52 protein-coding genes and 1 tRNA gene (1 of these 53 only partly in view) are annotated in these 57040 nt (G+C 71.2%); 21 read left to right on the forward strand and 32 right to left on the reverse strand.

All coding sequences use genetic code 11. The features are described 5' to 3' along the window. Positions 1 to 48: 48 nt before the first annotated feature. From IE250_RS16655 to IE250_RS16670, 4 genes are all read right to left on the reverse strand, one after another. Positions 49 to 549 carry a DUF501 domain-containing protein gene (locus IE250_RS16655; protein ID WP_189670424.1) on the reverse strand — a complete coding sequence of 167 codons (501 nt, stop codon included), beginning with the start codon at positions 547 to 549 and terminating at the stop codon, positions 49 to 51. A gap of 26 nt (positions 550 to 575) precedes the next feature. Continuing rightward, positions 576 to 1565 (reverse strand): septum formation initiator family protein, encoded by a 990-nt coding sequence (locus tag IE250_RS16660; RefSeq protein ID WP_189670425.1) that lies wholly within the window; start codon positions 1563 to 1565, stop codon positions 576 to 578. 185 nt (positions 1566 to 1750) lie between these two features. Continuing rightward, on the reverse strand, positions 1751 to 3031 hold the full coding sequence (gene eno / locus IE250_RS16665; RefSeq protein WP_189670426.1) for a phosphopyruvate hydratase: 1281 nt from the start codon (positions 3029 to 3031) through the stop codon (positions 1751 to 1753). Between the two features lie 44 nt (positions 3032 to 3075). Next, positions 3076 to 3810 (reverse strand): nucleoside triphosphate pyrophosphohydrolase, encoded by a 735-nt coding sequence (locus IE250_RS16670; RefSeq protein ID WP_229872530.1) that lies wholly within the window; start codon positions 3808 to 3810, stop codon positions 3076 to 3078. A 289-nt stretch (positions 3811 to 4099) separates the two neighbouring features. Between IE250_RS16670 and IE250_RS16675 the strand changes: the two genes are divergently transcribed. The 9 genes from IE250_RS16675 to IE250_RS16715 all read left to right on the forward strand — a co-directional run bounded on the left by IE250_RS16675 (position 4100) and on the right by IE250_RS16715 (position 13998). Further along, the gene (locus IE250_RS16675; RefSeq protein ID WP_189670427.1) at positions 4100 to 5602 is read left to right on the forward strand and encodes an ABC transporter permease; all 1503 of its coding nucleotides are present in this window, start codon (positions 4100 to 4102) and stop codon (positions 5600 to 5602) included. Positions 5603 to 5613: 11 nt separating this feature from the next. Further along, the gene (locus IE250_RS16680; protein WP_189670428.1) at positions 5614 to 6291 is read left to right on the forward strand and encodes an ABC transporter ATP-binding protein; all 678 of its coding nucleotides are present in this window, start codon (positions 5614 to 5616) and stop codon (positions 6289 to 6291) included. Between the two features lie 293 nt (positions 6292 to 6584). Next, on the forward strand, positions 6585 to 8174 hold the full coding sequence (locus IE250_RS16685; RefSeq protein WP_189670429.1) for a peptide ABC transporter substrate-binding protein: 1590 nt from the start codon (positions 6585 to 6587) through the stop codon (positions 8172 to 8174). 90 nt (positions 8175 to 8264) lie between these two features. Then, entirely contained in the window at positions 8265 to 9269 is a 1005-nt protein-coding gene (locus IE250_RS16690) for an ABC transporter permease (RefSeq protein ID WP_189670430.1), read from the forward strand. Further along, a complete protein-coding gene (locus tag IE250_RS16695; protein WP_189670431.1) occupies positions 9262 to 10149 on the forward strand; it encodes an ABC transporter permease in 888 nt (295 codons plus the stop codon). Before IE250_RS16690 ends, IE250_RS16695 begins: the two co-directional genes overlap by 8 nt. After that, positions 10146 to 11216, forward strand: coding sequence for an ABC transporter ATP-binding protein (locus IE250_RS16700; protein ID WP_229872531.1), 1071 nt, complete (start codon positions 10146 to 10148; stop codon positions 11214 to 11216). Before IE250_RS16695 ends, IE250_RS16700 begins: the two co-directional genes overlap by 4 nt. Further along, positions 11209 to 12405, forward strand: coding sequence for an ABC transporter ATP-binding protein (locus IE250_RS16705; protein WP_189670432.1), 1197 nt, complete (start codon positions 11209 to 11211; stop codon positions 12403 to 12405). The genes IE250_RS16700 and IE250_RS16705 overlap by 8 nt, the downstream gene beginning before the upstream one ends. Continuing rightward, positions 12402 to 13115, forward strand: a complete 714-nt coding sequence (locus IE250_RS16710) for a type 1 glutamine amidotransferase (protein WP_189670433.1) — start codon at positions 12402 to 12404, stop codon at positions 13113 to 13115. The genes IE250_RS16705 and IE250_RS16710 overlap by 4 nt, the downstream gene beginning before the upstream one ends. 94 nt (positions 13116 to 13209) lie before the next feature. Continuing rightward, on the forward strand, positions 13210 to 13998 hold the full coding sequence (locus IE250_RS16715; RefSeq protein ID WP_189670434.1) for a serine hydrolase: 789 nt from the start codon (positions 13210 to 13212) through the stop codon (positions 13996 to 13998). A gap of 82 nt (positions 13999 to 14080) precedes the next feature. Here IE250_RS16715 and IE250_RS16720 read toward each other — a convergent pair whose 3' ends face one another. Continuing rightward, complete coding sequence (locus IE250_RS16720; protein WP_189670435.1) at positions 14081 to 15340, reverse strand: kynureninase; 1260 nt, start codon at positions 15338 to 15340, stop codon at positions 14081 to 14083. A gap of 182 nt (positions 15341 to 15522) precedes the next feature. On the opposite strand from IE250_RS16720, the gene IE250_RS24890 reads away from it, so the two are divergent. Both IE250_RS24890 and IE250_RS16725 read left to right on the forward strand, forming a co-directional pair. After that, a complete protein-coding gene (locus IE250_RS24890) occupies positions 15523 to 15648 on the forward strand; it encodes a cupin domain-containing protein (RefSeq protein ID WP_268247839.1) in 126 nt (41 codons plus the stop codon). Positions 15649 to 15697: 49 nt separating this feature from the next. Further along, on the forward strand, positions 15698 to 15946 hold the full coding sequence (locus IE250_RS16725; RefSeq protein WP_189670436.1) for an SCO4226 family nickel-binding protein: 249 nt from the start codon (positions 15698 to 15700) through the stop codon (positions 15944 to 15946). Here IE250_RS16725 and IE250_RS16730 read toward each other — a convergent pair. The 6 genes from IE250_RS16730 to mfd all read right to left on the reverse strand — a co-directional run bounded on the left by IE250_RS16730 (position 15922) and on the right by mfd (position 24071). Next, positions 15922 to 16791, reverse strand: a complete 870-nt coding sequence (locus IE250_RS16730; protein ID WP_189670437.1) for an amidohydrolase family protein — start codon at positions 16789 to 16791, stop codon at positions 15922 to 15924. The genes IE250_RS16725 and IE250_RS16730 overlap by 25 nt on opposite strands. Further along, a complete protein-coding gene (locus IE250_RS16735; protein ID WP_229872571.1) occupies positions 16784 to 17587 on the reverse strand; it encodes a tryptophan 2,3-dioxygenase in 804 nt (267 codons plus the stop codon). The genes IE250_RS16730 and IE250_RS16735 overlap by 8 nt, the downstream gene beginning before the upstream one ends. A 73-nt stretch (positions 17588 to 17660) precedes the next feature. Then, complete coding sequence (locus tag IE250_RS16740) at positions 17661 to 18914, reverse strand: type II toxin-antitoxin system HipA family toxin (protein WP_189670439.1); 1254 nt, start codon at positions 18912 to 18914, stop codon at positions 17661 to 17663. 14 nt (positions 18915 to 18928) lie between these two features. Then, the gene (locus IE250_RS16745) at positions 18929 to 19231 is read right to left on the reverse strand and encodes a helix-turn-helix transcriptional regulator (protein ID WP_189670440.1); all 303 of its coding nucleotides are present in this window, start codon (positions 19229 to 19231) and stop codon (positions 18929 to 18931) included. Between the two features lie 172 nt (positions 19232 to 19403). Then, the gene (locus IE250_RS16750; RefSeq protein WP_189670441.1) at positions 19404 to 20318 is read right to left on the reverse strand and encodes an ABC transporter substrate-binding protein; all 915 of its coding nucleotides are present in this window, start codon (positions 20316 to 20318) and stop codon (positions 19404 to 19406) included. A 117-nt stretch (positions 20319 to 20435) separates the two neighbouring features. Beyond that, on the reverse strand, positions 20436 to 24071 hold the full coding sequence (mfd, locus tag IE250_RS16755) for a transcription-repair coupling factor (RefSeq protein WP_189670442.1): 3636 nt from the start codon (positions 24069 to 24071) through the stop codon (positions 20436 to 20438). A 153-nt stretch (positions 24072 to 24224) separates the two neighbouring features. Here mfd and IE250_RS16760 point away from each other — a divergent pair, with 153 nt between their 5' ends. Both IE250_RS16760 and IE250_RS16765 read left to right on the forward strand, forming a co-directional pair. Continuing rightward, positions 24225 to 25331 (forward strand): acyltransferase family protein, encoded by a 1107-nt coding sequence (locus tag IE250_RS16760; protein ID WP_189670443.1) that lies wholly within the window; start codon positions 24225 to 24227, stop codon positions 25329 to 25331. A 131-nt stretch (positions 25332 to 25462) separates the two neighbouring features. Continuing rightward, positions 25463 to 27175, forward strand: coding sequence for an amidohydrolase family protein (locus IE250_RS16765; protein WP_229872532.1), 1713 nt, complete (start codon positions 25463 to 25465; stop codon positions 27173 to 27175). 78 nt (positions 27176 to 27253) lie between these two features. Here IE250_RS16765 and pth read toward each other — a convergent pair whose 3' ends face one another. The 6 genes from pth to IE250_RS16795 all read right to left on the reverse strand — a co-directional run bounded on the left by pth (position 27254) and on the right by IE250_RS16795 (position 32908). Then, entirely contained in the window at positions 27254 to 27859 is a 606-nt protein-coding gene (gene pth / locus IE250_RS16770; RefSeq protein ID WP_189670444.1) for an aminoacyl-tRNA hydrolase, read from the reverse strand. 177 nt (positions 27860 to 28036) lie between these two features. Further along, a complete protein-coding gene (locus tag IE250_RS16775; RefSeq protein ID WP_189670445.1) occupies positions 28037 to 28645 on the reverse strand; it encodes a 50S ribosomal protein L25/general stress protein Ctc in 609 nt (202 codons plus the stop codon). 220 nt (positions 28646 to 28865) lie between these two features. Further along, positions 28866 to 30071 (reverse strand): glycosyltransferase, encoded by a 1206-nt coding sequence (locus tag IE250_RS16780; RefSeq protein ID WP_189670446.1) that lies wholly within the window; start codon positions 30069 to 30071, stop codon positions 28866 to 28868. A 105-nt stretch (positions 30072 to 30176) separates the two neighbouring features. Next, positions 30177 to 31160, reverse strand: coding sequence for a ribose-phosphate diphosphokinase (locus IE250_RS16785; RefSeq protein ID WP_189670447.1), 984 nt, complete (start codon positions 31158 to 31160; stop codon positions 30177 to 30179). After that, positions 31160 to 32740: a bifunctional UDP-N-acetylglucosamine diphosphorylase/glucosamine-1-phosphate N-acetyltransferase GlmU gene (glmU, locus tag IE250_RS16790; protein WP_229872572.1), complete on the reverse strand. Its 1581-nt coding sequence runs from the start codon at positions 32738 to 32740 to the stop codon at positions 31160 to 31162. Before glmU ends, IE250_RS16785 begins: the two co-directional genes overlap by 1 nt. 93 nt (positions 32741 to 32833) lie before the next feature. Further along, a tRNA-Gln gene (locus tag IE250_RS16795) sits at positions 32834 to 32908 on the reverse strand. 231 nt (positions 32909 to 33139) lie between these two features. On the opposite strand from IE250_RS16795, the gene IE250_RS16800 reads away from it, so the two are divergent. Then, the gene (locus IE250_RS16800) at positions 33140 to 33742 is read left to right on the forward strand and encodes a TetR/AcrR family transcriptional regulator (RefSeq protein WP_189670449.1); all 603 of its coding nucleotides are present in this window, start codon (positions 33140 to 33142) and stop codon (positions 33740 to 33742) included. A 566-nt stretch (positions 33743 to 34308) separates the two neighbouring features. On the opposite strand, the gene lhgD is transcribed toward IE250_RS16800, so the two are convergent. Together lhgD and IE250_RS16810 are read right to left on the reverse strand one after the other, a co-directional pair. Next, positions 34309 to 35511, reverse strand: coding sequence for an L-2-hydroxyglutarate dehydrogenase (gene lhgD, locus IE250_RS16805; RefSeq protein WP_189670450.1), 1203 nt, complete (start codon positions 35509 to 35511; stop codon positions 34309 to 34311). Next, complete coding sequence (locus IE250_RS16810; RefSeq protein ID WP_229872533.1) at positions 35508 to 36569, reverse strand: maleylacetate reductase; 1062 nt, start codon at positions 36567 to 36569, stop codon at positions 35508 to 35510. The genes lhgD and IE250_RS16810 overlap by 4 nt, the downstream gene beginning before the upstream one ends. A 100-nt stretch (positions 36570 to 36669) precedes the next feature. Between IE250_RS16810 and IE250_RS16815 the strand changes: the two genes are divergently transcribed. Next, positions 36670 to 37173: a MarR family winged helix-turn-helix transcriptional regulator gene (locus IE250_RS16815; protein ID WP_189670452.1), complete on the forward strand. Its 504-nt coding sequence runs from the start codon at positions 36670 to 36672 to the stop codon at positions 37171 to 37173. Positions 37174 to 37232: 59 nt separating this feature from the next. On the opposite strand, the gene IE250_RS16820 is transcribed toward IE250_RS16815, so the two are convergent. Then, positions 37233 to 37649 carry a hypothetical protein gene (locus tag IE250_RS16820; protein ID WP_189670453.1) on the reverse strand — a complete coding sequence of 139 codons (417 nt, stop codon included), beginning with the start codon at positions 37647 to 37649 and terminating at the stop codon, positions 37233 to 37235. 156 nt (positions 37650 to 37805) lie between these two features. On the opposite strand from IE250_RS16820, the gene IE250_RS16825 reads away from it, so the two are divergent. Further along, entirely contained in the window at positions 37806 to 39026 is a 1221-nt protein-coding gene (locus IE250_RS16825) for an MFS transporter (RefSeq protein WP_189670454.1), read from the forward strand. Between the two features lie 56 nt (positions 39027 to 39082). Continuing rightward, the gene (lat, locus tag IE250_RS16830; RefSeq protein ID WP_189670455.1) at positions 39083 to 40390 is read left to right on the forward strand and encodes an L-lysine 6-transaminase; all 1308 of its coding nucleotides are present in this window, start codon (positions 39083 to 39085) and stop codon (positions 40388 to 40390) included. 79 nt (positions 40391 to 40469) lie between these two features. Here lat and IE250_RS16835 read toward each other — a convergent pair whose 3' ends face one another. From IE250_RS16835 to IE250_RS16845, 3 genes are all read right to left on the reverse strand, one after another. Continuing rightward, positions 40470 to 41153, reverse strand: a complete 684-nt coding sequence (locus tag IE250_RS16835) for a hypothetical protein (protein WP_189670456.1) — start codon at positions 41151 to 41153, stop codon at positions 40470 to 40472. A 1-nt stretch (position 41154) separates the two neighbouring features. Further along, positions 41155 to 41685 carry a peptidoglycan-binding domain-containing protein gene (locus tag IE250_RS16840; RefSeq protein WP_189670457.1) on the reverse strand — a complete coding sequence of 177 codons (531 nt, stop codon included), beginning with the start codon at positions 41683 to 41685 and terminating at the stop codon, positions 41155 to 41157. A gap of 367 nt (positions 41686 to 42052) precedes the next feature. Further along, positions 42053 to 42772, reverse strand: a complete 720-nt coding sequence (locus IE250_RS16845) for an SDR family NAD(P)-dependent oxidoreductase (protein ID WP_189670458.1) — start codon at positions 42770 to 42772, stop codon at positions 42053 to 42055. A gap of 52 nt (positions 42773 to 42824) precedes the next feature. Between IE250_RS16845 and IE250_RS16850 the strand changes: the two genes are divergently transcribed. Both IE250_RS16850 and IE250_RS16855 read left to right on the forward strand, forming a co-directional pair. After that, positions 42825 to 43349 (forward strand): MarR family winged helix-turn-helix transcriptional regulator, encoded by a 525-nt coding sequence (locus IE250_RS16850; RefSeq protein WP_229872534.1) that lies wholly within the window; start codon positions 42825 to 42827, stop codon positions 43347 to 43349. 56 nt (positions 43350 to 43405) lie between these two features. Continuing rightward, positions 43406 to 44332: a S66 peptidase family protein gene (locus IE250_RS16855; RefSeq protein ID WP_189670460.1), complete on the forward strand. Its 927-nt coding sequence runs from the start codon at positions 43406 to 43408 to the stop codon at positions 44330 to 44332. A 7-nt stretch (positions 44333 to 44339) separates the two neighbouring features. Here the strand turns inward: IE250_RS16855 and IE250_RS16860 are convergent, their stop codons facing one another. Beyond that, positions 44340 to 44804, reverse strand: coding sequence for an Lrp/AsnC family transcriptional regulator (locus tag IE250_RS16860; RefSeq protein ID WP_189670461.1), 465 nt, complete (start codon positions 44802 to 44804; stop codon positions 44340 to 44342). Beyond that, positions 44801 to 46660, reverse strand: coding sequence for an ABC-F family ATP-binding cassette domain-containing protein (locus IE250_RS16865; protein WP_189670462.1), 1860 nt, complete (start codon positions 46658 to 46660; stop codon positions 44801 to 44803). The genes IE250_RS16860 and IE250_RS16865 overlap by 4 nt, the downstream gene beginning before the upstream one ends. Before the next feature lie 102 nt (positions 46661 to 46762). On the opposite strand from IE250_RS16865, the gene IE250_RS16870 reads away from it, so the two are divergent. Both IE250_RS16870 and IE250_RS16875 read left to right on the forward strand, forming a co-directional pair. Further along, on the forward strand, positions 46763 to 47752 hold the full coding sequence (locus tag IE250_RS16870) for an acetylxylan esterase (protein WP_189670463.1): 990 nt from the start codon (positions 46763 to 46765) through the stop codon (positions 47750 to 47752). Between the two features lie 86 nt (positions 47753 to 47838). Next, the gene (locus tag IE250_RS16875; protein ID WP_189670464.1) at positions 47839 to 48729 is read left to right on the forward strand and encodes an acetylxylan esterase; all 891 of its coding nucleotides are present in this window, start codon (positions 47839 to 47841) and stop codon (positions 48727 to 48729) included. Between the two features lie 32 nt (positions 48730 to 48761). Here the strand turns inward: IE250_RS16875 and IE250_RS16880 are convergent, their stop codons facing one another. The 7 genes from IE250_RS16880 to metG form a co-directional block, all read right to left on the reverse strand. Beyond that, positions 48762 to 49712 carry a 4-(cytidine 5'-diphospho)-2-C-methyl-D-erythritol kinase gene (locus IE250_RS16880; protein WP_189670465.1) on the reverse strand — a complete coding sequence of 317 codons (951 nt, stop codon included), beginning with the start codon at positions 49710 to 49712 and terminating at the stop codon, positions 48762 to 48764. Further along, positions 49709 to 50689, reverse strand: a complete 981-nt coding sequence (rsmA, locus tag IE250_RS16885) for a 16S rRNA (adenine(1518)-N(6)/adenine(1519)-N(6))-dimethyltransferase RsmA (protein ID WP_189670466.1) — start codon at positions 50687 to 50689, stop codon at positions 49709 to 49711. Before rsmA ends, IE250_RS16880 begins: the two co-directional genes overlap by 4 nt. Positions 50690 to 50708: 19 nt before the next feature. Beyond that, positions 50709 to 51893, reverse strand: a complete 1185-nt coding sequence (locus tag IE250_RS16890) for a resuscitation-promoting factor (RefSeq protein WP_229872535.1) — start codon at positions 51891 to 51893, stop codon at positions 50709 to 50711. A 477-nt stretch (positions 51894 to 52370) separates the two neighbouring features. Further along, the gene (locus tag IE250_RS24975; protein WP_308434153.1) at positions 52371 to 53828 is read right to left on the reverse strand and encodes a resuscitation-promoting factor; all 1458 of its coding nucleotides are present in this window, start codon (positions 53826 to 53828) and stop codon (positions 52371 to 52373) included. Between the two features lie 226 nt (positions 53829 to 54054). Further along, positions 54055 to 55224, reverse strand: coding sequence for a resuscitation-promoting factor (locus tag IE250_RS16900; protein WP_229872536.1), 1170 nt, complete (start codon positions 55222 to 55224; stop codon positions 54055 to 54057). A gap of 93 nt (positions 55225 to 55317) precedes the next feature. Further along, entirely contained in the window at positions 55318 to 56313 is a 996-nt protein-coding gene (locus IE250_RS16905; RefSeq protein ID WP_189670468.1) for a TatD family hydrolase, read from the reverse strand. Between the two features lie 11 nt (positions 56314 to 56324). After that, positions 56325 to 57040 carry the end of a methionine--tRNA ligase gene (metG, locus tag IE250_RS16910; protein ID WP_189670469.1) on the reverse strand. Its footprint extends 910 nt past the window's final position, so only the last 716 of its 1626 coding nucleotides appear in the window; its start codon lies off the right edge, out of view; it ends in the stop codon at positions 56325 to 56327.

Consider the following 57040-nt stretch of genomic DNA (forward strand, 5'->3'; position numbering starts at 1 on the left):
CGACACGTAGTCGCAACGGTCGCGCCCACAACCAGGACTGCGCCGGCTTCAGCAGGTGCAGCGGTCCGGGCGCCACGTGTCCCGGGCCAGCGCGAGCGCCTCGTCACCGAGCGGGTTGACACCCGGTCCGGCAGCGAGCGCGTGCGCGAAGAGGACGTGCAAGCACTTGACGCGCGTCGGCATGCCGCCCGCGGAGATGCCGTCGATCTCCTCGACATGGGCGATGGCCTCGCGCTGTGCGAGGTAGTGCTCGTGCGCCTTCCGGTACGCGGCGGCGAGCTCTTCGTCGGACTCGAGCCGCGCCGTCATCTCCTTCATCACTCCGTTCGCCTCCAGCGTCGAGGCTGCGGCGACCGCGCCGGGGTGCGTCAGGTAGAAGACCGTCGGGAACGGCGTCCCGTCGGGCAGCCGGGGCGCTGTGCGCGCCACCGTCGGGCGGCCGCAGACACAGCGCGCCGCGATCCCCACGACGCCGCGCGGCTCGCGGCCGAGCTGCTCGGCCAGGACGCGGAGGTCGTCGTCGGACACGGTCTCAGTCGCGGTGTTCACTGCCCCATTGTCTCTCAGGGCAGGAGCTAGTCCCCGCCCGCGATCCGTATGGAGTCCCACACGCTCGTGTACCAGGGGTCGGCCGCTTCCTCGGAAGCTCCGGGCGACGGCTCCACCGGCCCGGCCTCCGGCTCCTCCTGCTCCACCGAGTCGGCGTCGAGCGTGCGCCACACCTTGTCCCCCGGCATGACGAAGCTCAGGCGCGACCGCGCCTGCTCGATCACGTACGACCGGTCGTCCCAGCGGGCCAGCTCGGTCTCGAGCTCCGCCTTCTGCTCCTGCTGCTCGCTGAGCTCGGACCGCAGCTCGCGCAGCTCGGCCTGCTGCGTGACGACGGCGCGCACCGTCGGCAGCAGCAGCACCACCGCGAGGAGCACCACGACGGAGAGCACCATGGCGCGGACCGTCAGCACCTCGGGAAGTACGAGACCGAAGCTGCCACGCTTGCGGTCCCCGCGCGGCTGCCGAGCGGGCGGCGCGACACTGCCGGTGGCCGTAGCCGTTGCACGCCGACGTGGCTGCGCGGGTCGCTTCGCCCCGCCGCCCGCCGTCGGACGCGCGCTGCGCGGCGCAGCGCCGGCCGAGCGGGCAGTAGGCCGTGCCGGGGCACTCCGGGGCACCGCGTTGCGGCGGCTCGCCGACGGCGAAGCGGGCTTGCGAGCGACCGGCGTACCCGACGGGGACCGGACCGCCGACGACTTCGCAGCCGTTGTGCGTGACGTCGTGCCTGGCTTCTTGGCCGTGGCACCCCTCGCGGCGGCACCCTTCGCGGCGGAGCCCTTGGCCGTGCCCTTCGCGGCGGCACCCTTCGCCCCCGAGCCCTTCGCGGCCGAGCCCTTCGCCGCCGACCCGGACGGCTTCTTCGACGCGGCCTTGCGCTTCGACGGCGTCGTGCCCTTGGCGCCCTTCGCGCCCGAGGAGCCCGCCCCCGAACCCGCCCGAGCGGTCGACAACGGGCGCGCGCCCGAGCCGCGCGCCGAACCCGAGGGCCGCGCCGGGCGACGTGAGGAAGGCATGGGTCGATTGTGCCGATTCGCCGGTCCTTTGTATCGGCATTACCTCCGGCGCGCCGTGTGTCGAAACTGTGGAACAGAAGGTCGTCAGACACCAACGGACGTGTCAGACGTAGAGGCCACCTGGGTGACCGGTACGTCTGACACGTCCGCGCGTGCCTGACAGCTCAGCGAGAGCGCGCCGGGACTCAGCCCTGGAAGCGCGGGAACGCCGACCGGCCGGCGTAGGTGCCGGCCTCGTCGAGCGCCTCTTCGATGCGCAGCAGCTGGTTGTACTTGTTGATGCGCTCGCCGCGGGCCGGGGCGCCGGTCTTGATCTGGCCGGCGTTGGTCGCCACGGACAGGTCGGCGATGGTGGTGTCCTCGGTCTCGCCGGAGCGGTGCGAGGTCATGGTGGTGAAGCCGTTGCGCTGTGCCAGCGTCACGGCGTCCAGCGTCTCGGTGAGCGTGCCGATCTGGTTGAGCTTCACGAGCAGCGAGTTCGCCGACTTGAGCTCGATGCCCTTGGCGAGGCGCTCCGGGTTGGTGACGAACAGGTCGTCGCCCACGATCTGCACCTTGTCGCCCACGACGCCCATGAGCTGGCCCCACGAGTCCCACTCGTCCTCGGACAGCGGGTCCTCGATGGACACCAGCGGGTAGTCGGCGACGAGCGCCCGGTAGTACTCGATCATCTCTTCAGGCGTCTTCTTGCCGCCCTCGAACGCGTACACGCCGTCGGAGAAGAACTCCGTCGCGGCGACGTCGAGCGCGAGGCCGACGTCGGTGCCCGGCTTGAGGCCGGCCCGCTCGATGGCGACGAGGATCAGGTCGAGCGCCTCGCGGTTGCTGCCGAGGTTCGGCGCGAAGCCGCCCTCGTCGCCCAGGCCGGTGCTCAGGCCCTTCTCCTTCAGCACGGACTTGAGGGAGTGATACACCTCGGTGCCGGTACGCAGTGCCTCACGGAACGTCGGGGCACCGATGGGGGCGACCATGAACTCCTGGATGTCCACGTTCGAGTCCGCGTGGGACCCGCCGTTGAGGATGTTCATCATCGGCACGGGGAGAACGTGCGCGTTCGGGCCGCCCACGTAGCGGAACAGGTCCAGGCCCGCGCTCTTCGCGGCGGCCTTCGCGACGGCGAGCGACACGCCCAGGATCGCGTTCGCGCCCAGCTTGCCCTTGTTCGGGGTGCCGTCCAGGTCGAGGAGCGCCTGGTCGATGATGCGCTGCTCTTCGGCGTCGTATCCGACCAGCTCGGGGGCGATCTCGTCGTTGACGGCCGCAACCGCCTTCTCGACGCCCTTGCCCAGGTAACGGCCCTTGTCGCCGTCACGCAGCTCGACGGCCTCGAACGCGCCGGTCGATGCGCCGGACGGGACCGCCGCACGGGCGAAGGTGTCGTCGTCCAGGACGATCTCCACCTCCACGGTGGGGTTGCCGCGCGAGTCGAGGATCTCGCGTGCTCCAACGGCTTCGATGCTAGCCACGGGGTCTCCTTCTAAGGATGTTGCTCGGAGGTTACGCGCCCAGACTAGTGCCGCTCCGCCGAGGCAGCCTCCCCCGTCTCGGCATGCCGGACGCGAGCCTCCAGCGCGCGGGACGTCGCGCGCAGGGCGCCCTCGGCGTCGACCCCGTCGGCCTCCGCGCGCGCCACGATCGCAAGCAGCTCGCGCCCGTAGCGCACGGCCGCGTCGCCTGCGTCGACGCCGTCGGCTGGACCCCCGCTGCTCGACGCCGGCCGCTCGCCTCCCGGCACCGCGTCGCCGTCGTCGAGCACTGCGGGCAGGAGACCGGCTCCGGTCGCCCGCGAGACCACCTTCTGCGCGCGGGCAAGCGCGCCCTGCGCGAGCGGGATGCCCTCGAGGACCGAGGCGCGCGCCTTCTCCGTCTTCTTCAGGTCCTCCCAGCGAGCCAGGACGTCCATGCTGCTGATCCCGGCCTCCTCGGGCGTGTCCGCCGCTTCGAAGACGTGCGGGTGGCGGCGGACGAGCTTCGTCGCGAGGTCGCCGGCGACGTCGTCGAGGGCAAAGGGCTCATCGGGGTCCTCGGCCGCGATGCGCGTGTGGAACAGGACCTGGAACAGCACGTCGCCGAGCTCCTCGCGCATGTTCGCCCGGTCTCCGGCCTCGATGGCCTCGGCGAGCTCGTGCGCCTCCTCCAGGAGGTAGCGGACGAGCGACTCGTGGGTCTGCTCGCGGTCCCACGGGCAGCCGCCCGGGGAGTAGAGGCGGTCCATGACGGCGATCACGTGCTGCAGCTTGTCCACGGGACGAACCTACGGGCGGACCACGACCTGGCGCACGCGATTCGGGTGGGCCTCGTCGTCGGTTGCGACGTGCTCGAACATCTGCGGTTCACAGGGTCACCACAGGTCGGCGACAGGGCCACCACAGCCGGCCCACCTAGCGTCCTGATAGTCCGGCGCAGACCGCCCCGCGGTGCTATCCGCCCGCCCGCTCGCCCCCTCCCCTGGGCGTGGCGCCACCGCCCGTGCGGTGGTCTGCGCGGACACCAACGTCCCCCGCACGTCCCCTCCAGACCCCAGGCAGGAGCCCATGTTCTTCACCTATCTGCGCAGAGAGCTGCGCAACCGACGCAAGCAGACGGTCGTGGTAGCGATCGGTCTCGCAGTTGCGATCGCGCTGGTCATCGTCGTCAACGCGATCTCGACCGGCGTCAAGGACGCCCAGTCCGAGGTGCTCGAGTCGGTCTACGGCGTCGGCACCGACATCACCGTCACCCAGCCCGCCGAGGGGCCCGGCGAGGGCGGCGGCCCCGGCCGCTTCGACTTCGGCGCGGAGGACGGCGAGGCGAGCGAGGACGGCACGCGCAACCTCGCGCAGGACCGCCTCAGCACCGCGATGGGGTCGACGTCGTTCGACGCCACCGCCCTGGAGACCGTCGCCGGCCTGGACCACGTGTCCGGCGTCGCGGCGACGCTCGACCTGCAGAACATGTCCTTCACCGGCGAGATGCCGGACCCGAGTGAAGGCCCCGTCACGATGGAGATGGGTCCGGACGGCTCCGGCGAGGGATCGTCGGGCGGATCGTCCTTCGAGATCGACCAGTTCACGGTCACGGGCGTGGACCCCGACGCCGCCGCCGTCGGGCCGCTGACCACCGCCGAGGTGGCCGACGGCCGGACGCTGGAGGCGGGCGACAAGAACGTCGCCGTCCTGGACGCCACGTACGCCGCGCAGCAGGAGCTCGCCGTCGGCGACGAGATCACGGTGGGCGGCAAGGACCTGGAGATCGTGGGCACGGTCTCGTCCACGACTGGGGACGGAGTCGCGACAGCGTCGGACGCCTACCTCCCGCTCGCCACGGCCCAGTCCCTCGCGGACCTCGCCGACCAGGTCACCGACGTCTACGTGCAGGTCGACTCGGCAGACAACGTCGACGCCGTCGCCGCCGCGATCGAGAGCGAGCTCCCCGACGCGTCGGTGAGCACCCAGTCCGACCTCGCCGAGGGCGTGACCGGATCCCTCTCGACGGCGTCCAACCTGATCGGCACGCTCGGCACCTGGCTGAGCGTCATCGTGCTGGCGGCGGCCTTCGGCCTCGCGATCCTGTTCACCGTCTCCGGAGTGAACCGCCGGACGCGCGAGCTCGGCACCCTCAAGGCAATCGGCTGGAGCAAGGGCCGCGTCGTGGGTCAGGTCGCCGGCGAATCCGTGGTGCAGGGCCTCATCGGAGGCGCCGTGGGCCTCGCCCTCGGCGCGCTGGCCGTGTGGGCCGTGAACCTGGCGGGCATCACCCTGAGCGGCGCCTCGGGCGGCGGCTTCACCATGGGCGGTCCGTCCGGGCAGGCGCCGCCCGACGGCGCGACGGTCCAGGGCGACGCCGCGCCGGGCGGGGGCGCCTTCGGCGACCGCTCCGATGCTCTGGCCGGTGCTGCGGGCAACGCCGTCGACATCGTGCTCCAGGCGCCGGTGAGCCTGTGGATAGTCCTGGCCGCCGTCGGCCTGGCGGTGCTGGGCGGGCTGCTCGCCGGCGTCGTCGGCGGGCAGCGCGCCGCGAGGCTGCGCCCCGCCGAAGCCCTCCGTTCCCTCGCCTGAAAGGTAGACCCATGTATCAGATCGACGACCTGACCAAGACGTACCGACAGGGCAAGCGCGTGGTGCGCGCGCTCAAGAACGTGTCCCTGACCATCGGCGACGGCGAGCTGGTCGCCGTCCAGGGGCCGACGGGCGGTGGCAAGTCCACCCTGCTGCAGATGCTGGGCGGGCTCGACCGTCCGACGTCGGGCACCGTCAAGCTCGACGGGGCAGACCTCGCCGGGATGAACGACACGCAGCTGACCGCGGCGCGGGCCGACACCATCGGCTTCGTGTTCCAGACCTTCAACCTCATCCCCACGCTCACCGCACTGGAGAACGTGGAGACGGCGCTCGTGCCGTCCAAGATCGCGCGGCAGACCCGGACGGCGCGGGCGGTGGCCGCGCTGGAGTCGGTGGGCCTCCGCGACCGGGGCGACCACCTGCCCGGTGAGCTGTCGGGCGGGCAGCAGCAGCGCGTGGCGATCGCGCGGGCGCTCGTGAAGAACCCGAAGGTGCTGCTGGCCGACGAGCCCACGGGCAACCTCGACGAGGAGACCCGCGACGAGATCGTGGACCTCATGGTGGGCCTGTGGAAGGACCAGGGTCTGACGATCGTGCTGGTCACGCACGACTCGGTGGTCGCGGCCCGGACGCCCCGCCGGCTGCGCATCGCGAAGGGAACGGTGAAGGACCTGACGGCGGCCTAGCCCTTTGACGCCCGCCTGCCCGCTCCCGGAGCGGCGCAGGAAGGTCCGCTTCCAGAACGCGATCCGGCATGGGCCAGCCGCCCGATGCGTGCCGGATCGCGTTCTGGAAGCGGACCCTCCTGGTTTACGCGAGTTTCCAAGCCACCGGCCCCCTGTGGCGATATGGTCCAAATCTCCCCGTCCCCAAAGACGGGGGGGAGCCGACATGGGGGAGGCAAGCAGTGAGGCAAGCACGAGCAGGACGAACGACGCGGCTCAGCGCAATCGCTACGTATAGCGCTGCGTGTACGGCAGTGGCTCTGACCGTCGCCGGGTGCAGCCCGAACGACACCGAGCCCCAGGGTGGCGGACCGGTCACGCTGGAGACCTGGATCAGCCAGGACATGGAGACCCTGTTCCCGGGCGACGCGGGCAGCTACGACAACATCAGCATTCTCGACGTCGTCTACGACGGCCTGGTCCGGTACGACCCGGAGACCACTGAGCCGTACAACTACGTGGCCGAGTCCATCGAGGCAGGCGACGACAACACCGTCTGGACCATCAAGATCAAGCCGGACCTGACGTTCCAGAACGGCGAGCCGGTCGACGCCGAGGCGTTCGCCCGCTCGTGGAACTACACGGCCGACGGCGACAACGCGCTGTACTCCAACTACTTCTTCGGCATCGTCGAGGGCTACGACGAGATGCAGCCCGAGACCGACGACGAGGGCAACATCACCACGCCGGGCGCGGTGGACGAGCTGTCCGGGCTGCGGGTCATCGACGACCTGACGCTCGAGGTCACCCTGAGCTCGCCCTTCGCCGGCTTCGCGACCATGCTCGGCTACACCGGCTTCTTCCCGATCGCCCAGGAGTGCCTGGACGACGTCGAGGCGTGCGCGAAGCAGCCCATCGGCAACGGCCCGTTCCAGGTGACCGACTGGCAGCAGAGCCAGGAGCTGACCGCGGAGAAGTGGGCCGACTACCCGCTGGACGAGACCCCGGACTACGACGCGATCCACTGGACCGAGTACGCAGCGGGCGAGACCGCCGGCTGGGCAGACTTCCAGACCGGCGACCTCGACCTGTCCTTCCCGCCGACAGCCGAGGTCGAGGCGGCGGCGAACGACCCCGAGCTCGCCGAGCGCTACGTCGAGCGCCCCGGTTCGGCCCTGACGTTCATCGGCTTCTCCGGCTATACGGAGGGCCCGTGGAACGACATCGAGTTCCGCAAGGCGATCTCGATGGCGATCGACCGCGAGGGCATCATCTCCTCGCTCGGCAGCGGTCAGGCGACCCCTGCCGACTCCTGGGTGGTTCCCGGCGGCGTCCCCGGGGGCGAGGCCGGGACCTGCGAGTGGTGCACCTACGACCCGGAGGCCGCGCAGGCGGCCCTGGAGGAGGCGGGCGGCTGGCCCAAGGGCGAGAAGCTGCAGATCAGCCTGGGCGACGACGAGGCGGAGGTGGAGTACTTCACCGCGATCGGCAACTCGATCGAGGAGGTGCTCGGCATCCCGTACGAGCTCAACGTGGACCCGGACTACTTCGCCTCCCGCTCGGCACAGGGGTATGACGGCATGTTCCGGAACAACTGGTTCCCGGACTACCCGCTGAACGAGAACTACCTGAGCTTCTACGCCTCGGGCGAGCCCGGCGCGGGCCACTGGGGCTGGTACAGCAAGGAGTTCGAGGACAAGCTGGACGAGGCCGCGGGCGCGCGGACGCTCGACGAGGCGGTGGTCCTCTACCAGGAGGCCGAGGCGATCCTCGCCGAGGAGTTCCCAACCATCCCGTTCCGATGGAGCTTCAGCGCCACCTACTACAGCGAGCGGCTCGACAACGTGACCCTCAACCCGTTCTCGGGTGCGCCGATCCTGCGCGAGATCGAGATCACCGAGTAACCCCCTCTTGTTGTGGGCGCGACCGTTGCGACTACGTGTCCGTCTTAGGCGCAAGGGTCACGCCCACAACAAGACCAGCGGAAGGTAGGCATGGGTCGTTACGTTCTCCGGCGCCTGCTGCAGGCGCTCGGCACGCTGCTGCTCGTGATGTTCGTGCTGCACCTGCTCACGACAGTCGCCATCCAGCTCAACGGCAGCCCCGCGCAGGCGTTCTTCGGTGACCGCGTCGCCTCGCCGGCCCAGATCGCGTCCGTCGAGCAGCGCTTCAACCTGGACGACCCCTGCTTCGACCAGCCGGGCAACCCCTGCCTCGGCCCGTTCGTGGAGCGCCTCGGCCAGTACGCGCAGGGCGACCTCGGTACCAACCTGCGCGGCCGCGAGATCTCCGGCATCGTCGCCGCCGCGGCGCCCAACACGATGCGGCTGTTCAGCGTCGTGCTGGTCACGTGGCTCGCCCTCGGCATGCTGCTCGGCTCCGCAGCAGCACGCTGGCGCGGCTCGTTCGGCGACCACGGGATCCGGCTCAGCTCCGTCCTCATCGACGCGTTCCCGGTCTTCGTGCTGCTCGTCGTCTACCGGTACGTCGTCGCGGTGCCGCTGAACCGGTGGTCCGAGCAGACCTTCGGCGAGAACTCGTGGCCGCCGTACTGGTTCAAGCCGTCCTTCGACTCGAGCCACCCGTGGGCGACGATCATCGTCCCGGGCATCCTGCTGGGCCTGGCCGGCTCCGCGGCGTTCATCCGCCTGGTGCGTGCCAGCCAGCTCGAGTCCTACCAGGGCGACCATGTGCGCACCGCGCGGTCGAAGGGCCTGGCCGAGCGGCGCGTCGTCCTCCACCACGTGGTGCGCAACTCCTCGGTACCCGTGGTGACCGCGGTCGGGCTGGCTTTCGTGGAAGGGCTCGGTGGCGCAGTCATCACCGAGGGCATCATGAACATCTACGGCATCGGCGGCGTGCTGTGGCAGGCGGTGCGCGACGACGACGTCGGGCTCGTGATCGCGGTCGTGACGCTGCTGGCCGCCGTGACCGTCGTGGTGATGATCGTCGTCGACATCGCCTACGCCCTTCTCGACCCGAGGATCCGCTATGAATGACGTCGGCCTCGTCTCCGCCACCTGGCGCACGTTGCGCCGTCGGCCCGACGTGATCGTCGCGGCCCTGATAGTCCTGCTCTTCGCGATCATGGCCGCGTTCCCGCGGCTGTTCACCGCGACGAGCCCGCGGGCGTGCGCCATCCGCGAGGCCCGGCTGGACCCGCAGGGCTGGGGCACGCCGCACCCGCTGGGCACCGACGCGCTCGGCTGCGACGTGCTCGCCACGATGGTGGCCGGCGTGCGGCCGTCCCTGCTGCTCGCGTTCGTCGTGGTGGGCGTCTCCCTGCTGATCGGCGTCACGCTCGGCCTGCTCGCCGGCTACTACCTGGGCTGGGCGGACTACCTGATCTCGCGGACCATCGAGGTGTTCCTGGTCGTACCGCTGCTGCTGGCGGCGCTGCTCCTGCTCTCCCTGTTCAAGAACGTGGACCTGGGCGCCGGCACGTTCAGCGTGATCCTGCTGCCTGCGGTCGTGCTGACGCTGTTCAGCTGGATGGGCTACGCCCGGTACGTCCGCGCCAGCGTGCTGGAGGCCAAGAACCTGGACTACGTCACGGCCGCCCGCTCGCTGGGCGCCTCGGACCTGCGGATCATGTTCCGGCACGTCCTGCCCAACGCCATCGGCCCGGTCACGGCGCTGGTGCCGACCTCGATCGCGGCGGTCATCGGTACGGAGGCCGTGCTGTCGTTCCTGGGTATCGGGGTGCGCCCGCCCGCGACAAGCTGGGGAATCCAGATCTCGCAGGGCTCCGAGTGGGTGCTCGGCGGCGCGCCGCACATCCTGCTCGCCCCGCTGATCTGCCTGGTCGCAGCGGTCCTGTCCCTGGTGGTGCTCGGCGACGCCCTGCGCGACGCCCTCGACCCGAGGCTCACGGCATGAGCCCCGCCATGAACGCGGCCACGAGCCCCGCATCGAGCGACGCCCTCCTGGAGGTCACCGACCTCGCCGTCGAGTTCCGTACACCCGACGGCGCGGTACGCGCAGTCGACGGGCTGTCCTACCGCGTGGAGGCGGGGCGCACCCTCGCGATCGTCGGCGAGTCCGGCTCGGGCAAGTCCGTGTCGTCGCTGGCCGTGATGGGCCTGCTGCCGGACACGGCCCGCGTGACGCGCGGGACGGTCCACCTCGCCGGCACCGACCTGCTCGCCATGAGCCGCAAGGAGCACCGCGCGCGCTGCGGCGACCAGGTGGCGATGGTGTTCCAGGACGCGCTGGCCGCGCTCAACCCCGTGCACACCGTGGGCTACCAGCTCACGGAGGCGCTGCGTGCGCGGCGCGGGCTGTCGCGCGGTGACGCCCGCAGGCGGGCGGTCGAGCTGCTCGACATGGTCAAGGTGCCGAACGCGAAGGCCCGTATCAAGGAGTACCCGCACCAGTTCTCCGGCGGCATGCGCCAGCGCGTCATGATCGCGTCGGCGCTGGCCATGGACCCCGACGTGCTCATAGCGGACGAGCCCACCACGGCCCTCGACGTGACCGTCCAGGCGCAGGTGCTGCGCCTGCTCGCCGAGATCCAGGCCGAGCGGCAGATGGGGCTCGTGCTGATCACGCACGACCTGGGCGTCGTCGCCGGCGTGGCCGACGACGTCACGGTCATGTATGCGGGCCGCGCCGTCGAACAGGCACCCGTGGTGCCCCTCTACGCGGCGCCCGCGCACCCGTACACGCGGGCCCTCCTGCGCTCGATCCCGTCCGCATCGGGGACAGGCAGCCTGCCCGTGATCCCCGGCCGCCCGCCGAGCCCCGCCGCGATGCCGGCGGGCTGCCCGTTCCACCCGCGCTGCGACGCCGTCCGCGACGTGTGCCGCACCGAGGTGCCGCCGCCGGCCACACCGGCCGAGGGCCGCACGTCAGCGTGCCACTTCGCGGCGGACACCATGACTGGCCCGGGCCCGGACGGCGAGCCCGGCGTCGTCGGCAGAGACACCGGAGGGGACCATGAGTGAGCCCGAAGCGGGGCCCGTGCTCGAGGTGCGCGACCTCGTCAAGCACTACCCGGTGCCGCGCGGCGTACTGCGCCGCTCGACGGGCGCGGTGAAGGCGGTCGACGGCATATCGCTCCGCCTGGACCGGGGGCGGACCCTGGGGCTGGTGGGCGAGTCCGGTTCGGGCAAGTCGACGCTCGCGCGCGTGCTGGTCGGCATCGAGAAGCCGACGTCGGGCGAGGTGCTCGTGGACGGCGCGGACGTCACGCGCCTGTCCCGCGCCGGCCGCAAGCGGCTGCGCCGTGACGTGCAGATGGTGTTCCAGGACCCGTACACGTCGCTGAACCCCCGGATGCCGGTGAGCGAGATCGTGGGCGAGCCGTTCGCGATCCACGGCGTCGACCCCGCGGGCGGACGGCGGGCCGCGGTGGGCGAGCTGCTGGAGCTCGTCGGCCTGGACCCCGAGCACGCGAACCGGTACCCGCACCAGTTCTCGGGCGGGCAGCGGCAGCGTGTCGGGATCGCTCGCGCGCTCGCCCTGCGGCCCAAGATCCTGGTGTGCGACGAGCCGGTCTCCGCGCTGGACGTGTCAGTACAGGGCCAGGTCATCAACCTGCTGGAGGACCTCCAGGCAGAGCTGGGCCTGTCGTACCTGTTCGTGGCGCACGACCTCGGCGTGGTGCGGCACATCGCCCACGACGTCGCCGTGATGTACCTGGGCCGCATCGTCGAGCAGGGGCCGGAGGCCGAGGTGTACGACGCCGCCCAGCACCCGTACACGCAGGCGCTGCTGTCGGCGGTGCCCGTGCCGGACCCGTCGGTGCGGCTGGCTGGTCCGTCGGTCGAGCCGGTCGAGACCCGGATCTCGATCGGCTCGACCAGCGGCGTCGGCGTCGGCGGAGGCGCGATAGTGCTGGACGGCGACCCGCCATCCCCCGTGGACCCGCCGTCGGGCTGCCCGTTTCACACTCGCTGCTGGCTGGCGCCGAGGCTGCCGGAGGCGCGGCCGGACCCGATCCCCTCCTATCCGCCGACCGACCGCCCGGACGCCGGCCTGCGGCTCGTGCCGCCGGTGTGCGACAAGGAGGCGCCCGCACTGGTCGCCCACCCGGGCGCGGGCCGCGCCGGCCCTGCGATCGGCGCCCCGGCGGCCCACGTCGCCGCCTGCCACTTCGCGCGAGAGCTGGTGGCCCCTAGGGTCGAGGCATGACGCGTGTTCTGGTGGTCCTGAACTCGTCCGGCAGCTCCATGGGTCGGCTCGAGCAGTGGCTTCCCGAGGCCAAACTCGACCCCGTCCTCGTCCCCGGCGCCGAGCTGCCCGAGACGCTCGACGGATTCGGGGGCGTGGTCCTGCTGGGCGGCGGCTTCATGCCGGACGACGACGTCAACCACCCCTTCCTGGCGCGCGAGCGAAGGCTCACTACCGAGGCCGTGGCCGACGGCGTTCCGCTGCTCGGCCTGTGTCTCGGCGAGCAGCTGCTCGCGCAGGTCACGGGCGGCACCGTGACCGCACAGTCCGGCGAGACGGAGCGCGGCATGTGCCCGCTCACAGTGCTGCCGGCCGCGGCCGACGACCCGATCTTCGGCGGCCTGCCCGGTGTGCCGGACGAGCCGCTGTGGATGATCGAGAACCACGAGGACTCGGTGACCACCCTGCCGCCGTCGGCGACGCTGCTGGTGACCAGCGGGGACTGCCCCATCCAGGCGTTCCGCGTGGGTGACCTGGCCTGGGGACTGCAGTTCCACCCGGAGGTGCGGCCGGAGCGCGTGGCGACCTGGAACGAGGCGGCGCTCTCGGAGCAGGGCATCAACCGGACAGCACTGGCCGAGGCGGCGCTGGTCCATGCGGCCGAGAACGAGGCGCAGGCGCGCGCCATCGCCCTCGCCTGGGCGGGCGTCGTCCACGCGACCGCGAAGTAGAACCAGGGCCAGATAGAACTGCAGCGGAGCCACAGTTCTACTTCGCTGCGGTTCTATCTCGGCAGGGCGAGAAACGGCGATAGGTGTAACGCACATGGTGTCGACAGGGACGCACAGCGACGGGGTGCCGGTGGTGGCCTACCGGATCGCTCGCGCGTCGGGCGAGGTGCTCGCCGCGCGCCAGGACGGCCTGGACTTCTACGCTGCCTCCACCGTGAAGCTCGCCGTGCTGGTCGCGGCCGCGCGCGAGCTCGACGCCGGGACGGCGAGCCTGGACGAGACCTGCACCGTGACCCGAACGTTCACCTCGCAGGTCCCCGGCGCGGGCGAGTACACGATCGAGCCTGACGACATCGACAGCGGCCTCCCGCCCGACGGCGCCTCGATGCCACTCGGCGACGTGATCGGCCGGATGATCACGGTCTCCTCCAACGAGGCCACCAACATGGTGGCAGAGCGCATGGGCCTGCCCGCGGTGAACCTGGCGCTGGCCGACGCCGGCGCGACGAGGTCCGTCTTCGGCCGCAAGTACTCCGACCTGGCCGCCGAGCGGGCGGGCGCCTCGCACCGCACGACGGCGGCCGACCTGTACCGTCTCATGTCCGCCGTGGTCACGGGCGGGCTCGCGAGCCGGGAGCGCACCGCGTGGATGTGCGAGCTGCTCGGCCGCCAGACCGACCGTCAGCTCACCGCCGCCGTCCCGCACGGCGTCCCGTTCGGCTCCAAGTCCGGCTGGGTGGACGGCATCCGGCACGACGTCGCGTTCGTGGGCGAACCCGGGCCGGGCGCCCTGGTGATCGCCGTGTGCACGCGCGGCTACGACGAGCAGTCCGCCGAGGAGACCCTCAAGTCCCTGGGCGCGCTGGCGATCGCGCTGGCCTGACAACCCCCTGGTTGTGGGCGTGATCGTTGCGCCTAGAACGGGCAGGTAGTGGCAACGATCGCGCCCACAACCAAAGGGGCCTTCAGCCCAGCAGGTCCCGGATCACCCAGAGGCCCTCCGCGACCTCCGTGAAGGACGTGCTCAGCGGCGACAGCCCCACGCGCAGCCCCTGCGGCGGCCGGAAGTCCGGAACCACGCCGCGGGCCCACGCCTCCGCGACCACCCGCTTGAAGTCCGGGTGGTCGAGCATGATGTGGCTCCCCCGGCGTTCCGGGTCGCGCGGCGAGGCCACGCGCACGCCGGCCAGGTGCTCGTCGGCGACCGCCATCGCGAACCCGGTCAGCGCCAGCGACTTCTCGCGCACCGCGGGCATGCCCACCTCCTCGACGAGCGCGAGCATGTCGCGCATCGGCAGCATCCCGATCACCGGCGGCGTGCCGCTGATCAGCTGCCGGATCCCGGTCGCGGGCTCGTAGTCGGCGCCCATCGCGAACGGGTCGGCGGCCCCCATCCAGCCCTGGACCGGTTGGCGCACCTCGTCCTGCAGCCCCGCGGCCAGGTATGCGAAGGCGGGCGAGCCCGGCCCGCCGTTGAGGTACTTGTAGGTGCAGCCGACGGCGATGTCCACGCCGTCGGCGTCCAGGTTCAGCGGGACCGCGCCCGCCGAGTGGCACAGGTCCCACAGGACGAGCGCCCCGGCGTCGTGCACGAGCCGCGTGATCGCGGGGAGGTCCGCGATATAGCCGGACTTGTAGGCGACGTGGCTGAGCAGCACGAGCGCGGTGTCCTGCCCGACGGCGGCCGCGACGTCCTCTGGCGTCACGCCGGCCTCCGCGTCGGGCGTGATCCAGCGGAGCTCCAGGCCGCGCTCGGCCGCGATGCCCTGCAGCACGAACCGGTCCGTGGGGAAGTTCTCGGTGTCGGCGACGATCACGCTGCGCCCCGGCCGCGCGTCGATCGCGGCGCGGGCGAGCTTGTAGAGCAGCACGGTCGTGGAGTCGGCGACGACCGTCTGCCCCGCCGCCGCGCCCAGCGCCACCCGGCCGAGCGTGTCGCCGAGCTCGGTCGGCGCGTCCATCCAGCCCTCGTCCCAGGACCGGATCAGGCGTGCTGCCCATGGCCCGTCCACGAACGACGCGAGCCGCTCACGCGTGACGGTCAGCGGCCGGCCCAGCGAGTTGCCGTCGAGGTAGGCGACCAGGCCCTCGCTCGGGGCGAAGAGCTCGCGGCACCGGGCCAGCGGATCGGCGGCGTCGAGCGCGGCGGCACGCTCGCGCAGGCCGGCCGGGAGGTCGACGGTCGAGCGCGAGGGCAGGTCGGCAAAGGGGGCGAGGTCGGTCACGCGTTCTCCAGGTCGGTCGGCTTCGGTCGAGCGTACGTCCTGTGCCCGGAGCTTGTCCGGCTTGGTCTTCCGCGCGCGAATTCCGACGATCGCGGGGGTCTGTCCTTCGAAGTGTTGGACCTGCATCCCAGTCGTAACGTGGAGTGCACCACGCCGGTCGACGACGATCGAGGAGGCTGCTCATGGTTTCACTGGGGTCGAAGGGCTTGCGCGTCGAGCCGGGTCACGACGCCTGGGTCCTCGGCGACGAGCCATGCATCACGGTCGACTTCGGGGCGTCCCCCACGTGCGCCGCCAAGAGTTCCTGATCCGCAGCAGGTCCGGCGCCACGCCGGTGACATTGAGGAGGTTCTCGACATGCCCAAGTTCATGGACGTTCACCACGGGATGCATGGCATCACCGACGAGGCCCTGAGGGCCGCACATCAGGCAGACCTCGACATCCAGGATGACGAGGGGGTCGACTTCCAGAGGGCGTGGGGCGACCCGGATTCCGGGATGGTCTGGTGCGTCTCGGAGGCGCCCAGCGCCGACGCCGTCAAGCGCATCCACGAGCGCACGGGCCACCCTGCGACCGAGGTCTACCCCGTCCCGGTGGAGGTGTAGCAGCGGCGGGACGCCCGCAGCCAGGCGATCAGCTCGGCTGCGGTACCCGGCATGGGCAACGGCGCGGTGAGCGCAGGAGCCGACGGCGGCCCGAGGACGGCGCGCAGGAGCGCCTCCCCCTCGACGACCTGCCCGAGCAGCTCGATCTCGCGCTCGTTCACGCCCACCGGCGTCGGGCCGTTGCCCATGTCCGTCCCGTAGGCGAGCGTGCCGCCCGCGGCGACGAACCGCCGCGCGTTGCCAAGCGCCCGGTCGAGGGCCGCCCGATCACCGGGCCCGTCGTGGATCGCGAAAGTCGAGATCCAGGTCATGTGGGCCGCCCGGGCGACCAGCTCGGACGACAGCGCCTCCGTCCACGGCACGTGCACCAGCGTGTCCGCGCCGGCGTCGATCGCGCGCTGGGACTGCCCGTCGCCCTCCGCGTGCACGAGCACGGGCAGCCCTGCCGAGTGCGCCTCCGTGACCAGCGCGCGCAGGACGTCGTCGGGCAGCAGGGCCATCCCCGCGTGCAGGGCGACCTTGACCGCGAAGCCGCGCCCCGCCACGACGTCGGCCACCGCCTCGACGGCGTCGTGCGGCGAGGCCACGTGCCGCACCGCGGCGTCCGGCGCCCAGGACCGCCCGGTGGGATATCCGCCGGGCGCGGTATGGAACGGCCCCGCGTACCGCACCCGGACGCCCGACGGCGGCGTGGCCGCCCAGGCGCTCACCTCGCGCGGGTCCCAGCCCAGGTCGTGCACCTCCGTGACCGGGCCGCCGGCCAGCAGCGCCCGGTCCACCAGGCCCAGGTGCACGTGGCGGTCGACGACGCCCGGGAGCGTCGTCTCCGGCGCGCTCTCAGGCACCGAGCGGGCCGTCGATCTCGGTGCGCACCGAGATGAGCTCGGGGAAGAACGTCAGGTCCAGCGCGCGCTTCAGGAAGCTGGCGCCGCTTGAGCCGCCCGTACCCGTCTTGAAGCCGATGGTGCGCTGCACCGTGCGCAGGTGCCGGAACCGCCACAGCTGGAACGCGTCCTCGATGTCGACCAGGTCCTCGCACGCCTCGTACAGCTCCCAGTAGGCATGCGGGTCCTGGTAGATCGTCTTGAAGACGGCGATCAGCTCGGGGTGCTCGGTCCAGGCCTGCGTCACGTCGCGGTCCAGGATCCCGGCCGGGACCTCGTGCCCGCGCCGGGCCAGCAGGCGCAGGAACGCGTCGTAGACGGTGGGCTCGCCGAGCAGCTGCTCCAGCTGCGCGTGCACCTCGGGCTTGTCCCGGAAGACCTGGAGCATGCCGGCGTTCTTGTTGCCGAGCAGGAACTCCACCGCGCGGTACTGGTGCGACTGGAAGCCCGAGGACTGCCCGAGCGAGCCCCGGAACTCCGCGTACTCGCTGGGAGTGAGGGTCGCCAGGACCGACCACTGCTCGGTGATTGTGCGCTGGATGTGCTTCACCCGGGCCAGTCCCTTGAGGGCGCGGGACAGGTCGTCGGCGTCAAGGTACCGCCGCACGGCGAGCAGCTCGTGCACCACCAGCTTGAGCCACAGCTCGGTGGTCTGGTGCTGGATGATGAACAGCAGCTCGTCGTGGTGCGGAGGGTCGCTCATCGGGTGCTGCGCCGACAGGAGCACGTCCAGCCCCAGGTAGGAGCCGTAGTCCATCTCGTCGCGGAAGTCCGTGCGGATGGAGGCCTCGATGGGCCGGGTGTTACCAGTCACCTATGGAGCGTAACCCTCAGGCCGCCTGCGCTTCGTCCCGGTTCGGGTTCTCGAACGCCTCCGCCATCAGCGCGATCTCCTCGGCCGGGAGCGACATGTCGCGTGCGATGCGCGACCAGCCCGACGTTGCGGCCGCCACCTCGGCGAGCACGCGCCGGGCGTCGTCCTGCCGGAGGCCGTAGGAGTCCGCCGTGGCCAGCAGCACCCGCACGTCCCGGTCGATGCGGCTGCCGCCGGGGCGCAGCGGCGTCGACTCCACGACGGCGAACGGGTTGGGGTTCACGTCGAACAGCGGGGACAGCGACCAGCCGTCCGCGCGGCGGACGAACCCGTGGTTCTTCATGTGGTCGTCCACGTTGCGCACCAGCAGCGTGAACGCGACGCGGCGAAACAGGTCGTGCCCGTCCGTGGCCGGCCGGCCTGAATGGTCCGCCAGCGTCTCTGCGAGCGTCCGGTAGTCGATGACCTCGAAGAACGCCTTCTGCGTGAGGCTGTCGGCGGACAGGAAGCCGATCCGGCCGCCGTCCGGCCGCCGGTCGAACCGGCGCGTCAGCAGGATGGACCGGGTCGGGCCGATGCGGTGCAGCCGCGCCACGGGGACCTCGATGCCCGCGTCGGAGGCGAGCCGCAGGGTCAGGTACTCCCAGGCCTGCACGTCCCACCGGTCGCCGCTCTCGGGCAGCTTGGCCATCCACAGGTCGCCCTCGGTGTCCTTCACGGTCACCTTGGGCCTGGCGCCGCCCATCGAGGTTCCGGCCGCGACCAGGAGGCTCACGTCGTGGTCGGTCTCCCGGTGCTGCGCGACGGCGTCCGCGGCGGCGGTCAGCGACGGGAGGTCCACCAGGTCGGGGACCTCGGCGCGCGGCGGTCCCATGAACGTCTTGCCCTCGTCCAGCGAGAAGCGCAGCGCGCCCAGCCGAGTCTCGTCCTGCACGCCGAGCAGGAAGTCCACCTCGGTGAGGGTCATGAACCCGCGGCCCTCCGCACGGGCGGCGCGGCGCTCCGCGTTGAACAGCAGGGTGCGGCCCCACTGGTCGGGCTGGCAGTCGGCGAGGACGCCGAACAGTGGCCGGTCGCTGCCCGAGGGGATGTTGCCCGGCGTCAGCGGCAGCTCGGGACACAGGGCGTACGCGCGCGGGTCGCGGAGGTACGCGGCGTCGTAGCGGAACGTGCAGCCCACCAGGGCACCGCCCCGGTTGAGGTGCATGTCGAGGTCACCGGCGCGGGCCTGTCCCCCGCCGGGCAGCTCCACCTCGACATGTATCGACAACGCCGCTCAACTCCTCAGTTTGGGACTCTTACCCGCTGCGGAAGGGCCCGTTCCGCGTGGAACCTGCCCATCTCGGTCGTGAGCGGGTCGGTCGCCCCGACGACGGCATCGGCCACGCCGAGCACCCGCAGCACCGCAAACGTGTTCTCGAGGCTGACGGTCCCGGTGCCGGTCTCGATCGCCCGGAGGGTGGTGCGCGTGATGCCCGCACGGTCAGCGACGAGCTGGGCCGTGAGGCCGTGGATCTTGCGCCAGGTGCGAACGTGGTCGCCGAGTGAGACGAGGTCGCGCCGGGTACGGAGGGATGTTCTGGCCATGACTGCTCCTTTCGGTTACCAGGCTATCCGACGCAGTGCGTAACGGTCACTAGGCTGACCGCTATTTCTCGCGCCGGCGGACGAACGCCGCCCCGGGCAGGACGCACCGCAAAGCAGAACGGGCCGCCCCCACGATGTGGGGCGGCCCGTCGTGCGCGATCTCAGCGGTGCGTCACTGCTGCAGGGTGTTGACGGTGGCCTCGTCCAGGGCACCGATCGACAGCTCGTGCTTCTCGAGGATCTCGGCGTAGGTGCCGTCTTCGATCAGGCTCTGCAGCGATGCCTGGTACGCCCGCACGAGCTCGACGTCACCCTTGAGGAACATGAAGCCCAGCGGACCCGGGTTGATGATCTCGGTGTTCGCCACCTCGAAGACGTCGCCGGAGCCGACCTGCTTCGCGTTGTAGGCGCCGGTGGACCACTGGGTGAGCTCGGCGTCGGCCTTGCCCGCCTCGACCTGCGCGAGCGCATCGGCGTCCGTGTCGAACTCGACCACCTTGACCGGCTTTGCCTTGCACTGCTTGGCGTTGAGCGCGGCGAGCGCGTCCGCCTGTGTGGTCTCGACGAGAACCGCCACCGTCCGGCCGCACAGGTCCTTGAGGGTCTTGATGCCCTGCGGGTTGCCGGCCGGGACCATGATCGCGTCGCTGTCGTTGTAGTAGTCGACGAAGTCCGCCTGGAGCAGCCGGTCGGGCGTCTCCGACATTGCCGCGGCGATCACGTCGACGTTGCTCGCATACAGCTCGCCGACCAGCGTGTCCCACGCCATGTCGCGGACCGTGTACTTCAGGCCCAGCCGGTCCGAGGCGGCGTCGAACAGGTCGATCTCGAACCCGACGATGCGGCCGGCCTCGTTCGTGTACTCGAACGGCGGGTAGCCCGACTCCGTGCCGACCGTGATGCGCGTCGACTCGGCCTGCAGCTCGCCGGGCAGCAGCGCGCGCAGCTCGTCCTGAACCTCGACTGCTTGCCCGGCGCCCTCCGCCGGCTGCGGCGAGTAGATCGAGCAGCCGGTCATCAGGGCTCCGAGCGCGGCTGTTGCCGCTATCGAGCCGATGACCGCACGCGCGCGGTGTCCGAGAGCCATGCGGGGTCCTCCACACAATAAAGACATAAGGAGCGGGTTACGCGGGTGGAGCCTATACGGTCCGGCCCGGTTGCTGTGAATCCGAGTTTCACATAGCCCACGGCGGCGTGTCCGAGGTCAGACGTTCGTCCCGACCTTAGCCGCAGCCCCTACCTCGGCGAATATCACCGCGTCGATGAGACCCCGGGCCCACGCCAGCACCTCGGTACCCCGCAGCGGCCGCCCACCGATCCGGGTGGTCGTCGGGAACGGCACGAGGACCGCCCGGATGGCGGGCTTGAGGATGGTCCCCGGGTAGAGCCGCTTGAGCCGGAGCTGGGCCGACTCGGGCAGGTTCACGGGGGCGAACCGGACGTACTTGCCCTGTGCGGTGATGTCCGAGAGGCCTGCGCGACGGGCATGGTTGCGGAAGTCCGCGACGTCGAACAGTGCGCCCGCGACGTCGGGCAGCGCCCCGTAGCGGTCGATGAGCTCCGCACGCACCTCCGCGAGCGCCGCCTCGTCGTGCGCGGTGGCGATCTTCTTGTACGCCTCGAGCCGCAGCCGCTCCGTGGCGATGTAGGTCTCCGGCAGGTGGGCGTCGACGGGCAGCTCGATGGTGACCTCGGGGGCCTCCTCCTCGGCGTCGCCGCGGAAGGCGGACACCGCCTCGCCCACCATGCGCACGTAGAGGTCGAACCCGACACCGGCGATGTGGCCGGACTGCTCGCCGCCGAGCAGGTTGCCGGCGCCGCGGATCTCGAGGTCCTTCATGGCGATCTGCATGCCGGCGCCAAGGTCGGTGTGGGCGGCCATGGTGGCGAGCCGGTCGTGTGCCGTCTCGGTGAGGGGGCGCTCCGGCGGGTAGAGGAAGTACGCGTACGCACGCTCGCGCCCGCGGCCGACGCGCCCGCGGAGCTGGTGCAGCTGGGACAGGCCGAGCATGTCGGAGCGTTCCAGGATCAGGGTGTTGGCGTTGGAGATGTCCAGGCCGGTCTCGATGATCGTGGTGCACACCAGGACGTCGAGCTCCTTCTCCCAGAAGGCACGGATGACCTGGTCGAGCTGGTGCTCGCTCATCTTGCCGTGGGCGACGCCGATGCGGGCCTCGGGCACGAGCTCGGTCAGGCGTGAGGCGGTGCGCTGGATGGTCTCCACCTTGTTGTGCACGTAGAAGACCTGGCCCTCGCGCAGCAGCTCGCGCCTCAGGGCGGCGGCGATCTGCTTCTCCTCGAAGGCGCCCACGTAGGTGAGCACGGGGTGCCGCTCCTCCGGGGGTGTGGCCAGCGTGGACATCTCGCGGATGCCGGTCACGGCCATCTCGAGCGTGCGCGGGATCGGGGTGGCGGACATGGCCAGCACGTCGACGTTGGTGCGCAGCTGCTTGAGCGTCTCCTTGTGCTCGACGCCGAAGCGCTGCTCCTCGTCGATGACGACCAGGCCCAGGTCCTTGAACACCACGGAGCCGGTGATCAGGCGGTGGGTGCCGATGACTATGTCGACGCTACCGTCCTTGAGGCCGGCGAGCGTCTCCTCGGACTCCTTGGCGGACTGGAAGCGGCTCAGCGCACGCACGTTGACGGGGAACCCGGTGTACCGCTCGGAGAACGTCTCGAAGTGCTGCTGCACCAGGAGGGTCGTCGGGACCAGGATCGCGACCTGCTTGCCGTCCTGCACCGCCTTGAACGCTGCCCGGATGGCGATCTCCGTCTTGCCGTACCCGACGTCGCCGCACACCAGGCGGTCCATCGGCACGGACTTCTCCATGTCGGCCTTGACCTCGTCGATGGTCGCCAGCTGGTCCGGGGTCTCGACGTAGGCGAAGGCGTCCTCGAGCTCGCGCTGCCAGGGCGTGTCGGGGCCGTAGGCGTGACCCTGAGTAGCCATCCGCGCGCTGTAGAGCCGGATCAGCTCGCTCGCGATCTCCTTGACATGCTTGCGCGCCTTGGCCTTGGTGTTCTTCCAGTCGGCGCCGCCCATCTTGGACAGCGACGGCGACTCCCCGCCGGTGTACTTGGTGACCTGGTCGAGCTGGTCGGTGGGCACGAACAGGCGGTCGCCCGGCTGCCCGCGCTTGCTGCTCGCGTACTCGATCACGAGGTACTCGCGCGTGGCCCGGTTGCCGCCGGTGCCCATGGTGCGCTGCGCCATCTCGACGAACCGGCCGACACCGTGCTGCTCGTGCACCACGAAGTCGCCCGCCTTGAGCTGGAGCGGGTCCACGACGTTGCGCCGCCGGCTGGGCATCTTGCGCATGTCACGCGTGCCCGAGCCGGCCCGTCCGGTCAGGTCCTGCTCGGAGAAGACGGCGAGCCGCAGGTCGGGCGCCACGAAGCCCTTGCCGACGCCGCCCGCTACGACGTGCACGACACCGGGCTCCGGCTCCGCCTCGAGCGATATCGCCAGCCGGGCCGCGGTACCCACCGCGGACAGCTGCTCCGTCATGCGCTTCGCGGGTCCGTGGCCCTCGGTGGTCAGCACCAGCCGCCAGCTCGCGACCTGCAGCCCGTGCACGTCGTCCAGCGCACGCGCGAGGTCGCCGCGGTACGACTCGACATCCCGGGCGCTGATCGTGAACACGGTTCCCCCATCGCTGGTCGAGCTCGTCGAGACCGGGGTCTCCACACGCTCGACCGACGAGGACTCGCCCAGCGAGGCGAGCTCGGTGTCCTGGCTGAACGCCGAGAGCGTCCACCAGCCGAGGCCGCGCCGCGCCGCGATATCGCGCACCTCGGCGAAGGTCGCGAAGGACGCCGCGGACAGGTCGATCGGCGTCGCACCGCCGGCGACGGCACCCGTCCAGGCCGCGGCGAGGAACTCCTCGGTGGTCGCCACGAGGTCGTGGGCACGACGACGCACGCGCTCGGGCTCGTTGACCACGAGCAGCGCGTCGTCCGGCACCAGCTCGAGGACGGGGATCATGCGGTCCACCAGCACCGGCGCGAGCGACTCCATGCCCTCGACGACGACGCCCGCGGCGAGCTTGTCGAGCATCTCGACCGCGCCCGGCAGGGTCTCCACCAGTTCCGCCGCGCGCTGACGGACGGCGTCGTCCAGCAGGATCTCGCGGCACGGCGGCGCCCAGAGGCCGCGCTCCGCGATCTCGAGGCTGCGCTGGTCGGCCACGGAGAACCAGCGGATCTCCGTGATCTCGTCGCCCCAGAACTCGCAGCGCAGGGGGTGGTCCTCCGTGGGCGGGAAGATGTCGAGGATGCCACCACGCACCGCGTACTCACCGCGTCGCTCCACCATGTCGACGCGCGTGTAGGCGGCTGCGGTGAGCCGCTCGGCGACGTCGGTCAGGTCCGCCGTGCCGCCGATGTCGAGCTGGACCGGCACCAGCTCCCCGAGGCCCTCGACGACGGGCTGCAGCAGGGCGCGGACCGGCATCACCAGCAGCCGGATCGGGCCCGCCTGCCCGTGCTCCTCGGCCGGATGGGCCAGCCGGCGGAACACCGCCAGGCGCTTGGCCACCGTGTCCGCGCGGGGGCTGAGCCGCTCGTGCGGCAGGGTCTCCCAGGCGGGGAGCACGGCCACGTCGTCGGCCCGGTCCTCCGGGAGGAAGCCGCGCAGGCTCGCGGCCAGGTCGTCGGCGTCGCGGCCCGTCGCCGTGACCACCACGAGCGGACGCTGCTCGGACGCTGCGACCAGCAGGGGCGGACGCACGCCCACCGGGCCCACCACGTCCGCGAAGCCGCGGGCGCGCACGTGCTCGACGGCGGCGGACGCGCCGGGATCACGCAGGAGGGCGGGAAGCAGGCCGGTGAGGTTCATGGAATCTGTCCTTCGAGGGCGCACGACTAAGGGCCCATCACGAACATGACCCGGGTAGGGGCATTGGTGAGGGGCTGGACCCAGGCTACTCCCGGGCACTGACAGTGCCCATCTATCGCCCTTTTGTCGCGCTCGCACGTACGATGTCCGGCGATGTTGACCCCGTCCGGATCCCCGCGGCACGCCGGCGCGCCCCTCCGGGGGCGCGACGCCGCCGTCGTGCAGAGCACCTCCGCCCGCCTCGCCTGGCCCGACGCCGCCCGCGGCCTCGCCATCGGACTCGTCGTGCTCTACCACGCGACCAACTGGACGTGGATCACCGGGTACGAGGTGAGCGTCCTGCGCGACGTCAACGAGACGCTGCGCAGCCTGCGCATGCCGCTCTTCTTCGCGGTCGCCGGCATGTTCGCCGCGAAGTGGACGACCGTGCCCTGGTCCCGGCTGGCCCGCGGCAAGCTGCTCTTATTCGCCTGGGTCTTCGTCCTGTGGGAGCCGGTCTCCCTGGTGGTCCGCCTGGTCACGGGCTACTACCAGGTGGCGGACGCCGACTGGGGCACCCTGGCGCACGACCTCGCCTGGTCGCTGCTGATCCCCCGCTCCGAGCTGTGGTTCATCTGGACCCTTGCCGCGTTCTTCGTGATCGCGCGGGCGCTGCGCCGCGTCCCGGTGCCGGTGCAGCTGGTGGCCGCCGCCGGGGTGAGCGGGTGGGCGCTGGCCGGCTGGGAGCCGGAGAGCATCGCGTGGCGGGGTACCGCGCAGTTCGTGCTGTTCTTCCTGGGTGGGCTGCACCTGCGGCCGCTGCTCGAACGGTTCGCCGAGCGGATCACCTGGCACTGGGCGGTGGGCGCGCTCGCCCTGTGGTTCGGGATCCAGCTGGCGGTGCGAGAGCTCGGCCTCGCCGATGTCCCCGGGTTCTACCTGCTGGCCAACGTCGCGGGCGTGCCGGCCGGGGTAGCGGTGAGCGCCCTGGCCTCCCGGGTGCCGGGTGCGCGGTATCTGCCCAGGTCACTCGGGTTGCAATGGCTCGGCGCGCGCACGCTGCCGGTTTTCGTCACGCATACGCCGGTGGTGCACTGCCTGCTGTACCTGCTGTACAGCAACGCCGTATGGATCCCGGCGCCTCAGTCGCAGTGGCTGCCGGTCGCGCTCTGGGTGCTGGCTATCGCCGTCGGCCTGGGGCTGGGCTCCCTGGCGCCCCGGATCGGCGCACGCTGGCTGTTCGCCCCGCCCGACCGAGTGACTGGATCCTCCGCAAAGTAGCGGCGTGTTCCTTTTTGCCAGGATCTACCTTTTGCGTGGCCTTCACTGCTACTGTGTCGAACTCAGCAACGGCAACGACGCCGTCGTGACCGGCGGAGCCCCGGCCTCGCCCCGGCCCAGCGGGAGGTCTCGTGCAACGCCTGCGACGCACCAGACGAACGGCGGTGCTCCTGACCGCCGTGACCGCCGCCTGCCTCAGCGCGACGATCGTGGTGATGCCGGCGTCGGCCACGAGCACGGGGCCGAGCACGGGGCCGGGTACGGGACTGCAGCCGGCCGCCCTGGCCGAACGAGCCCTGGCCGAACCTGTACTCCCCAGCCCGGAGTCCGAGGTCAACGTGACCGGTACGCCCTTCACCGGCACCCGGCCCGACGGGTCCGTGTACGGCCTCATCGACGCGCACAGCCACCTCTTCATGGAGGACGGCATGGGCGGAGCAGCCGTTTGCGGCAAGGTGTTCTCGGAGCAGGGGATCGAGACCGCGCTCCGCGACTGCCCGTCGCACGAGCCGCACGGCCTCGGCGCGCTGCTCGAGAACCTGACCCGGGACGGCTCGCCCATCGGTACCCACGACACGACCGGCTGGCCGACCTTCGCCGACTGGCCCGCCTACGACTCCCTCACCCACCAGCAGATGTACTACCGCTGGCTGGAGCGGGCATGGCGTGGCGGGCAGCGCGTGCTCGTCAACGACCTGGTCACCAACGGCCTGCTGTGCTCCATCAACCCGGGCACCCACCAGAGCTGCGACGAGATGACGGCGATCCGGCGCCAGGCGCAGGACACCTACGACCTGCAGGCGTACGTCGACGCGCAGTACGGCGGGCCGGGCCGCGGCTGGTTCCGGATAGTGACCAGCAGCGAGCAGGCGCGGCAGGTGATCGAGGAGGGCAAGCTCGCCGTCGTGCTCGGCGTCGAGACGTCGGAGCCGTTCGGCTGCAAGCAGACCCTCCGGATACCGGAGTGCTCCCGGGCCGACATCGACGCCGGCCTCGACGAGCTCTACGACCTGGGCGTCCGCTCGATGTACCTGTGCCACAAGTTCGACAACGCGCTGTGCGGCGTGCGGTTCGACGAGGGGTCCATGGGCACGATCATCAACGCCGGCCAGTTCCTCTCCACCGGCACGTGGTGGGACGCGCGTTCCTGCCCCGCGGACCAGCCGCACGACCACAATCCCGGCAACGGTGAGCTGCCGCCCGCGCTGGAGGACGACCTCCCGCCCGTCCTGCCCCTCTACCCGCCAGGGACGCTCTGCAACACGCGCGGCCTGAGCGGGCTGGGCGCCTACGCCGTCCGCGGGATGGTCGAGCGCAACATGATGGTCGAGATCGACCACATGAGCGCGAAGGCCGCCGACCAGACCCTCGACATCCTCGAGGAGGTGGACTACCCCGGCGTCCTGTCGACCCACTCCTGGATGGACGAGCGGTACCTCGACCGGCTCTACGCCCTCGGCGGGTTCGCCACGATCTACGGCCACGCCGCCCACGAGTTCGTCGAGGAGTACAACCGCACCGCTCCCGTGCGCGACCGGTATGGCGCGGGGATCGGGTTCGGCTTCGACATGAACGGTTTCGGCGGCACGCCGCCGCCCAGGGACGACGCCGCGGCGAACCCCGTCACCTACCCGTTCCGGTCGTTCGACGGCGGGACGCTGCTCGACCGGCAGACGACCGGCGAGCAGACCTGGGACGTCAACGTCGACGGTGTCGCGCACTACGGGCTGGTGCCCGACTACGTCGAGGACCTGCGCCTCGTGGGCGGCCAGGAGATCATCGACAGCCTGTCCCGCGGCCCGGAGACGTACCTGACCACGTGGGCGGGGGCGGAGCGGCACTGAGGCGCGTCCGCCGGCTGAGCAGCTCCGGTGGCCGAGCCGTCGAGAACTGGGTCTCGACGAGCTCGGCCACCGTGAGCATCACGCCTTGGCCACGTGGTACTTGCCCTGGGCCGCCAGGAGCCCCTCGGTGACCAGCAGCTCGACGGCGTCGGCGGCGTCGTCCACCAGGATCGGCAGATCCTTCTTCTCCGTGCCCGAGAAGTCCTTGAGCACGTGGTCCGCCGTCTCCATGCGGCCGGGCGGGCGGCCGACGCCGACCCGGACCCGGTAGTAGTCCTTGGTGCCGAGCGCCTTGGTGGTGTCGCGCAGCCCGTTGTGGCCGCCCTCGCCCCCGCCGATCTTGAGCTTGATGGTGTCGAAGGGGATGTCCACCTCGTCGTGCACCATGACCACCTGGTCGGCGTCGACGTCGTAGTACTTCGCGAGCGCGCTGACCGGACCGCCCGACGTGTTCATGTACGTGGTCGGCTTCGCGAGGATCACGCGCGGGCCCGGGGCCCCGCCGGGGAGCACGCCGAGCCGCGCCTCCGCGACGACGGCCTGCGCGCGCGGGTGCTTCGAGAAACGCGCGCCGGTGCGCTCCGCGAGCAGGTCCAGGACCATCTGCCCCACGTTGTGCCGGTTCCCGGCGTACTTGGGGCCGGGGTTGCCGAGCCCGACGACGAGCCAGGGCCGGTCGCTCATGTCACTGTTCCTTCCACGACAACGGAGCCTTTCACGCCACAGCAGTATCAGCAGAAACAGGTCGGGCCGAGGCAGAACCCGCGCCGCGCACGATCTTCTCGTGCGCGCGCCTGACGGTTCTACCTCGGCCCGGTGCGCTCCGGCTCACGCCGGAACGCTCTGGGTGGTGCCAGAGGCTCAGCCCTCCGAGGACGCCTCGGCGGGAGACGCGGCGGACGCCGGCGACTCTTCGCCCTCGTCGCCGACCTCGCCGCGCGGCTCGGTGACGAGCACGACGACGGCCTTCGGGTCGGTGAGCAGGATCGAGCCCTCCGGGAGGGTGACCTCGTCGGCGTGGATCTGCGAGCCGGACTCGAGGCCCTCGATGGAGACGTCGACGGACTCGGGCAGGTGCGTGGCCTCGGCCTCGACCGACAACGTCTGCTCCTCCACGAGGTGGATGGTGCCGGGGGCCGACTCGCCCACGATGTTCACGGAGATGTCGACGGTGATCTTCTCGCCGGCGCGCACGACCTGCAGGTCGATGTGCTCGATCGTGTTCTTGACCGGGTCGCGCTGGATGTCCTTGGCGACGGCCAGCTGGCCCTTGCCGTCCACGTCGATGTTGAGCAGCACGTTGGTCTGGCGCAGCGCCAGCATGGACTCGTGGCCCGGCAGGGTCACGTGCACCGGGGCGCCGCCGTGCCCGTACAGGACGGCGGGGATCTTGTTGTCGCGGCGGATACGGCGGGCAGCGCCCTTGCCGAACTCGGTACGGGCCTCAGCGGCGAGCTTGATCTCGGCCATGGGAATTCACTCCTGAAAGGTCTGTGTGCAACTCGAAGGTGGCGGCTGCGTCGGCGCGGGACACGTGACGGACGCGGAGCGGGCACGTGGCGCGGAGTGCTGGAGGGGTACTCCGCGCAAGGCCGCCGACGGCCGCCCAGTCGATCACGGACGCCGGCCGAGTGCTTGCGGGATCAGCTCCCGCCGCGGCCGTCATGCGTCCCTCGCCGAGGCAACCTGACTACTGTACCCGCTCGTCAGCCCGGCCCGCACCGACTGGTGGTGTGACAACGATCCCTGGCTGCGTGCGGCGGGGCTTGTAGACCACCTGGACGTGGAACACGAACCGCAGCAGGAACGCCACGACGAGCGTGACGGCCTGTACGAGCACCGGCCACATGCCGGTGAACTCGACCAGCCACCACAGTATGGGCAGGCGGACGGCCGCCTCGGTGCCGTTGAACGCGAACGAGTGCGCGAACCGCGACCAGGTGCCGCGGCCCTCGTTCCGCAGGTCGCGGAACACGAACCGCTCCTGCAGCAGGAAGTTGATGAGGATCGTCACGACGGCGGAGATCACCGCCGCCACCACGTAGTGCACGCTGAGCCCGGTCAGGGCCCACAGGATGAGGATGTTGAGCACGGCGCCGAAGCCGCCGATGATCGCGAACCGCGACATCCGTCCGAACCGGAGGGCCGCCAGCTGCTCCAGGTAGCGCAGCCCCGTCCTGAAGGTCGCCTTGGAGTGCCCGGCGTACCGCTCGCCGAACACGAAGGGCTCCTCCCCCACGGCCAGCGTGTTGCGGGCGAGGAGCTCGAGCAGGATCTTGAAGCCGCGCGGGTGCAGCGCGTCGAGGTCCAGCCGGTCTACCCGCGTGGCGAAGAACCCGGTGAGCGGGTCGGTCACGTTGCGCAGCCGGACGGGGAACATCGACCGCGCCAGCAGGGCCGAGCCGATCGATACGCCGTGCCGCCACCAGCCGTCGAGGCCGCCGGCGTCGCCGTCACCGGTGTACCGGGAAGCGACCACGATGTCGAGCCCTGACTCCTGTCCGCGCGTGACGAGCGCGGGCACGAGCTCCGGCGGGTGCTGCAGGTCGCCGTCCATCACGACGGCCCACTCGGTGGTCACGGTCCGCAGGCCGGCGACGACCGCGCCGCTCAGCCCGCCCGTCGCCTTCTCCCGGTGCAGCAGCCGCACGGGAACGGGGGCGGTGGCCGCTACCTCGCGGATCCGGTCGGGCGTGTCGTCGGTCGAGTCGTCGACAAAGAGGATCTCGGCCAGGTCCGGCGCCCCCACGGGGGCGGGACCGCCCTCGGGTCCCTGCACGACGCCGGTGGGGCGACCGTCGTCGGGCAGCACCCCGAACGCGGCGCAGAGCCGCTCGGTGAGTGCTGCGACATTGGGTCCCTCGTTGAACGTAGGGACCACGACGGTGACGGTCACTGACCCTCCCAGATCGATGTCAGGACACGGTCCCCGTCGACCGTGCCCGAGTCAAGTATCCGCCCTGCGGCGCCCCGTGAAAAAAGGTTCACCCGATCGAGCAGATCAGGAGTTGCCGTCGAACAGCGAGGTCACGGACCCGTCGGAGTGGACCTCGTTGATCGCGGACGCCAGCAGCGGTGCGATGGAGAGCACCTTGAGGTTGGGGAACCGGCGGTCGTCCTCGATCGGCAGGGTGTCGGTCACGACGACCTCGCGCGCCCCGCAGTCCGTGAGCCGCTGCGCGGCCGGGCCGGACAGCACGCCGTGCGTCGCCGCCACGGTCACGGACTTGGCGCCCGCAGCCATGATCACCTTGACGGCCTCGGCGATCGTGCCGCCGGTGTCGATGAGGTCGTCCACCAGCACGCAGTCCCGGCCCTGCACGTCGCCCACCACGCGGTTGGCGACGGACTGGTTGGGCCGCGTGACGTCGCGCGTCTTGTGCACGAACGCGAGCGGGCCGCCGCCCAGCTTGGAGGCCCAGATCTCGGCGACGCGGATGCGGCCGGCGTCGGGCGAGACGACTGTGACGTTCTCGACGTCCACGCGGGTGCGCACGTAGTCGACGAGGATCGGCATCGCCCACAGGTGGTCCACGGGGCCGTCGAAGAAGCCCTGGATCTGCGCGGTGTGCAGGTCGACACTCATCAGGCGGTCCGCGCCCGCCGTCTTGAACAGGTCGGCGATGAGCCGGGCCGAGATCGGCTCGCGGCCGCGGCTCTTCTTGTCCTGGCGGGCATAGCCGAAGAACGGCGCCACGACAGTGACGGAGTGCGCCGAGGCGCGCTTGGCGGCGTCGACCATGAGCAGCTGCTCCATGATCCACTGGTTGACCGGCATCGTGTGCGACTGCAGCAGGAACAGGTCCATGCCGCGCACGGACTCGCTGAAGCGCACGTAGGTCTCGCTGTTGGCGAAGTCGTAGGCGGACACGCCCAGGAGGTCGATGCCCAGCTCTTTCGCGACGTTCTTCGCCAGCTCGGGGTGTGCACGACCTGCTGCGAGAACGAGCGGGTGACGGTTCGGGCCGGGAATGGTGCTGGACATCAGTGGGACTTTCCTTCCTTGTCGGCCCCAGGTACGGGGGCCTGGTCGGCCGGCTCGGCCTGAGCGGCCGCGGCCTGCGGGGCCGTGGGGGCCCCGGCTGCATTCTGCTCGGCGAGCTGCCGCTGTGCCTGGTCACCGAGTCCGGACGTCCTGCCGTTGGCGTTCGTGGCGGCGTCCGCCGCTGCCGTCCCCGGCCGACGACGGGCGACCCAGCCCTCGATGTTCCGCTGCTGCCCGGCCGTGACGCCGAGCGCGCCCGCCGGCACGTCGCGGCGGATCACCGACCCGGCGGCGGTGTACGCGCCGTCGCCCACAGTCACCGGCGCGACGAACATGTTGTCCGCGCCCGTGCGTGCGTGCGAGCCGATCACCGTGCGGTGCTTGTGCACGCCGTCGTAGTTCACGGTCACGGACGCGGCGCCGATGTTGGTGTGCTCGCCGATCGTGGCGTCACCCACGTACGACAGGTGCGGCACCTTGCTGCCCTCGCCGATCTCGGCGTTCTTGGTCTCGACGAACGTGCCGATCTTGCCCTTGCGGCCCAGCTGCGTGCCGGGGCGCAGGTAAGCGAACGGCCCCACGGACGCGCCCTCGCCGATGATGGCGAGCGACCCGTGCGTGCGGATCACCGTGGCGCCGGGGCCGACCTCTACGTCGGTCAGCGTCGTGTCCGGGCCGATCGTGGCGCCCGTCGCGACCACGGTGGCGCCCTTGAGCTGCGTGTTCGGCAGGATCGTGACGTCGGGGGCGAGCTCGACGTCGACGTCGATCCAGGTGGTGGCCGGGTCCTGCACGGTGACGCCGGCGCGCTGCCACTCCTCGACGATGCGGCGGTTCATCTCGCGCGCCAGTACGGAGAGCGCCACCCGGTCGTTGACGCCCTCGACCAGCATCGGGTCGTCGGCGAGCAGCGCCCGCACGTGGTGGCCCTCGGCACGGGCGAACGCGACGACATCGGTCAGGTAGACCTCGCCCTGCGCGTTCTTGCTGTTCAGACCGCCCAGGCCGCGGCGCAGCGTGGCGGCGTCGAACACGTAGACCGAGGAGTTGATCTCCCGGATCTCGAGCTGGTCCGCGGTCGCGTCCTTGTGCTCCACGATCTCGAGCACGTCCCCGGTGTCCTTCTCGCGGACGATCCGGCCGTAGCCGGTCGCGTCGGCGACCTCGGTGGTCAGGATCGTGACGGCGTTGCCGTCCGCATGGTGCGCCGACAGGAGCTGGCCGAGCGTGGCGCCGTCGAGCAGCGGGACGTCGCCCGCGACCACCACGACGGGCCCGTCGACGCCGTCGCCCACGACCTCGCCGTCGGCGATGCCCGCGGCGGCCGCTGCCGCCTGCGCCTTGGAGTCGAGCGCTGCCAGTGCGCACTGCACCGCGCGGCCCGTGCCGGGGATGTCGTCCTGGTCCACCAGGATCGCGCCCGGGTCGAGCTGCCCGACGGCCTCCGCGACCAGGTCGCGCTCGTGCCGGATCACCACGGCGACCTGCGCCGGCTCGAGCTCGCGAGCGGCGGTCAGCGCGTGCCCGACCATCGGCTTGCCGCCGAGCGGATGCAGGATCTTCGGCAACGCGGACTTCATACGGGTGCCCTGGCCGGCGGCGAGAACGATGACTGCTGCCGGCTGAGGTGTCTCGGTCACGAGTGCTCCGATCGTGGGTTCGTCAGATCCGGATGGCTCCGCCCCCAGGATTCGAACCTGGACTAAAGGCACCAAAAACCTCTGTGCTGCCGATTACACCAAGGCGGACCGGGCGCGCGGGGGGCTCCGTCGTGACCCGAAGCGGGCGGGTGCCACCGTCGCACGTCCGTGAACAGTCTGCCAGGTCCTCGGGCATGCCCCTGCCGCACTTGGCGAGTCGTCAGCCACACCGTTCACCGCGGGACCCGTTCCGCCCCCTGATCCAGGCACGTCCGGAACTGCCCCTCAGGCACAATGAACCCCATGGCCGCCGACAACCGACGTACTCACCGACCTCGCATGACGGCCAGTCAGCGCCGTGAGCAGCTGCTCACGGTCAGCCGCGGGCTGTTCGCCGAGAAAGGCTTCGAAGGCACGAGCGTGGAGGAGATCGCGGCCCGGGCCGAGGTCTCCAAGCCCGTCGTGTACGAGCACTTCGGCGGCAAGGAGGGCATCTACGCCGTGGTCGTGGACCGCGAGGTGCAGGCGCTCACCGCCGCCCTGACCGGAGCGCTCGGCTCCGGCGGCCACCCGAAGGTCCTGCTGGAGCGCACGGCGCTCGCCCTCCTGGACTACATCGAGTCGTCCGAGGACGGCTTCCGCATCCTCGTGCGCGACTCCCCCGTCGCGCAGGCGACCGGCACCTTCTCCAGCCTGATCGGCGACGTCGCCACCCAGGTCGAGGCGATCCTTGAGCCCCAGTTCGCGTCGAACGGGCTCGAGACCAAGACCGCACCGCTCTACGCGCAGATGCTGGTCGGCATGATCGCACTCACCGGCCAGTACTGGCTGGACGCACGCAGCCCCAAGAAGACCGAGGTCGCGGCCCATCTGGTGAACCTGGCATGGAACGGCCTGCACAACATGGAGAAGAAGCCCGTGCTGACGAAGCTGTCGCGCTGATAAGCCTGTAGTAGCCGCACGCACTGACGGGGCGTCAATACCTGCGGCGAAATGCCGGTCTGCCGGCGAAATGACCGAAGGACAGCCATTCTTGCACTGGGGAAACAATGTGTGCGCGCGCAAAAGAACGAACACCTCCCGTGGCATTCCACGGGAGGTGTTCGTTTGACTGGGGATGTATCTAGTGCCGCTTCGGGGTTAACCGCGCGGCGTTTGCACTGCTCAGAGACCCAGGATGGCGCGGAGTTGCGCCAGGGTGATGAGGGCCGAGTCGAGCAGCGTGGTGAGAACGTCAACGACAGACATGGTGCTATTCCTTCCGGAAAACGGGAATCACAGGATGATCACCTGCGAGCCGAACGGGTTCGCGTCCACACATTAAGCACACCACCCGGACTCTGCAACGGGAAATGTATGTTTGGCTTTAATACGCGCCCTGTTTCACCCTGTGATAGTGGGCCCGGAATCGAAACACGCAGCGCCATAAACCGGACACATTCCGTCTCGCTCGCTAGGCGGGATCTTGGGCTTGCGCTGCGGTCGGCGGGCTATCGGCGGGGGTGCGGTCACGGCCGGTCGAAGGCCCGCTCCACCACGTGCTCGGCGATGGCCAGGCTGGACGTGGCGGCCGGCGAAGGCGCGTTGCGGACCACGGTCACGCCGCCCGAGCTGTTGATGCGGAAGTCGTCCAGCAGGCTGCCGTCGAGCTCGACGGCCTGGGCGCGCACGCCGGCCCTCCCGCGGACGACGTCGCCCACGCCGATGGCGGGCACGTACCGCTGGGCGGCGCGCATGTAGACGCGCTTGGACGCCGAGCCTGTCATCTCGCGGATGCCGGTGCGCCAGTGCTGGGCGCCCATGCGCCACGAGCCGGGCCAGGTAAGGATGTCGCGCACGTCACGCGCGCTGGGCAGGGTCCCGCGGTAGCCCTCGCGGCGCAGCGCGAGCACCGCGTTGGGGCCCACCTCCAGCTCGCCCGTCACGCGACGCGTGAAGTGCACGCCGAGGAACGGATATCGCGGGTCCGGCACCGGGTAGACCATGCCGCGCACCAGGTCCTGCTTGGCGGGGACCACAGTCATGTACTCGCCGCGGAACGGGACGATGCGGGGCGACTGCTCACCGTCCAGGTGGGCGAACCGGTCAGCGTGCAGGCCGGCACACACGACCAGCCGGTCGACGGCGACGAAGCGGCCGCCGTCCGACGAGCCGTGGCGCACCTCGATGCGCCCGCCGGCCCGCACGACGTCGGACACCGGAGCGCCCAGCCGCACCTCGCCGCCCGCCGCGACGATGTCGGCGCCCAGCGCGCGGGCCACCGCAACGTAGTCGGTGATCGCGGTGCGCGGCGAGTGCAGAGCGGCGAGCCCGGACGTGTGCGGCTCGATCTCCGCAATCTCCGCGCCGTCGAGCCGCCGCAGGCCGGGCACCGCGTTCGCGAGGGCAGTCTTCTCGAGCGCGTCGAACCGGCCACGCTCGGCCTCGTCGACGGCGACCACGAGCTTGCCGCACTCCTCGTACGGCAGTCCGCGCTCGGCGCAGTACTCCTTGAGGAGGTCACGTCCCCGGGCGCACAGTGTCGCCTTGAGGCTGCCCGGCCGGTAGTAGATCCCCGCGTGGACGACGCCGGAGTTGTGCCCGGTCTGGTGCACGCCGAGCCGGTCCTCCTTCTCCAGCACGACCACACGCGTCCCGGGACGGCGGCGGATGACCTCGCGGGCCACGGCCAGCCCCAGGATCCCGCCGCCGACCACGCCGACAGTGCTCATCGAACGAGTTCCCCTCGCCATGCCGCGAGCAGCAGACCCTCCACCGCGTCAGCGGTCACCGGGCGCGGGTTTGGATAGGGGCTGGCCGCCACCCTCTCGGCTACCTCGCGCAACGCCGCGCGGGGCAGGCCGAGTGCGCCGAGCGTCGTCGGGCCCTCGTGCATGGCCGCGAGTGCCGCAACCGCGTGGGTCGGGTCGCCGTCCGCCACCCGGGCCAGCCGCGCCGCCGCATCGGTCGCCGCGACCAGGTTGAACCGCATCACGTGCGGCAGGAGCAGGGCGTGCAGCTCCGCGTGCGGCAGGCCGAAGGTACCGCCGAGCACGTGCGCGAGCTGGTGGTGCAGGCCCATCCGCGCCTGCGCCAGGCACGCGCCCGCCAGCCACGCCGCCTCCTGGAGCCGGGCACGCGCGGCGACGTCGGACAGGCGGCCGAGCACCACGGGAAGCGCGGAGAGGATGCCGTCCGCCGCCTCCACGGCGTACGCGCGGGTCGCGGCGCTCGCCTCGGTGTCCCACAGCGCCTCGACGGCGTGCGCCAGCGCATTGAGCGCCGAGGTCAGCGTCAGCCCGCGCGGCATCGACAGCGTGAGCTCCGGGTCGTACACGACGGTGCCGGGTGCAAAGGCCGGGTCGCGCCGCGTCGTCTTGACGCCGTTCTCGGTCTCCCCGAGCACGGGCGTCACCTCCGAGCCGGCGTAGGTGGTGGGCACCGCGACCTGCGGCATGCCGGTCCGGATGGCGAGCGCCTTCGAGAGCCCGATCGCCGACCCGCCGCCGATCGCGACGATGGCGTCCGCCCGCACCTCCCTGGCCACGGCGAGCGCCTCGGCGGTCACCTCGACCGGGCTGTGCTGCGCCGGGCGCCCGAAGGTCGCGGCATACCGCTCCCCCAGCGCCGTTGCCAGGTCCTGCGTCCCTTCGGCCGACGACGGCGCCGCAACGAGCAGCACCCGCTGCGCCCCGAGCCGTTCGATCTCGTCCGGTACGAGAGCCCGCGCGCCGGCGCCCTGCAGTACCCGGCCGGCGTACACCTGGTGCACCCTGATATCTGTTCCCACGAGGGCTGAGCCTACGGTCGCGCAGTGCCTCGGACCACGGGGTGCGTCACTCTGGCCCGGTCGAGATTCTTGATATCGAGATATCCGGTAGCCTCTCGCCATGGAGCACACAGGTCCCGCCGACGAGGTCGACCGCATCGTCGCCGCGTGGCGCCACGTGCGTCCCGACCTCGAGCTCGAACCCCTGACGGTGTTCAGTCGGGTGTCCCGGCTGGCCCGCCATCTTGATCTCGCGCGCCGCACCGCGTTCGCCCGGCACAGCCTCGAGACCTGGGAGTTCGACGTGCTCTCGGCGCTGCGCCGCGCCGGTGAGCCGTACCGGCTGTCGCCCGGCACGCTCGTCACGCAGACCCTGGTCACCAGCGGGACCATGACCAACCGGATCGACCGCCTGGAGTCGCGCGGGTTCGTGCAGCGGCACCGCTCCCCGGACGACCGGCGTGGCGTCCTGGTGCAGCTCACCGACGAGGGTCTGGCGCGGGTCGACGCGGCCATGAGCGACCTGCTCGACATCGAGGCCAAGGTGCTGACCGCCCTGTCCCCCGCGGAGCGCCCGCAGCTCGCGGCGCTGCTGCGCACGGTGACCGCCCAGTTCGACGACTAGGGCGCGTCTGCCAGATCCGGGCTGGATCTTGACGCCGTGATCCGACCGTGGTGACGAGCTCAGCGGCTCCGGCTCACCATGATCTTCTCGCGGCCGAGCTGGTCGGGCAGGAAGAAGAGGTCGTCGGCGTCGGCGACGTACAGCGGCACCTCGCCCTGCTTCGCCGGCATGCCGTCGGCGTCGGTGACGGTCAGCTCGACGTGGTCCGCGGAGCTCTTCGAGACGTACTTCCAGGTGCCCTCGATCTCAGAGGGGGCACCGGCGACCGCGCCGTCGAGCACCTCGCCCGGGACCCCGACGGCCGTGAACGTCCGGTCCTCGCCGAGCGCCACGACGGTAGCGGACCCGTCGGCGACGTAGGAGCCCACGAACTCGGGCTCCGAGTAGTCGAGCTTGCCGATGTCGAAGCCACATCCCGACAGCATGAGTACGCCGACGAGTGCTCCCACGCCTCGGAAGACCTGCCGCTGGATCATTCGACACCTCAGTTGTTCCGGACCTGACCGGTCGCCCAATCTAGCGGGAAAGCCGCAATTCCTCTTGGAGATCCTGGGCAGCGATCAGGCCACAGTGTGGCGATGCGATGGACGCCCGGCGCGACCAGCTGCCCCTTCCCGCACAATGACGCCATCATGAGCACCATCCGCACAGCGGCCGGCGGCTCCGCGCTGCTCATCGCGGTCCTCGTCTTCGCGCTGAACCTGCGCACCCCCATCACATCCCTCCCGCCGGTGATGGCGGACGTCGCGACCGGGCTCGGCCTGGACCAGACCCTCACCGGTCTGCTCGTGGGCATCCCGGCGCTCTGCTTCAGCGTGGTGGCACCGGCGGCGTCGACCCTGATCGCTCGCGCCGGCCCGTACGCGGCGGTCACCGTCGCCCTGGTCGGGGTCATCGCGGGGACGCTGATCCGGTCCGCCGGCTCGGGGACGGCAGGTGTGGTGGCGGCCTTCGCGGGGACCGTCGTGCTCGGCTCGGCGATCACCGTCGGCAACGTGGTGGTGCCGGTCATCATCGCGCGGGACTTCCCGGCCAGGACGGCGCTGGCGACGGGCCTGTACTCGTCGACGATGAATCTCGGGTCGGTCTTGGCGACGTCGCTCACCGCGCCGTTCGCGGCGCTGCTGGGCTGGCAGGGTGCGGTCGCCTCGTGGTCGCTCGTGGCGGTGGTGGCGCTAGCCGTGTGGCTGATCACCACCCGCCGCATGTCAGACACACACGTCACTCGGGTGACCGACGGTGCCGCTCGCACCGAACGGCCGGACGAGACCTGGGGCGGTGTGCTGCGCCGCCCGATCACCTGGGTCCTGACGGTGGCGTTCGCGGGGCAGTCGTTCTCGTACTTCGCGGTGACGGCCTGGCTGCCGGAGCTGCTGCGTGACCTGCTGGGCGTGTCCGTGACCACTGCGGGCAACGCGGCGGCACCGTTCCAGGGTCTCGCGATCGCGGGCAGCGTCCTGGTCCCGCTCGCGCTGGCCGCTCGCGTGCCGATGCGCGGCGCCGCGGTGGTGATGGGGCTGCTGTGGGTGGCCCTGCCCGCGGGCCTGCTGCTGGCTCCGCAGTGGTGGCTGCTGTGGGTGAGCCTCGCGGGCATCGCCCAGGGCGGGAACTTCGTGGTGATCTTCACTGTCGTGGCGCAACAGTGCCGCACGGTGGCCCAGACCCGCCGGACGGTAGCGACCGTGCAGGCGTTCGGGTACGCCGTGGCCGCGTCCGCTCCCGCCGTGATCGGCGCGGTGCACGCGGCGTCGGGCGGCTGGACCGCGGCGCTCCTGGTGATGCTCGGGTCCACGCTGGCGCTGGGGACAGCGGAGCTGGTGGCGACCAGACACCGGTGGCGCACGGCGCCCTAACGGGAACTTTTCCATTGCCGTTGTATCTTGGCAGGATCATTGCCTACGGTTCCAGCATGACGACACATCTTGAGCCCACCGCAGTGCTCCCCACCCTCCGCGAGCACCTCCTGGTCGACGGGTTCGACCTCGTCCTCGACCTCACCCGGTCGCACGGCTCCACGCTCGTCGACGCGCGTGACGGTCGCGAGTGGCTCGACCTGTTCACGTTCTTCGCCTCCTCCCCGCTCGGCATGAACCACCCCGCGCTGGCGGACGATCCCGCGTTCCGCGAGGAGCTGGCCACAGCGGCGATCAACAAGCCGTCCAACTCCGACATCTACACGGTCGAGATGGCGCGCTTCGCCGACACGTTCGCACGCGTGCTCGGCGATCCCGCCCTGCCGCACCTCTTCTTCATCGACGGCGGAGCACTCGCCGTCGAGAACGCGCTCAAGGTCGCTTTCGACTGGAAGTCGCGGCTCAACGAGGCGAACGGCCGCTCCCCCGAGCTCGGCACGCAGGTGATGCACCTGGAGCACGCGTTCCACGGCCGCTCCGGGTACACGATGTCGCTCACGAACACCGAACCGGGCAAGGTCGCGCGGTTCCCCAAGTTCGACTGGCCGCGCATCCCCTCCCCGTACATCGCCGAGGGCAAGGACATGGACGCGGCCGAGGCCGCGGCGCTCGGGGCCGCCCGTGCGGCGTTCGAGGCCAACCCGCACGACATCGCGGCGTTCATCATGGAGCCCATCCAGGGCGAGGGCGGCGACCACCACTTCCGCCCGTCGTTCCTCCAGGGCATGCAGGCGCTGTGCCGGGAGTTCGACGCGCTGTTCGTCGTGGACGAGGTCCAGACCGGCGCCGGTATCACGGGCACCACGTGGGCGTACCAGCAGCTCGGCGTCAGCCCCGACGTCGTCGCGTTCGGCAAGAAGACGCAGGTCTGCGGCATCATGGCCGGCGGCCGGGTGGACGAGGTGCCGGACAACGCGTTCGCCGTCTCGTCGCGCATCAACTCGACCTGGGGCGGCAACCTCACCGACATGGTGCGCTCGCGCCGGATCCTCGAGACCTACGAGGCCGAGGGACTGGTGGACCGGGCCCGCACCATGGGCAAGCTGCTCCACGACGCGCTCACCGAGCTGGCCACCCGGCACGACGGCGTGACCGACGTCCGCGGCAAGGGCCTCATGTGCGCGCTGACGCTGCCGTCCCGCGAGGTGCGCGACCGGGTACTGTCCGCGCTCACCGAGCGGAACGTGCTGCTGCTCGGCTGCGGCGAGCGGTCGGTCCGGTTCCGCCCGGCGCTGACGGTCACCACCGAGGCGCTGGATGCCGGCGTGCGGGCACTCGACGAGGTCCTGACCGAGACCCTCTGACCCCCTTGGCTGTGGGCGTGATCGTTGCGACTATGCGCCCGTTTTAGGCGCAACGATCACGCCCACAACCAAGCGAAGGTCACTCGTCTTCGGCCGCGACGCTGTCCGCGATGCGGATCAGCTCGGCCACCGTCGGCCCCGCGTTCCCCGTGGGCGTGCGGCCGATGGTGCCGAGCAGCACGTAGGAGCCGGCGTCGTCGGTCCATTCGAGCCGCACCGGGCCGAACCCGTTGTTGTCCACGCGGGTCACCCGGACGTCCTGGCCCGACTCCTTGAGGTCCTGCGTCTCGACCGTCACGTTGTCGCCGGACAGCTCGTCGGACAGCTCGGCGGACCCCGGATACGCCACGAACGTGATGGCCGACGCCGGGTGGTACGCGCCGGAGCGGACCTCCTCCTCGGGCCACGCGAGGCCCGGTCCGCCGCGGAACGTCTCCACGTTGTCGGCCCCGGGCAACGTGTAGGTGATCCAGGTGCCGAGGTGGTCCTCGGCCGTCGTGCGGCCGATCCCGGCCGAGATGTCGGCGGGGCACTCGGCCACGGCGCGCCGGACGGCGTCGGGCACCCAGTGCGGCTGACGCAGGTCCTCGGCACAGGTGCCGGCCGTCAGCTCGGTGGCATCCGCCGGGACGACGGCAGGCTCGTCCTCCCCTGCCCCGATCACGAGCGTGACCACGATGATGATGATCGCGCCGAGCAGCGTCACAGCCCCGCCGAGCAGCCACTCCGGCCGGATCCTCGGCTCGTCGATAGTGGTGACCACGTCAGCCACCGCACTCGATCTCGGTGACGGCGTCCCGCGACAGGGCGATGACCTTGTTCGACGCGACCGGGCTCCGCGCCAGGCCGGGCTGCACGTACGAGCCCCAGTCGCAGTCGTTCTCCGCGAAGTACGCCTCGCGCGAGCCGCCCGGCGCGGCGTAGCGGATGCGGTGGTCAGGGCCCTGGCAGCTGTACTCGGGATCGCACACGGAGATCGCCAGCGCGCGCATGGTGACCCAGGTGCTGGTGTCCACGCAGCCGTTGACGGGCAGGCCGTTGTACGCCTGGAACGCCTTGGTGGCGACCTCCGACTCGCTGTCCCACGACCCGTCCACGGGTTTCAGCCCGGTGGCGGCCGACAGGACGTTCTGAGCCGCGACCACCTCACCGCCGGACGTCTTGCCGCACTCGCCGACGGGGTCGTTCGACACCCAGGTGGCGCTCGAGTTCATGGCCTGCACCACGGCAGCGACGATCAGGGCAGCGGCTACGGTCCCACCGCCCGCCTGCAGCCAGGTTCGGGTGGTAGGCATTCCCGCGGCGCTCCTTCGTCTGCCCGAAGCCGGGCGATGTGGCTGGCGATCGCGAGCGTAACAATCCGCTCTTAAAAGACGGAAGCGACGCACCGGGAGAAATAGCGCCGCGTCGGAGGCGGGTTTCGCCGGGGCACCGGCTCCCGGCCGGCGTCGTGCGCCGAACCGCAACCCGCCGGTCCGCCGTCGCGCCGAGCCGCAACCTGCCCGTCGATCGTCGCGCCGAGCCGCAACCTGCCGCTCCATCCGACCGCTGATGGACGATCAGCTTTCGCCTCGACACCCGGATGAACGTTGACGTTGCGGTTCGGCAGCTGCCAGCGACCAGCTAGACGCGCATCGTGCGGTTCGGCACCCGTGGGCGGCGTCACCGTGTCGTGTGCGCACCCCCGTTGACGTGCAGCGTCTGCCCAGTGATGTGGCGGGCCGCCGGCGAGGCGAGGAACGTGACCAGGGTCGCGACGTCGGCGGGCAGGCCGGGGCGCCCGTCATGCGTGGCGGCGACCAGGCGGTCTCGGCGCTGGTCCGTGAGCCGGCCCTTGAAGTACCCCGTGTCCGCGATGTAGCCGGGCGCCACGCAGTTGGCCGTGATGCCGCGCGGGCCGACGGCCGCCGACAGCCCCGCGGTCCATGCCTGCACCGCCGCCTTGGCGACGCCGTACGACGTACCGGCGTACTCGGCGCCGATCGAGCCGACGGTGACGACGGCGCCGCCGGCCGGCATGTCCTTCAGGGCCGCGGTCGCGACCAGAACGGTGCTGAGCAGGTTCGCCTCGATGTTGGCGCGCCAGCCCTCGGCCACCCCGGCGAGGTCGGCCGGCTCGGGCCGGTCGAAGTCCGTGTTGCCGCCAGCCATGGCCACCAGCACGTCGACGGGAGCGTCAAGCTGTGCCATGAGCGCCTCGACGTCGTCCGGCTGTCCGACGTCGCAGCGCACCCCGCGCGCGCCCGACGCCTCCGCCGCCTGGTCGAGCCGGGCGGCGACGCGGCCGGTGATCACGACGCTGTCCCCCTGTTCGACGAACTGGCGCGCCACCGCCGCGCCAATGCCGCCGGACCCGCCGGTGACAAGAACAAGTCTGGGCATGTCGTCTCCCCCATCTCGTATATGTTTAGGCCTAAACGTACAGGAGGCGCGCGTGACCGAGTACCCCTTCGACTCCACGGCGGCCGTTCCGCCCGAGGCGATCGCCGCGGCGTGGGAACGTGAGCTGCCAGGAGTCCCGGTGTCGTCGATCGGTGTGATCACGCCGCTGTGGCGGGTCGCGAAAGCCCTGGCGGACGACCGGCGCCGGACCCTGCACCGCATCGGGCTGGATCCCGCGACGCTCGACCTGCTGAGCACCCTGCGGCGCTCGGGCAGACCGTGGTCGCTGACGACGCGAGAGCTTGCGGCGCAGACGCTCGTCACCGCCGGGGCGATCTCGCAGCGGATCGCGCGGGCGGAACGCGACGGGCTGGTGGTACGCGCGCCGTCCGACGCCAGACGGCGCGCCGTTGCCGTAACCCTGACCGACGCGGGGCACGAGCTCGTCGAGCGCGCAGTGCGCGAGCTGCTCACGCACGAGGAGGAGCTGATCGCCGGTCTGTCGGCAGAGGACCGCCGAGCGCTGTCCGGGCTGCTCGGCCGGCTCGCAGCAGCACTGGATGAACCGTTCACCTGAGTGCAAGGGCAGTGCCCCAGCAGGCGGTTCCCGGCTCGAACGGTAATCTCGGCGGCATGCTGTGGCCCTTGACCAGCCCGCCGCGACTCCGTCCGGGCGACACCGTCGCCGTCGTCGCCCCGTCGGGTCCGGTACCGGCCGACCGGCTCGACGAAGGCGTTGCCCACCTCCGTGACTGGGGCCTCGACGTGCAGGTGATGCCGCACGTCCGAGACACACATCCGGGCCACCGGTACCTGGCAGGCTCCGACGAGGCCCGCGCCGCCGACTTCCAGGAGGCCTGGCTCGATCCCGACGTCCGTGCTGTGGTCGCGGCGCGCGGCGGATACGGGGCGGCGCGGATGATCGACCTCGTCGACTGGGACGCGCTCGCCGCCGCCGACCCCAAGGTGCTCGTCGGGTACAGCGACTGCACGGTGCTGCACCAGGCGGTCGCCGCCCGCCTCGGGCTGGTGTCGCTGCACGGCCCGATGCCGGGAACGCTCTCCTTCGTCAAGTCCGAGCCCGCCCGCGAGCACCTCCGGCGCACCCTCTTCGAACCGGAGACCGCCCAGGTTCTCGCCGGCCCGCATGCGGAAGCCCTGGTCGGCGGCACGGCCCGCGGGATCACGACCGGCGGCTGCCTCTCGCTCCTGACGACGTCCATCGGCGTCGGCGCCACGCCGTCGTCCGCCGCGGGCGGGATCGTGCTGCTGGAGGACATCGACGAGCGGGCCTACCGGATCGACTCGTTCCTCACGCACCTGCTGCGTGCGGGCTGGTTCGACGGCGCGCTCGGCGTGGTGCTGGGCTCGTGGCAGGACTGCGAACCGGTCGAGCCGGTGGTCCGGGACCTGCTGGGGTCGCTCGGCATCCCGATCCTGAGCGAGCTCGGGTTCGGTCACGGTCCGGACCCGCTCACCGTTCCGCTGGGCGTGTCCGCCGAGCTGGACGCCTCCGCCGGCACGCTCACGCTGGACCAGCCGGCCCTCGCGTCGCGCTGACGCGGGACTAGGGCTCGGCCGTCTGGCCCTCGAAGTACGTCTGCAGCACCACCGTGGTCTTCGTGGAGACCTTCGCCGTGCGGCGGATCTTCCCGAGCAGCTCCTCCAGCGCCCGCGGCGACGACACGCGCGCGGTCAGCAGGTAGTTCGCGTTGCCGGCCACCGAGTAGCAGGACTCGATCCCGGCCATGCCGCGCAGCCGCTCGGGCGCGTCGTCCTCCTGCGCCTGGTCCAGCGGCGTGATCTCGATGAACGCGGAGAGGGGCAGCCCGACGGCCTCGGGGTTGATCACCGCCCGGTAGCCCGTGATGACGCCGCGCGCCTCCAGCTTTCGCACCCTCACCTGTACCGCGGACAGGGACAGTCCCGAGATCTCGGACAGCACCGCGAGCGTGGTGCGACCGTCCTTGCGCAACGCGTCCACGAGTGCTCGATCCACGCCGTCGAGCGGTGCCAGCTCGTTGTCGGTCATCCCGCCACCTCCGCCGCTTCCAACCAGGCAGCCTCGAGCTCGTCGCGTTCGTTCACGAGCTCGCGGAGCTCCGCGTCCAGCCGCGCGACAGCCTGGTAGTCCGTTGCCTGCTGTGCGATTGTTTCGTGCAGCTCGGCCTCCTTCTGGGCAATCTTCCCAAGTCGACGCTCAATTCGGGAGACCTCTTTCTGCGCAGCGCGAATGTCACGCTGCGAGAACTCCTCGCCGGGAGCGGCGCCGCCCGACGCCGAGGCCGCGCCCGACGTCGTGCCGCCGCCAGCCGAGCCCGTGCCGGAACCGGCAGGCGTGCCCGAGGCCGATGCGCCCGCGGCCTTCGCCGCGGCCCGCAGCCGCAGGTACTCCTCCACGCCCCCGGGCAGGTCGCGGATGGTCCCGTCGCCGAGCAGCGCGACCTGCCGGTCCGCCACCCGCTCCAGCAGGTACCGGTCGTGCGAGACGACGATGAGCGTGCCGAGCCACCCGTCCAGCAGGTCCTCGACGGCGGCGAGCGTGTCGGTGTCGAGGTCGTTGGTGGGCTCGTCGAGCAGCAGCACGTTGGGCTCGGCAACGAGCAGCCGCAGCAGCTGGAGCCGACGCCGCTCGCCGCCGGACAGGTCGCGCACCGGCGTGTAGGCCCGCTCCCGCGTGAAGCCGAGCTTCTCGGTGAGCTGCGCCGCGGTGAGCTCCTTGCCGTCGACCACCACCCGGCCCTTCTCCTGCTCGATCACCTCGACGGCCTTCAGGTCTCCGACGTCGTCCAGCTCGGCGACGTCCTGGGAGAGCTCCTTCACGTGGATGGTCTTGCCTCGCTTGACCCGGCCCGAGTCCGGGGCTCGCCGGCCGGCGAGCAGCGCGAGCAGCGTGGTCTTGCCCGCACCGTTGACGCCGACGACGCCGTACCGGTCGCCGGGGCCCAGCCGCCAGGTCACGTCGTCGAACAGGACCTTGCCCGGGACCGTCACGCTGACCGACTCCAGGTCCAGAACGTCCTTGCCCAGCCGCCGCGTCGCCATGCGGGTCAGCTCCATCGAGTCCCGCGGCGGCGGCTCGTCGTCGATCAGCGCGGACGCGGCGTCGAGCCGGAACTTCGGCTTGGACGTGCGGGCCGGCGCCCCGCGGCGCAGCCACGCGAGCTCCTTGCGCAGCAGGTTGTCCCGCTTCTCCGCGGCCGTCGCGGCCTGGCGGGCCCGCTCGGCGCGCGCCAGGATGTAGGCCGCGTATCCGCCTTCGTACCCGTCGATGGCGCCGGTCCCGTCGCCGCGCACCTCCCACATGCGGGAGCAGACCTCGTCGAGGAACCAGCGGTCGTGCGTCACGACCACGAGCGCACCGGTCGTGCCGGGACGCCCGTACCGCTCGCGGAGGTGGGCTGCGAGCCACGCCACGCCCTCGACATCGAGGTGGTTGGTGGGCTCGTCGAGGAGCAGCACGTCCGGGTCCTGCACGAGCAGGGCCGCGAGCGCCACGCGCCGGCGCTGTCCGCCCGAGAGCTTCGCGGCCGGGGCGTCCCAGGCGAGGTCGGCGAGCAGGCCGTCGTGGACCTCGCGGATCCGGGCCTCCGACGCCCAGACGTGCGTCTCGGCGTCGCCGTGCACGAGGTCGAGCACCGTGGCGTCTTCCGCGAGCTCGTCGCGCTGGTCCAGCATGCCCAGGGTGGAGCCGCCCACTTTGGTGACCCGTCCGCCGTCGGGCTGCGAGGTGCCCGCGAGGATGCGCAGCAGGGTGGACTTGCCCGCGCCGTTGGGGCCGACCACGCCGATGCGGTCGCCGTCGTCGAGCCCGAGGGAGACGTCGGACAGGAGGGTGCGAGTGCCGATGGTCAGCGCGATGCCGTCTGCGCCGAGAAGATGTGCCACCTCACAAGCGTAGTCGCGCGCTACGCTCTGCCGGTCGACGACGACCGAGCCGGAGGACTCCGCCGTCGATCCCAGCAGAACGACTACGCGAGGAGCACCCACGTGGCCCAGTTCGACATGCCGCTGTCCGATCTCGAGACGTACCTCCCGGAGCTCGACGAGCCAGGCGACTTCGACGAGTTCTGGTCGACGACCCTGGCCGAGGCCCGCACGTACGACGAGGCGCCGAAGGTGGAGCGCATCGACATCGGGCTGACCGAGATCCTGGTCGACGACGTCACGTTCCCCGGGTTCGGCGGGCACCCCGTCAAGGCCTGGCTGACGCGGCCGGCGCACGCCGACGGCGACCTGCCCGTGGTGGTCGAGTACCAGGGCTACGGGGGCGGGCGGGGCCTGCCGCACGAGCACATCCACTGGGCCGCGGCCGGCTACGCGCATCTCATGATGGACACGCGCGGCCAGGGTTCGGGCTGGGGCACCGGCGGCTCGACGCCGGACCCGGTGGGGTCCGGGCCGGCGTCCCCGGGGTTCATGACCCGCGGCGTGCTCGACCCGTACGACCACTACTACCGCCGCGTCTTCACCGACGGCGCCCGCGCCGTCGACGCGGCGCGCGCCATCCCGGGTCTCGACCCGGCGCGCGTGGCGCTGAGCGGCGGCAGCCAGGGCGGCGGCATCACCATCGCGGTGGCCGGCCTCGTGCCGGACGTCGTGGCCGCGATGCCCGACGTGCCGTTCCTGTGCCACTACCGCCGGGCGGTGTCGATCACGGACAGCCTCCCGTACGGCGAGATCACGCAGTACCTCTCCGTGTACCGCGACCCGGCGGTCGAGGTGCAGGTCTGGCGCACCTTCTCCTACCTGGACGGGGTGTCGTTCGCCCGGCGGGCCCGCTCGGCCGGACTGTTCTCGGTGGCGCTCATGGATGGGACCTGCCCGCCGTCCACGGTGTACGCGGCGTTCAACAGCTGGGCGCCGGGGCACGGTGAGACGGTCACCAAGGAGATCGACGTCTACCCGTACAACAGCCACGAGGGCGGCGGCGACTACCGGTTCCCGCGCAAGCTCGAGTGGCTCGGCAAGATCATCTGACGATCGCCGCGGGCGAACCGGAAATTTACCAGATACCGACTGGCGGTACGCTCCCAGCGCACGCCCACCTTCCGGAGGTCTCCCCAGTGCCTGACTTCGACCTGCCGCCCATCACGGCCTTCTCGCCCTCGTCGCCCGCGCAGCCGGCTGCCCCGACTACCGACGAGCCGGCGAACTTCGACCTGCCGCTCGTCACGGTGGCACCGGCTGCGCCGCCCGCAACCGACGAGCCCGTGGACTTCGACCTGTTCTGGTTCGAGACGCTCGCCGCGCACCGCGACATCGAGGTCGCGCCCGTGCTGGCCGCCGCCTCGGCTCGCTCCCGGGATCTCATGGCCGAGTCCGTGACCTTCGCCGGGTTCGAGAGCCGGCCTGTGACGGGCTGGCTCACCACTCCGGTAGGGGCGGGCGCGACCCTGCCCGGCCTGGTCGAGCTGCGGCCCGCCGGCCGTGCCGCGGGGCGCGACCTGGAGTGGCTCGCGTCCGGCGGGTTCGCGCACCTCGTGGTCGAGCTGCCTCAGGACGACCTCGACGATCCCTACAACCGGGGCGTCTTCACCGACGCCGTCCGGGCGGTGCAGGCACTGCGCACCCTGGCGACCGTGGATCCCTCACGCATAGCGGTGCTCGGCACCGGTCCGGTGGCCGCGGCCGCCGTCGCGGCGGCGGGGCTGCTGCCCGACCTCGCGTGCGCCCTGGTCGAGGGCGACATCCCGGCCGCACACAAGGACTCGCTGGTCGCGTTCGCGCGCCGCGCGAGCACGCCGCTGCAGCTCACGCAGGGTGCGGGTGCCCAGGTGCTGCTGGAGGAGTGGGGCTTCAACGCAGCCCTCGCGCTCAGCGCGATGACGGGGTCGGTCGAGCGGGTGGTCGAGTGCGTGCTGACCACCGAGACCAACCTCGCGACCCGCCGCACCCGCTGGATCGCGGCGCACACGAACCTGACAAACGTCTTCGTCCCACAGATTCACTACTGACCCTCTCCCTTCGTCCCCTCTCGGCGGAGTGGTCAGCGGGAGAGTGAGGTCACGATCTGGGTTCCCGGGGCGGGGCCCATCGCGCACCAGACCGCGTCGACGACGTCGGCCGCCGTCCACGCGGCGCCCAGCGCCAGCGCGTGCTGCCGGGACCTGCCCAGCGCGGCGACCGTGGGGCCAGACCCGGACACGATCACGCCTAGCGCCCCCGACTCGCTGGCGACCTCCATCACCTCGGCGAGCTCGGGCCGCAGGTCCAGAGCCGGGGCCTCCAGGTCGTTGTGCAGCGCCTTGCCGAGCGCCACCGCGTCCCCGGCGCGCAGCGCGTGCATGAGCTCGGTGTCGTCGGTGGGCGCCACTCTCGGCGTCGACGGGCCGGCCAGCTCGTCGAACCGCCGGAACACGGTGGGCGTCGAAAGGCCCTCACGCTGTGTGGCGAAGCACCAGTGGAACTCGCCGCGCGTCATCGCGGGGGTCAGCAGGTCGCCCCGCCCTGTGCCGACGGCGGTGTGACCCAGCAGCGAGAACGGCACGTCCGCCCCGAGCTCGGCGGCCATCTCGACGAGCTCCGGGCGGGGCATGCCGGCTTCCCAGAGCGCGTCGCACGCCACGAGTGCGGCGGCTGCGTCGGCGGACCCGCCGGCCATGCCTCCCGCGACCGGCACGCCCTTGGTGATGTGCAGCCTGACGTCGGCCGCCAGGCCGGTGCGCTCGGCAAGCAGCCCGGCGGCGCGCCAGGCGAGGTTGGTCTCGTCGGTCGGGACGGAGTCGGCCTGGGGGCCCGAGACGGTGAGCGAGATGCCGGAGCCGGGCGCCACCTGGGTGGCCGTGACCTCCTCGAACAGGGACACCGCCTGGAAGATCGTCGCCAGCGGGTGGTATCCGTCGTCGCCGACGGGCCCCACGCGCAGCGCGAGGTTGACCTTGCCGGGGGCGCGGACACGGACCGACGGCGACGGGGCCGCCGCGAGGCGCGGGATCACTCGGCCCCCTCCCCCCGCTGAACGTGCTCGCTCCCTCGCTGATCAAGCTTGTTCCCACGCTGATCGAGCTTGTCGAGATCCAAGGTCTCGACAGGCTCGACCACCGGCGAGGGCTCGACCCGCGCGACCGGGGGAAGCTGTTCCGCGATACGCGCGAACTGCTCGACGGCCAGCGTCTCACCCCGCGCGCTCGGGTCCACGCCCGCTGCGCGCAGCGCGGTCTCGGCGGCGACACCGGAGCCGAACAGCCCCGACAGCGCGGCCCGCAGCGTCTTGCGGCGTTGCGCGAACGCGGCGTCCACGACCGCGAACACCCGCTCGCGCGGTGCGGTGGTCGACGGCGGGTCCCGGCGCTCCAGGTGGACGAGCGCCGAGTCGACGTTCGGGGCGGGCCAGAAGACGTTGCGCCCGATGGTCCCGGCCCGGCGGGCCGACGCGTACCAGGCGGCCTTCACCGACGGGATGCCGTAGATCTTGGAGCCCGGCACGGCGGCGATCCGGTCGGCCACCTCGGCCTGGACCATCACGAGCACGCGTTCGAGCGAGTCGAACCGCTGCAGCATGGTGAGCAGCACCGGGACGGCCACGTTGTACGGGAGGTTCGCCACCAGCGCCGTCGGCGGCTCGCCGGGCAGTGCGGTGACGTGCATCGCGTCGGAGAGCACCACCTCGAAGTCGGCGTCCGGGAACCGCGCCTGCACCGTGTGGGTGATCTGGCCGGCCAGCACGGGGTCGATCTCGATCGCCACGACCGAGGCGCCGGCCTCCACCAGGCCGAGGGTCAGGGACCCCAGCCCGGGCCCGACCTCGACGACCCGCTCACCGGGCTTCAGCCCGGCGATGCGCACGATCTTGCGGACCGTTCCGCCGTCGTGCAGGAAGTTCTGGCCCAGGGTCTTGGTGGGCCGAACGCCCAAGCGCCCTGCCAGGTCGCGGATCTCCGCCGGACCGAGCAGGGCGCTTGGGATGTCGTTCATGCAGGTGAGCCTAACCGGATCAGTACCAACCCACCGACTCCGAGTGGCCCCACGCACCGCACGGCGTGCCGTAGCGGTCCGCGATGTAGCCGAGGCCCCACTCGATCTGGGTTGCCGGGTTTGTCGCCCAGTCCTCGCCTGCCGTGGCCATCTTGGAACCTGGCAGCGCCTGTGGGATCCCGTAGGCGCTCGACGTCGGGTTGGCCGCCTGGGGGTCCCAGCCCGACTCGCGCTCCCACAGGAGCTCGAGGCAGGTCCACTCCTCGCCGGTCCAGCCGCGGGCGGCGGCCATCTCCTGGCCGATCTCCTTGGGGGAGCCCGCCGGCACCGGAGCGCTGGTCTCCTCGACGGGAGCCTCCTGCTCGACCGGGCGCTCCTTGGTGCCCTCGACGACCACGCGGTCGACCGGCTTCTTCGTCACCTCGTCGGAGAGGACCTTGCGGGACACGACCTTGCCGTCGACCGTACGCAGCACGACGACCCGGGTGCGCACACCCTGCTCGCCCTTGCTCCGGACCAGGTCGCCCTCGTCCGCGTAGCGGTCGTCGTCCTTGGTGGTCCTCGTGTCGAAGTCCAGGTCGAACTTCTTGGTGATCTTCTTGGTCTCGACGCGCTGCACCTGGATGGCGACGTCCGCGCCGGCCTGCTTGGCGGACGCCGCGGCCTTGGGCTTGATCGCCTTGTCCTCCGCCAGGGCGGCGACAGGAGCGATGCTCACGAGGTCGTCCTTGTCGAGCTCGACCTTGAGGTCGTCGAGCACGTTGTCGACGCTCCCCGCGTGGTCCTCGACCACGCGGGTCGCACCGTCCGCGACGACGGCGACGGGGCCGTCGTCGTTCAGGCGGAGCGGGAGCGAGGCGCGGTCGCCGGAGCGGGACGCCACGAGGGCGACGTCGGCGCCGCGCTCGGCGAGGGTTGTCAGGGCCTCGCCCGCGTCGGTGACGGTGACCCAGACGTCACGCTCGCCGTCGCCGTCGGTCATGGTGACCTGGCGCGCGTAGCGGACGACCACCTGGTCGCCGTCGGAAAGCTCGGCGTCGGTCCCGGGGGCGACGACGTCGCGCTCGCCCAGGCGGACGCCCTGCGACTCGAGCATGCCCTCGACGGAACCGGCGTAGGTCGTGATGGTCTTGGTTGTGCCGTCGACGTCGAGCGTGACGGTCTTGCGTGCCTCTGCGAAAGCTACGGACCCGGAAGCGACCATCGCGACGGCTGCGAGGCCGGCAACGAGAGGCCAGCGACGGCGACGCTTCGAGGGGGCGGTCCGAGTAGCTACGGCCTCGGACTCTGAGTCGATGCTGGGGATGGAGCCAGAACTCTGCTGCTCAAAACGGGGGTTCACGCGTGTCCAGTCGTCGGACGTCCCGGGCACAGGCGGCGAGACGGGACGCATCCCTGGGGCGGGAGTCCCTACCACGGTTCGGCCGAATTAGGCCTGGCGACTCTTGCGAGCCGTCGCGGTCTCGACCGGCCGATCCGGCGGTCTCGCACTGACCGCGAAACTCCGCGTTCAGCGCCATCCTGCCGCCGTGGGGGTGCTGTGGCCTACACCACATCACACCCCCACGCCAGCGAGGACAACCGAACGTAACTGACTTGTTATCGATCGGCCAACTATCTCAGCAGGTTTCCACCTGTGTTCTCAGTCACTCATCTGGACAAGCGTCCAACTCTGGGCGGGTCAGTACAGGCCGAGCGATGCGGCACATGCGGGCCACTGGCCCCAGCCGGACTGCTCCTGGAGAGCCTGCGCGCGCATCGTCTGCTCGGCGGCGGAGGCATCTGACGGGAGGCCGGAGCCGCCCATCGCCTCCCAGGTGGGCAGGGAGAACTGGTAGAGCCCGTAGTAGCCGTTGCCGGTGTTCGTAGTGGGGTCACCACCCGACTCACACTCCGCGAGGGCTGCCCAGACGCCGCCGGTCGCGACCACCGGGGCCGCCGGCTCCTCGGCCGCCAGCGGCGCGGGTTCGGACACCGGTTCGGACACCGGTTCAGGCTCCGGTTCCGGCTCGGGACGCGCCTTGGTTCCGTACATGACCACCTCGTCGACCGGCTTGCGCTCGACCGTCGAGGACAGCTTGTCCCGGTCCACGACCTTGCCGTCGACCGTGGTGACGTCCCACGACGTGACGCGCTTGCCCGCCACGCCCTTGGTCTCCAGGTACGGGTCGAGATCCTCGAAGCGGTCCGGGTCCGCCGCCGTGACCTTGTCGAACGGCAGCCGGGTCACGGTCCGTTCGATCGAGGTCTCGACCTGTTTGACGACGACGGTGACCGTCGGCGCGCCCGGGGTGATCGTCGGCGCGCCGGGGCCTGTCGGCTGCCCCCGCTCGACGGTGACCCTGTCGTCCGCGTCGACCGTGACGTCGTTCTCGGCGAGCAGGTCGTCGAGCTCCGCGGCGCCGTCGACCACGCGCGGCGCCTTTCCGCCGACCACCAGGTTCACGGGGCCGTCGGCGTCGAGCCGCATCGGGAGCGTCACGCGGCCGCCGGAGCGGGACGGGACCAGGGCCACGTCGCCGGCTCGCTCGGAGAGCGTGGCAAGCGCCTGGTCGGCGTCGAGCGCGGCGACCCAGGTGGTCCGACGCTCGCCGTCGGCCTGGATGGTGACGTGGTGGCCGTAGCGGACCACGACCATGCCGCCGTCCCGTAGGGCACCGTCGGTGCCGGGCGTCACGGCGTCCCGGTTCGTGACCTCGACGCCCTCGTCGGCCAGGAGGCCGGCGACCTCGCCCTGGAAGGTCTCGACGGTAGTGACCTTGCCGTCCACGTCGAGCGTGACGCTCTTGTGGGCCGAGGCATATGCCGTGATGCCGCTCGCACCGACCACGGCGACGGCAGCGGCCCCCGCGATGAGGGCGGCCCTGCGATTGCGCGAGGGCGGCGACACGGACGGCGGAGGCGGCGGAGAGGGTGGTGGTACGGCCGTCGTGACGGCCGTCGGAGCGACTGCCGCTGCGGGCGGTGCGCCGGAAGGAGGGCCGGCCTGGGAGCCGGCTGAGGCTGTCACTGCCGCGGGGATGGCCTTGTCCGCCGACGGCGGTGAGCCAAAAAGCTTGGTGATGCCGACGCTGCCGTCGGCCTCAGGGTTGATGGGCTGTTCACTGGGTATGCCCTGAGCCGGGTGGGGAGATGTCACGCGGTTCCAGTCCTGGCGCCTTCCGGGCACGGGTGCCGGGGCGACACGAGTCTCACGTGCCTCCCGCGCTGGGCGCGGGCCCGGCCAGCCGATCCGGCGGTCTCAGAGACCGTAACCCTGTTGTTATCAAATGCAAGCCTATTCGCGAATCAGCCCCGCAAAAGATCCGAAAAGAGACTCACTTTCCTAAATGTCCAGGGTGAAAAAGGGGACCGCTCGGCTCGTGTCAGTACCAGCCGATGTCTACCGAGTGCGCCCACGCATTGCACGGCGTGCCGTAGCGGCTGGAGATATACCCCAGGCCCCACTCGATCTGAGTGGCCGGGTTGGTCAGCCAGTCGTCGCCGACGGTGGCCATCTTGGAGCCGGGCAAGGCCTGCGGGATGCCGTACGCGCTGCTGGACGGGTTGTCCGCGTTCCAGCGCCAGCCGCTCTCCTTCTGCCAGAGCTGGTCCAGGCACGCGAACTCGTCGGCGCCCCAGCCCCGCTCGGCGGCCATCGCCTGGCCCAGCGCCCGGGCGGAGCCCGGGTCCACCGGGGCGGTGGCGACGTCCATGGTCCCCACCACGAGCACCTCGTTCACGGGCTCGCGGACGACCTCCCGTTTGATCTCGCGGCGCTCGACGACGGCACCGCCCACCGTCTTCACCGAGTACGTCACCTTGGCCTCGCCGGCCACGCCCGCGGTGCGGATCGACTCGTAGCCCTCCGGGAGGCTCGGGTCCTCGACGGTCTCCGTGTCGAAGGGGATCACCTCGGTCAGGGTGCGGGACGACGACGCGTCGCGGCTGACCATGATGATCATCCCGTCCACCGCCGCGGCGTCGAGCGGCACGGAGGTGACGTCGCCCTTGGCCAGCGAGATGCCCGCCTGCTCGAACACGGAGCGCACCGTCGACTGCGTGGTGCTGAACTCGAGCACCGAGCCGTCCACGGCGATGTTGACCTTCTTGACCGTGGAGAACCTGACCGGATCGCGATCCAGCCGCGTGGTCCGGGAGGCCGTGGCGAGGGCGCCGTCACCGCGCGGCCCGAGAGCCGCGAGCAGCTCGCCGACCGTGCCCGCGGTGGTGCGGAGCGTGATGATCTGCCCGTCGAGCTCGACCGTGATCTCGCGGCTGGTGCGAACCACGACGGTGCCGCCTGGGCCGACCTCGGAATTAGCAGCGGGCTGCACCACGTCGTCGCGGTTCAGCTCGATGTGCTGCGACGCGAGGGCGTCCGCGACCGTGTCGCCGTAGACACCGACCGTGCGGATGTCACCGTTGTAGTCGATCGTCAGCGTCGTCGCGTTGGCGACGTACAGGCCGCTCACACCAGCGAGGGCGCCGACGACGGCACCACGGACCAACCACCGGGCCGCTCTGCTCGCGAGCCACGGCCGTGCGTACCTCACCACGAGCACCAGACCGTAACGGAACAAACTGCGCAGGAAAAGCCATCGGGGCATGAAATCGAATGCCGCATTTTTCGCAGCAAGGCGCCATTCTTACCAATTGCCGTAGACGCGCTCCGAGTTCGCGGCAATGCGGGCGCACAGCGTCGCGAGATCCTCACCCAGGTGAGCTGCCATGAACCGGGCCGTATGGGCCGCCGCGAACGGGGCGTTCGGCTGCCCCCGGTACGGGTGCGGCGTGAGGTACGGGGCATCGGTCTCCAGGAGGATCAGCTCGCGCGGCGCCACGGCAAGGGCCGCACGCAGGTGGTCGTTGGCCTTGAACGTGACGGGGCCGGCGAACGACAGGTACCAGCCGTTCTCGGCGCACACGCGGGCCATCTCCGCGTCGCCGCTGAAGCAGTGGAAGACGGTGAGCTCGGGAGCGCCGTCGGCCAACAGAACCTCGATGACCTGGGCGTGAGCATCGCGGTCGTGGATCTGCAGGGCGAGACCCAGCTCCTTGGCCAGCGCGATGTGCGCGCGGAAGCTGTCCCGCTGGGCCTGCTCGCCGCGGGGACCAGTGCGGAACAGGTCCATGCCGGTCTCGCCGATCGCGCGGATGCGGTCGTTGCTCTTGGCCAGGTCCGCGATCTCGGCGATCGCGTCCCCGAGCCCGACGGCATGGTGCCCCGCAGGCTCGGGCACCAGCCCATCGGGCCCTACCTCGTCGATCCCGGCGTGCAAGGTGGCCTCGTTGGGGTGGATCGCGAGCGCCCCGACCACCCGCGCCACTCGTTGTTGCGGGCGCGATCGTTGCGATGTCGCGCCCGACATAGGCGCAACGGTCGCGCCCACAAGCTCGGCGGTCCAGCGGGCCGACGGCAGGTCGCAGCCCACCTGGACCACTCGGTCGACGCCGGCGGCCGCGGCCCGGGCCAGGTGGTCCGCGACGGACGGCGGCCAGGCGTAGTCGCTCGGCTCGCCCTCCGGCGCCTTGGCCGGCAGCACCGCCGCGATGTGGTCCAGATGGGTGTGGTTGTCCACGACGGGGACGGGCAGCGGCTCCGGGTCGGTCGGAAATCCGCGCTCGCGTATGCGCTTTGCCATCGTCCGGGTGCTCAGACCGCCTGGTCGTCGAGGCGCGGGAACAGGGCGGCGCCCTTCGTCACGGTGGTGCCCGCTGGCAGGGCGCCGAACGTCGCGGCGCCGGAGAGCGGCTGCGCGTCCAGGGCGCCGAGCGACGGCTCCGCGCCGAGCAGCTCCCACAGCCCGGCCGCCGCCTTGGGCGTGATCGGGTTGAGCAGCACCGCCAGCGACCGCAGCGCCTCCGTGGCCGTGACGAGCGACGTGGCCAGGCGGCCGCCGTCGACCCCCGCGCCGGACTCGTCGGTCTCGCCCGGCTCCTTCGCGAGCTTCCACGGCTGCGTGTCGGCGAGGTAGCCGTTCGTGGCGTCCACGAGCGTCCACACCGCCGACACCGCGTCGTGGATGGCCAGCCGGTCGATCGCCGCCTCGGCGTCGGCCACCGCCTTGGCCGCGACCTGCGCGAGGCCGGTCTCCGCGTCGGTGAGCTCACCCGGTGCCGGCAGCGAGCCGCCGAAGTACTTGCCGATCATCGCCGCGGTCCGGGACGCGAGGTTCCCGAACCCGTTGGCGAGCTCGCCGTTGTACCGGGCGGTCATGTCCTCCCAGGAGAACGAGCCGTCGCCGCCGAACGCGATGGTCCGCATGAAGTAGTAGCGGAACGCGTCGGAGCCGAACGTGTCGATGATGTCCGACGGCGCGATGCCCGTGAGCTTGGACTTGCTCATCTTCTCGCCGCCCACCAGGAGCC

It is taken from the genome of Promicromonospora soli (assembly GCF_014653785.1).
GTDB lineage: Bacteria > Actinomycetota > Actinomycetes > Actinomycetales > Cellulomonadaceae > Promicromonospora > Promicromonospora soli.

What these genes read in the sequence shown, in the direction of transcription:
- IE250_RS16660 (WP_189670425.1), bottom strand. Translation starts at nt 1,565, where the DNA reads ATGCCTTCCTCACGTCGCCCGGCGCGGCCCTCGGGTTCGGCGCGCGGC.
- IE250_RS16675 (WP_189670427.1), top strand. Translation starts at nt 4,100, where the DNA reads ATGTTCTTCACCTATCTGCGCAGAGAGCTGCGCAACCGACGCAAGCAG.
- IE250_RS16680 (WP_189670428.1), top strand. Translation starts at nt 5,614, where the DNA reads ATGTATCAGATCGACGACCTGACCAAGACGTACCGACAGGGCAAGCGC.
- IE250_RS16690 (WP_189670430.1), top strand. Translation starts at nt 8,265, where the DNA reads ATGGGTCGTTACGTTCTCCGGCGCCTGCTGCAGGCGCTCGGCACGCTG.
- IE250_RS16695 (WP_189670431.1), top strand. Translation starts at nt 9,262, where the DNA reads ATGAATGACGTCGGCCTCGTCTCCGCCACCTGGCGCACGTTGCGCCGT.
- IE250_RS16700 (WP_229872531.1), top strand. Translation starts at nt 10,146, where the DNA reads ATGAGCCCCGCCATGAACGCGGCCACGAGCCCCGCATCGAGCGACGCC.
- IE250_RS16705 (WP_189670432.1), top strand. Translation starts at nt 11,209, where the DNA reads ATGAGTGAGCCCGAAGCGGGGCCCGTGCTCGAGGTGCGCGACCTCGTC.
- IE250_RS16710 (WP_189670433.1), top strand. Translation starts at nt 12,402, where the DNA reads ATGACGCGTGTTCTGGTGGTCCTGAACTCGTCCGGCAGCTCCATGGGT.
- IE250_RS16715 (WP_189670434.1), top strand. Translation starts at nt 13,210, where the DNA reads ATGGTGTCGACAGGGACGCACAGCGACGGGGTGCCGGTGGTGGCCTAC.
- IE250_RS24890 (WP_268247839.1), top strand. Translation starts at nt 15,523, where the DNA reads ATGGTTTCACTGGGGTCGAAGGGCTTGCGCGTCGAGCCGGGTCACGAC.
- IE250_RS16725 (WP_189670436.1), top strand. Translation starts at nt 15,698, where the DNA reads ATGCCCAAGTTCATGGACGTTCACCACGGGATGCATGGCATCACCGAC.
- IE250_RS16735 (WP_229872571.1), bottom strand. Translation starts at nt 17,587, where the DNA reads ATGGACTACGGCTCCTACCTGGGGCTGGACGTGCTCCTGTCGGCGCAG.
- IE250_RS16745 (WP_189670440.1), bottom strand. Translation starts at nt 19,231, where the DNA reads ATGGCCAGAACATCCCTCCGTACCCGGCGCGACCTCGTCTCACTCGGC.
- IE250_RS16750 (WP_189670441.1), bottom strand. Translation starts at nt 20,318, where the DNA reads ATGGCTCTCGGACACCGCGCGCGTGCGGTCATCGGCTCGATAGCGGCA.
- mfd (WP_189670442.1), bottom strand. Translation starts at nt 24,071, where the DNA reads ATGAACCTCACCGGCCTGCTTCCCGCCCTCCTGCGTGATCCCGGCGCG.
- IE250_RS16760 (WP_189670443.1), top strand. Translation starts at nt 24,225, where the DNA reads ATGTTGACCCCGTCCGGATCCCCGCGGCACGCCGGCGCGCCCCTCCGG.
- pth (WP_189670444.1), bottom strand. Translation starts at nt 27,859, where the DNA reads ATGAGCGACCGGCCCTGGCTCGTCGTCGGGCTCGGCAACCCCGGCCCC.
- IE250_RS16775 (WP_189670445.1), bottom strand. Translation starts at nt 28,645, where the DNA reads ATGGCCGAGATCAAGCTCGCCGCTGAGGCCCGTACCGAGTTCGGCAAG.
- IE250_RS16785 (WP_189670447.1), bottom strand. Translation starts at nt 31,160, where the DNA reads ATGTCCAGCACCATTCCCGGCCCGAACCGTCACCCGCTCGTTCTCGCA.
- glmU (WP_229872572.1), bottom strand. Translation starts at nt 32,740, where the DNA reads ATGAAGTCCGCGTTGCCGAAGATCCTGCATCCGCTCGGCGGCAAGCCG.
- IE250_RS16800 (WP_189670449.1), top strand. Translation starts at nt 33,140, where the DNA reads ATGACGGCCAGTCAGCGCCGTGAGCAGCTGCTCACGGTCAGCCGCGGG.
- lhgD (WP_189670450.1), bottom strand. Translation starts at nt 35,511, where the DNA reads ATGAGCACTGTCGGCGTGGTCGGCGGCGGGATCCTGGGGCTGGCCGTG.
- IE250_RS16815 (WP_189670452.1), top strand. Translation starts at nt 36,670, where the DNA reads ATGGAGCACACAGGTCCCGCCGACGAGGTCGACCGCATCGTCGCCGCG.
- IE250_RS16820 (WP_189670453.1), bottom strand. Translation starts at nt 37,649, where the DNA reads ATGATCCAGCGGCAGGTCTTCCGAGGCGTGGGAGCACTCGTCGGCGTA.
- IE250_RS16825 (WP_189670454.1), top strand. Translation starts at nt 37,806, where the DNA reads ATGAGCACCATCCGCACAGCGGCCGGCGGCTCCGCGCTGCTCATCGCG.
- lat (WP_189670455.1), top strand. Translation starts at nt 39,083, where the DNA reads ATGACGACACATCTTGAGCCCACCGCAGTGCTCCCCACCCTCCGCGAG.
- IE250_RS16840 (WP_189670457.1), bottom strand. Translation starts at nt 41,685, where the DNA reads ATGCCTACCACCCGAACCTGGCTGCAGGCGGGCGGTGGGACCGTAGCC.
- IE250_RS16845 (WP_189670458.1), bottom strand. Translation starts at nt 42,772, where the DNA reads ATGCCCAGACTTGTTCTTGTCACCGGCGGGTCCGGCGGCATTGGCGCG.
- IE250_RS16855 (WP_189670460.1), top strand. Translation starts at nt 43,406, where the DNA reads ATGCTGTGGCCCTTGACCAGCCCGCCGCGACTCCGTCCGGGCGACACC.
- IE250_RS16860 (WP_189670461.1), bottom strand. Translation starts at nt 44,804, where the DNA reads ATGACCGACAACGAGCTGGCACCGCTCGACGGCGTGGATCGAGCACTC.
- rsmA (WP_189670466.1), bottom strand. Translation starts at nt 50,689, where the DNA reads ATGAACGACATCCCAAGCGCCCTGCTCGGTCCGGCGGAGATCCGCGAC.
- IE250_RS16890 (WP_229872535.1), bottom strand. Translation starts at nt 51,893, where the DNA reads ATGGTCGCTTCCGGGTCCGTAGCTTTCGCAGAGGCACGCAAGACCGTC.
- IE250_RS16905 (WP_189670468.1), bottom strand. Translation starts at nt 56,313, where the DNA reads ATGGCAAAGCGCATACGCGAGCGCGGATTTCCGACCGACCCGGAGCCG.